The organism is Gemmatimonadaceae bacterium (assembly GCA_020852815.1).
Taxonomy (GTDB): Bacteria; Gemmatimonadota; Gemmatimonadetes; order Gemmatimonadales; family Gemmatimonadaceae; genus SCN-70-22.
Map to the genome: position 1 here is coordinate 57672 of JADZAN010000003.1, position 57270 is coordinate 114941.

50 protein-coding genes and 2 pseudogenes (2 of these 52 running past the window's edge) are annotated in these 57270 nt (G+C 69.5%); 17 read left to right on the forward strand and 35 right to left on the reverse strand.

Annotated elements, in window-relative coordinates:
• From IT359_03240 to queC, 12 genes are all read right to left on the reverse strand, one after another.
• On the reverse strand, positions 1–1862 hold the 5' portion of the coding sequence (locus tag IT359_03240) for a S9 family peptidase (protein ID MCC6927987.1). The gene continues 214 nt to the left of window position 1, outside the view; only the first 1862 of its 2076 coding nucleotides appear in the window; its start codon is at positions 1860–1862; its stop codon lies off the left edge, out of view.
• 341 nt (positions 1863–2203) lie between these two features.
• Positions 2204–3568: a hypothetical protein gene (locus IT359_03245; GenBank protein MCC6927988.1), complete on the reverse strand. Its 1365-nt coding sequence runs from the start codon at positions 3566–3568 to the stop codon at positions 2204–2206.
• Between the two features lie 64 nt (positions 3569–3632).
• Positions 3633–5018: a sigma-54-dependent Fis family transcriptional regulator gene (locus tag IT359_03250; protein ID MCC6927989.1), complete on the reverse strand. Its 1386-nt coding sequence runs from the start codon at positions 5016–5018 to the stop codon at positions 3633–3635.
• 99 nt (positions 5019–5117) lie between these two features.
• The gene (locus IT359_03255; GenBank protein ID MCC6927990.1) at positions 5118–5888 is read right to left on the reverse strand and encodes an ABC transporter ATP-binding protein; all 771 of its coding nucleotides are present in this window, start codon (positions 5886–5888) and stop codon (positions 5118–5120) included.
• 49 nt (positions 5889–5937) lie between these two features.
• Positions 5938–8421: an ABC transporter permease gene (locus IT359_03260; GenBank protein ID MCC6927991.1), complete on the reverse strand. Its 2484-nt coding sequence runs from the start codon at positions 8419–8421 to the stop codon at positions 5938–5940.
• A gap of 115 nt (positions 8422–8536) precedes the next feature.
• The gene (locus IT359_03265) at positions 8537–10945 is read right to left on the reverse strand and encodes an ABC transporter permease (protein MCC6927992.1); all 2409 of its coding nucleotides are present in this window, start codon (positions 10943–10945) and stop codon (positions 8537–8539) included.
• Between the two features lie 161 nt (positions 10946–11106).
• On the reverse strand, positions 11107–11781 hold the full coding sequence (locus tag IT359_03270; GenBank protein MCC6927993.1) for an ABC transporter ATP-binding protein: 675 nt from the start codon (positions 11779–11781) through the stop codon (positions 11107–11109).
• 41 nt (positions 11782–11822) lie between these two features.
• Positions 11823–13070 (reverse strand): HlyD family efflux transporter periplasmic adaptor subunit, encoded by a 1248-nt coding sequence (locus IT359_03275; protein MCC6927994.1) that lies wholly within the window; start codon positions 13068–13070, stop codon positions 11823–11825.
• Between the two features lie 353 nt (positions 13071–13423).
• Positions 13424–14077 (reverse strand): C40 family peptidase, encoded by a 654-nt coding sequence (locus tag IT359_03280; GenBank protein ID MCC6927995.1) that lies wholly within the window; start codon positions 14075–14077, stop codon positions 13424–13426.
• A 218-nt stretch (positions 14078–14295) separates the two neighbouring features.
• Positions 14296–14667, reverse strand: coding sequence for a 6-carboxytetrahydropterin synthase QueD (gene queD, locus IT359_03285; GenBank protein MCC6927996.1), 372 nt, complete (start codon positions 14665–14667; stop codon positions 14296–14298).
• 98 nt (positions 14668–14765) lie between these two features.
• Positions 14766–15398, reverse strand: a complete 633-nt coding sequence (gene queE, locus IT359_03290; GenBank protein MCC6927997.1) for a 7-carboxy-7-deazaguanine synthase — start codon at positions 15396–15398, stop codon at positions 14766–14768.
• Positions 15395–16162 (reverse strand): 7-cyano-7-deazaguanine synthase QueC, encoded by a 768-nt coding sequence (gene queC, locus IT359_03295; protein ID MCC6927998.1) that lies wholly within the window; start codon positions 16160–16162, stop codon positions 15395–15397. The genes queE and queC overlap by 4 nt, the downstream gene beginning before the upstream one ends.
• 73 nt (positions 16163–16235) lie before the next feature.
• Here queC and IT359_03300 point away from each other — a divergent pair, with 73 nt between their 5' ends.
• Complete coding sequence (locus IT359_03300) at positions 16236–17039, forward strand: hypothetical protein (protein MCC6927999.1); 804 nt, start codon at positions 16236–16238, stop codon at positions 17037–17039.
• A gap of 102 nt (positions 17040–17141) precedes the next feature.
• On the opposite strand, the gene IT359_03305 is transcribed toward IT359_03300, so the two are convergent.
• From IT359_03305 to IT359_03335, 7 genes are all read right to left on the reverse strand, one after another.
• Positions 17142–18857 (reverse strand): methyl-accepting chemotaxis protein, encoded by a 1716-nt coding sequence (locus IT359_03305; GenBank protein MCC6928000.1) that lies wholly within the window; start codon positions 18855–18857, stop codon positions 17142–17144.
• Entirely contained in the window at positions 18854–19909 is a 1056-nt protein-coding gene (locus IT359_03310) for an ABC transporter substrate-binding protein (protein MCC6928001.1), read from the reverse strand. Before IT359_03310 ends, IT359_03305 begins: the two co-directional genes overlap by 4 nt.
• Positions 19910–20282: 373 nt before the next feature.
• Positions 20283–21356 carry an agmatine deiminase family protein gene (locus IT359_03315; GenBank protein MCC6928002.1) on the reverse strand — a complete coding sequence of 358 codons (1074 nt, stop codon included), beginning with the start codon at positions 21354–21356 and terminating at the stop codon, positions 20283–20285.
• Between the two features lie 2 nt (positions 21357–21358).
• On the reverse strand, positions 21359–22291 hold the full coding sequence (locus tag IT359_03320; protein MCC6928003.1) for a carbon-nitrogen hydrolase: 933 nt from the start codon (positions 22289–22291) through the stop codon (positions 21359–21361).
• Positions 22292–22368: 77 nt separating this feature from the next.
• The gene (locus IT359_03325) at positions 22369–23775 is read right to left on the reverse strand and encodes a DUF4147 domain-containing protein (GenBank protein MCC6928004.1); all 1407 of its coding nucleotides are present in this window, start codon (positions 23773–23775) and stop codon (positions 22369–22371) included.
• 64 nt (positions 23776–23839) lie between these two features.
• Positions 23840–24178, reverse strand: coding sequence for a redoxin domain-containing protein (locus IT359_03330; GenBank protein ID MCC6928005.1), 339 nt, complete (start codon positions 24176–24178; stop codon positions 23840–23842).
• A gap of 9 nt (positions 24179–24187) precedes the next feature.
• Positions 24188–24427 (reverse strand): redoxin domain-containing protein, encoded by a 240-nt coding sequence (locus tag IT359_03335; GenBank protein MCC6928006.1) that lies wholly within the window; start codon positions 24425–24427, stop codon positions 24188–24190.
• A 213-nt stretch (positions 24428–24640) separates the two neighbouring features.
• Here IT359_03335 and IT359_03340 point away from each other — a divergent pair, with 213 nt between their 5' ends.
• Positions 24641–25231, forward strand: a complete 591-nt coding sequence (locus tag IT359_03340; GenBank protein ID MCC6928007.1) for a hypothetical protein — start codon at positions 24641–24643, stop codon at positions 25229–25231.
• 174 nt (positions 25232–25405) lie between these two features.
• Here IT359_03340 and IT359_03345 read toward each other — a convergent pair whose 3' ends face one another.
• Both IT359_03345 and acnA read right to left on the reverse strand, forming a co-directional pair.
• Positions 25406–26365 (reverse strand): diacylglycerol kinase family lipid kinase, encoded by a 960-nt coding sequence (locus tag IT359_03345; GenBank protein MCC6928008.1) that lies wholly within the window; start codon positions 26363–26365, stop codon positions 25406–25408.
• A 73-nt stretch (positions 26366–26438) separates the two neighbouring features.
• Positions 26439–29189, reverse strand: coding sequence for an aconitate hydratase AcnA (acnA, locus tag IT359_03350; GenBank protein ID MCC6928009.1), 2751 nt, complete (start codon positions 29187–29189; stop codon positions 26439–26441).
• 260 nt (positions 29190–29449) lie between these two features.
• Here acnA and IT359_03355 point away from each other — a divergent pair, with 260 nt between their 5' ends.
• Positions 29450–30511 (forward strand): M20/M25/M40 family metallo-hydrolase, encoded by a 1062-nt coding sequence (locus IT359_03355; protein ID MCC6928010.1) that lies wholly within the window; start codon positions 29450–29452, stop codon positions 30509–30511.
• On the opposite strand, the gene IT359_03360 is transcribed toward IT359_03355, so the two are convergent.
• On the reverse strand, positions 30478–30900 hold the full coding sequence (locus IT359_03360) for a hypothetical protein (GenBank protein MCC6928011.1): 423 nt from the start codon (positions 30898–30900) through the stop codon (positions 30478–30480). The genes IT359_03355 and IT359_03360 overlap by 34 nt on opposite strands.
• Positions 30901–31126: 226 nt before the next feature.
• On the opposite strand from IT359_03360, the gene IT359_03365 reads away from it, so the two are divergent.
• The 5 genes from IT359_03365 (at position 31127) to IT359_03385 (ending at position 37551) form a co-directional block, all read left to right on the forward strand.
• Positions 31127–31360: a hypothetical protein gene (locus IT359_03365; GenBank protein ID MCC6928012.1), complete on the forward strand. Its 234-nt coding sequence runs from the start codon at positions 31127–31129 to the stop codon at positions 31358–31360.
• A 107-nt stretch (positions 31361–31467) separates the two neighbouring features.
• Positions 31468–32391 (forward strand): pseudouridine-5'-phosphate glycosidase, encoded by a 924-nt coding sequence (locus tag IT359_03370; protein MCC6928013.1) that lies wholly within the window; start codon positions 31468–31470, stop codon positions 32389–32391.
• A 214-nt stretch (positions 32392–32605) separates the two neighbouring features.
• On the forward strand, positions 32606–33718 hold the full coding sequence (locus IT359_03375; protein MCC6928014.1) for a tetratricopeptide repeat protein: 1113 nt from the start codon (positions 32606–32608) through the stop codon (positions 33716–33718).
• A gap of 99 nt (positions 33719–33817) precedes the next feature.
• A complete protein-coding gene (locus IT359_03380) occupies positions 33818–34912 on the forward strand; it encodes a tetratricopeptide repeat protein (GenBank protein MCC6928015.1) in 1095 nt (364 codons plus the stop codon).
• Between the two features lie 20 nt (positions 34913–34932).
• On the forward strand, positions 34933–37551 hold the full coding sequence (locus IT359_03385) for an insulinase family protein (GenBank protein ID MCC6928016.1): 2619 nt from the start codon (positions 34933–34935) through the stop codon (positions 37549–37551).
• Between the two features lie 146 nt (positions 37552–37697).
• Here the strand turns inward: IT359_03385 and IT359_03390 are convergent, their stop codons facing one another.
• Genes IT359_03390 through IT359_03400 form a run of 3 tightly spaced genes read right to left on the reverse strand, consistent with a single transcriptional unit; the run spans position 37698 to position 41216 of the window.
• Positions 37698–38960 carry a serpin family protein gene (locus IT359_03390; GenBank protein ID MCC6928017.1) on the reverse strand — a complete coding sequence of 421 codons (1263 nt, stop codon included), beginning with the start codon at positions 38958–38960 and terminating at the stop codon, positions 37698–37700.
• A gap of 10 nt (positions 38961–38970) precedes the next feature.
• Positions 38971–39690, reverse strand: coding sequence for a DUF2461 domain-containing protein (locus IT359_03395; protein ID MCC6928018.1), 720 nt, complete (start codon positions 39688–39690; stop codon positions 38971–38973).
• A complete protein-coding gene (locus IT359_03400) occupies positions 39687–41216 on the reverse strand; it encodes a hypothetical protein (GenBank protein MCC6928019.1) in 1530 nt (509 codons plus the stop codon). The genes IT359_03395 and IT359_03400 overlap by 4 nt, the downstream gene beginning before the upstream one ends.
• Positions 41217–41323: 107 nt before the next feature.
• Here IT359_03400 and IT359_03405 point away from each other — a divergent pair, with 107 nt between their 5' ends.
• Both IT359_03405 and IT359_03410 read left to right on the forward strand, forming a co-directional pair.
• Positions 41324–41857, forward strand: a complete 534-nt coding sequence (locus IT359_03405; protein MCC6928020.1) for a CDP-alcohol phosphatidyltransferase family protein — start codon at positions 41324–41326, stop codon at positions 41855–41857.
• Entirely contained in the window at positions 41854–42345 is a 492-nt protein-coding gene (locus IT359_03410) for a hypothetical protein (GenBank protein ID MCC6928021.1), read from the forward strand. The genes IT359_03405 and IT359_03410 overlap by 4 nt, the downstream gene beginning before the upstream one ends.
• A gap of 123 nt (positions 42346–42468) precedes the next feature.
• Here the strand turns inward: IT359_03410 and IT359_03415 are convergent, their stop codons facing one another.
• Both IT359_03415 and IT359_03420 read right to left on the reverse strand, forming a co-directional pair.
• Positions 42469–42744 carry a hypothetical protein gene (locus IT359_03415; protein ID MCC6928022.1) on the reverse strand — a complete coding sequence of 92 codons (276 nt, stop codon included), beginning with the start codon at positions 42742–42744 and terminating at the stop codon, positions 42469–42471.
• Between the two features lie 142 nt (positions 42745–42886).
• Positions 42887–43732: an alpha/beta hydrolase gene (locus IT359_03420; protein MCC6928023.1), complete on the reverse strand. Its 846-nt coding sequence runs from the start codon at positions 43730–43732 to the stop codon at positions 42887–42889.
• A 226-nt stretch (positions 43733–43958) separates the two neighbouring features.
• Here IT359_03420 and IT359_03425 point away from each other — a divergent pair, with 226 nt between their 5' ends.
• Positions 43959–44729, forward strand: coding sequence for a DsbA family protein (locus IT359_03425; protein MCC6928024.1), 771 nt, complete (start codon positions 43959–43961; stop codon positions 44727–44729).
• 61 nt (positions 44730–44790) lie between these two features.
• Here the strand turns inward: IT359_03425 and IT359_03430 are convergent, their stop codons facing one another.
• A complete protein-coding gene (locus IT359_03430) occupies positions 44791–45684 on the reverse strand; it encodes a hypothetical protein (protein MCC6928025.1) in 894 nt (297 codons plus the stop codon).
• Positions 45685–45887: 203 nt separating this feature from the next.
• On the opposite strand from IT359_03430, the gene IT359_03435 reads away from it, so the two are divergent.
• Positions 45888–47156 carry a FecR domain-containing protein gene (locus tag IT359_03435; protein ID MCC6928026.1) on the forward strand — a complete coding sequence of 423 codons (1269 nt, stop codon included), beginning with the start codon at positions 45888–45890 and terminating at the stop codon, positions 47154–47156.
• 81 nt (positions 47157–47237) lie between these two features.
• Here IT359_03435 and IT359_03440 read toward each other — a convergent pair.
• Both IT359_03440 and IT359_03445 read right to left on the reverse strand, forming a co-directional pair.
• Positions 47238–47642 (reverse strand): annotated as a pseudogene (locus tag IT359_03440) (DbpA RNA binding domain-containing protein).
• Between the two features lie 18 nt (positions 47643–47660).
• Positions 47661–49283, reverse strand: a pseudogene (locus tag IT359_03445) (DEAD/DEAH box helicase).
• A gap of 279 nt (positions 49284–49562) precedes the next feature.
• Here IT359_03445 and IT359_03450 point away from each other — a divergent pair.
• A complete protein-coding gene (locus IT359_03450; protein ID MCC6928027.1) occupies positions 49563–49775 on the forward strand; it encodes a cold-shock protein in 213 nt (70 codons plus the stop codon).
• 130 nt (positions 49776–49905) lie between these two features.
• Positions 49906–50100, forward strand: coding sequence for a 30S ribosomal protein S21 (locus tag IT359_03455; protein MCC6928028.1), 195 nt, complete (start codon positions 49906–49908; stop codon positions 50098–50100).
• A 176-nt stretch (positions 50101–50276) separates the two neighbouring features.
• On the opposite strand, the gene IT359_03460 is transcribed toward IT359_03455, so the two are convergent.
• The gene (locus IT359_03460; protein ID MCC6928029.1) at positions 50277–50687 is read right to left on the reverse strand and encodes a hypothetical protein; all 411 of its coding nucleotides are present in this window, start codon (positions 50685–50687) and stop codon (positions 50277–50279) included.
• A 162-nt stretch (positions 50688–50849) separates the two neighbouring features.
• Positions 50850–52814, reverse strand: a complete 1965-nt coding sequence (gene acs / locus IT359_03465; protein MCC6928030.1) for an acetate--CoA ligase — start codon at positions 52812–52814, stop codon at positions 50850–50852.
• A gap of 376 nt (positions 52815–53190) precedes the next feature.
• Between acs and IT359_03470 the strand changes: the two genes are divergently transcribed.
• The 3 genes from IT359_03470 to IT359_03480 all read left to right on the forward strand — a co-directional run bounded on the left by IT359_03470 (position 53191) and on the right by IT359_03480 (position 55322).
• Entirely contained in the window at positions 53191–53493 is a 303-nt protein-coding gene (locus tag IT359_03470) for an STAS domain-containing protein (protein ID MCC6928031.1), read from the forward strand.
• 212 nt (positions 53494–53705) lie between these two features.
• A complete protein-coding gene (locus IT359_03475; protein MCC6928032.1) occupies positions 53706–54740 on the forward strand; it encodes a LacI family DNA-binding transcriptional regulator in 1035 nt (344 codons plus the stop codon).
• Positions 54741–54779: 39 nt separating this feature from the next.
• Positions 54780–55322 (forward strand): inorganic diphosphatase, encoded by a 543-nt coding sequence (locus tag IT359_03480; protein MCC6928033.1) that lies wholly within the window; start codon positions 54780–54782, stop codon positions 55320–55322.
• A 69-nt stretch (positions 55323–55391) separates the two neighbouring features.
• Here IT359_03480 and fabF read toward each other — a convergent pair whose 3' ends face one another.
• The 3 genes in view from fabF to IT359_03495 are tightly spaced (at most 51 nt apart) and all read right to left on the reverse strand, a layout consistent with a single transcriptional unit that may run on beyond the window.
• Positions 55392–56633 carry a beta-ketoacyl-ACP synthase II gene (gene fabF / locus IT359_03485; protein ID MCC6928034.1) on the reverse strand — a complete coding sequence of 414 codons (1242 nt, stop codon included), beginning with the start codon at positions 56631–56633 and terminating at the stop codon, positions 55392–55394.
• The gene (locus tag IT359_03490; protein ID MCC6928035.1) at positions 56630–57211 is read right to left on the reverse strand and encodes an SRPBCC family protein; all 582 of its coding nucleotides are present in this window, start codon (positions 57209–57211) and stop codon (positions 56630–56632) included. Before IT359_03490 ends, fabF begins: the two co-directional genes overlap by 4 nt.
• Positions 57212–57262: 51 nt before the next feature.
• Positions 57263–57270 carry the end of a methyltransferase domain-containing protein gene (locus IT359_03495; GenBank protein MCC6928036.1) on the reverse strand. Its footprint extends 682 nt past the window's final position, so 8 of the gene's 690 nt are visible here — the last part of the coding sequence; its start codon lies beyond the right edge, outside the window; the stop codon is at positions 57263–57265.

Sequence of the window (57270 nt, forward strand, 5' to 3'; positions counted from 1 at the left end):
GTCGGCGTCTTCACGTTGCCGACGTACATGATCGGTGAACGCTTGAGGTACTCGCTCGGGTCCTCCCAGAACGGCTTCTCGAAGTTGCGGTACCACCCCGGACCGTCGGTCGTCCCCACGAACGACATCCAGTTGGTGACCGGGCACATCGAGGCGGCCGCGGAGAAGCGGTTGGTGTGCCCCACCGTCCACGCCGTGAGGACGCCGCCGCCCGAACAGCCAAAGACATACAGCCGGTTGGTGTCCACGTAGCCGCGGTTGATCACCGTGTCGACGCCGGCCATCAGGTCGTCGAAGTCCTTGCCCGGGTAGGCGTTCTTGATCGCGTTGCCGAAGGCGCTCCCGTAGCCGGTGGAGCCGCGCGGGTTGGTGTAGAGCATCACGTACCCTTCGGCGACGTGGTTCTGCCGCGCGAAGTTGAAGCCGACGTTGTACATCGAGTGCGGCCCGCCGTGGATCTCCAGCATCAGCGGGTACTTCTTCCTCGGATCGAAGTCGGGGGGCTTCACGATCCATCCCTGGATGCGGAAGCCGTCCACCGACGTGTACCAGACCTCCTCCTGCTCGCCGATCTTCTTCCCGGCCAGCACGTCGTCGTTGACCGCCGTCAGCGGCTTGAGGTCGGGCTTGGCCAGCGCGAAGCTCACCACGTCGTTAGGCCTGGCCGACGTCGACACCACACCGACCGCCACCCCTGCCTTGCCGATGTCGGTGGTCGTGAGCACCTGCGCCCCCTTGGTCACCTGGCGCGGCGCACCGGCCAGGGGGGCGAAGTACAGGTTGCGCGCCCCCTCGTTCTCCGCCGTGAAGTACACGCCGCTCCCGTCAGCGGCCCAGATCAGCCCCGACGGCGATCGATCGAGCTGTGGCGTGAGCGAGCGCGGGTTCGACCCGTCGGCGTTCATCACGTACAGCTGCTGGTCGCGCCACGTGTCGGTCGTGTAGTCATAGCCCGTGTAGGCAATGAGCTTCCCGTCCGGCGACGGGGCCGGCTGGCCGTCGGGGCCGTTGCGCGTCGTCAGCTGCCGGATGGTGCCGCTCGTAACGTCCACCGCGTACACGTCGCTCTGCCGCCACGAGTACTCGGCCTCCGGCACGCGGTTGGCGCTGAAGACGATCGACTTCCCGTCCGGCATCCACTGCGGCGCGCCGTGGTCCCAGTTGCCGCTCGTGACCTGGCGCGGCGTCCCTCCCTCGGCCGAGACGACGAAGATGTGCTGGTAGGCATCGTCGTTGAAGCCCTGCCGGTCCTGCCGGTAGTCGAGCTTCGTCACGACGCGCGGCGGCTCAATCCACTTTGCACCTTTAGGGGCCGCCGGCACCGGGATGTTCCACGACTCGCGGTACGGAACGCCCATGCGGAAGGCGATCGACTTGCCGTCGGGCGACCACGTGAGGTCGCTCGGCGACTCCGTCAGCCGCGTCAGCTGCGAGATCGCCCCTTCGGCGTCCATCCAGCGCACGAAGAGCTGCGTCCCCGCCGGTTCGCCGCGCGCCGTGTAGGCGATGCGCTGCCCGTCCGGCGCCCACTCGACGTTGCTCCCGGTGACCAGGAAGCGGTTCCTGGTCCCGTCGGCTCCCATGATCCACAGCGACGACTCCCAGCGGTCGTTGATCTTGTCGATCCACCGGCGCGTGTAGATCACCTGCTTCCCGTCAGGTGAAAGTCGCGGCGCCTGCACGTCTTCCCAGTCGAGATACTGCTCCAGGGCGATGCGGTCGCGCACTTGCTGTCCCGCCACGGGGGCCGCGGCCTGCGCGGCCAGCGGTGGCGACGCGAGTGGAGCGAGCGGTGACGCGAGCGCGGCGGCCAGCGTCGCCGAGCCGAGGAGCGCACGAGGAATCGCGCGTGGTGCAGCCATGGGAACCTCCGGAGTGCGAGAGGGCGGGTGTGGCGGCTTGGGGGGAGCGGGGGCGTCGCCCCGCGAGAGGGCGGCGCGCATACGGTGCGTCATTGCGCGTCACGGCGCGAGGGGGGTGCGGTGGACGAGGGGGGGGGCGGGTGCGGGGGAGGCGGGTATGGCTGGTGAGGCGAGTGACTCGCCGTCGGGTGCAGGCGCGGGCAAAGCGCCGCTCGCGACCTCCCCGATCTCCCGCGACCTCCCGCGACCTCCCGCGACCTCCCGCGACCGTCCGCGACCGTCCGCGACCGTCCGCGACCTCTCGCGACCTCCCGCGACCGCCCGCGCGAGTCGTCGGCGCGTCAGCGAGCCGCGAGCGGGAGTGCGAGGACAGCGACGCACCCCGGACGGTCGCGACGGTTCTCCAGCGACAGAATGCCGCCGTGTGCCTCGGCGATCTGGCGCGAGAGGACCAGCCCGATCCCCGTCCCCTGCGGCTTGGTGGTGAAGAAGGGGACAAAGAGGTTGGCCGACGGCGGGAGCCCTGGCCCTTCGTCGTGCACCACCAGTTCCAGTCGCACCCCATCGGTGCGCCACCCCACGTCCACCGCACCACCGGTCGCCATCGATGCGTCCACGGCGTTGCGCACGAGGTTGATGAGCGCCTGCTCCAGCTGGTCGCGATCGGCGAGGATTGCCAGTTCGGGGCCGGGGACCACGCGCACCGGCATGCGTTGCTCGATCGCCGCCACGCGCCGCACGAGTTCGTCCACGCGCAGCTGGCGGCGTTGCGGGGCGGGGAGGCGTGCCAGCCGCGCGTAGGCGCTCATGAAGCGCGACAGCGCGTCGGCCCGGCTGGCGATGATCCCCAGCCCGCGCTGCATGTCCTCGTGCGATTCGCGGTCATTCGCCGCGCGCTCGACGAGCCCCGAGAGCGACCCGGCGAGCGACTTGATGGGGGCGAGCGAGTTGTTGATCTCGTGGCTCAGGACGCGCACGATGCGTTGCCAGGCCAGGAGTTCCTCCTCGCGCAGGCTCTTGGTCACGTCGGCGATGACGAGGAGTGTGTGCGGGCGCCCTTCCTGCCTAAAGATCGTGCGGCGCACCTCCCATCGCCCCGCGCGCTCGGGGAAGGCGAGGTCGTACACCTGCGGCGAGGCCCCGCGGAGCAGTTGGCCCAGGCCTAACGAGGCGGCCCCCTTGCCCACCAGCCGCTCGGCGCCCTCGTCCAGGAGGCGCTCGCCGGCGCGGTTCACCAGGCGCAACGCGTCGCGGTCGTCGAAGGTGAAGATGGCGACGTCGATCTCGGCCATCACGGCGCGCAGGAGCGACGAGGCCTCCATGGCCCCCTGCCGCTGCGTGCGCAGCGTGTCGCCCAGCATGTTGATCTCGAGCAGGGCGAGCCCCAGCGCGTCGTCGGAGCGCCCCAGGCGCGCCCGCAGCGAGAAGTCGCCTTCGCGCAGCGCCGCCAGCATGTTGGACAGCGTTTGCAGCGGCCGCACCACGCGTTCGCGCAGCGCCACGGCCACCACCAGCCAGACGCCGGCCACGAAGCCGCCGAGCGTCCAGGTGGTGCGCGAGGGGTAGTCGCCGGTTAACAGGAGCGCGATCGTCGCCACCACCCCCGGGAGTCCGGCGCCGATCGCGAGCAGGAAGACGCGGCGCTCGTGCGTGAGCGAGAAGCGGCGGCGCCGGCTTCCCTCGAGGCGCCACCCGGGGTCGTTCACCGCCCCCTCGAGGCGCGATGGCGGGTCGCGCCCGGCGCCGGCGTTCCGCTGCCAATCGTTGGGCTCACGGCGCCGTGCTCCCCGTGTCGATGCGGAAATGCTCCAGCCGGCGGTACAGCGCGCTGCGGCTCAGCCCCAGCGCCTTGGCGGCATGCGAGATGTTGCCGCCGTGCCGCGCCAGCGCCTTCCGGATCAGGACCTGTTCCACGTCCTCCAGCGACATGTCCTCGAAGCGCGGCGCGGCCTGCCCCGTCAGGCGCAAGCCGAGGTCGGCGGCGCGGATCGCGTTCCCCTGGGCAAGGAGCACCGCCCGCTCCACCGCATGCCCCAACTCGCGAATGTTTCCCGGCCACGCGTGCTCCAGCATGGCCTGCATGGCCCCGGTCTCGAACCCCTCGATCGCCTTGCGATAGCGCGGCGCATGGCGCTGCAGGAAGGCACGCGCGAGCGGCGCGATGTCGTCGCGCCGCTCGCGCAGCGGCGGGAGGTGAATCTCGATCGTGTTCAGCCGGAAGAGGAGGTCCTCGCGGAAGCGGCCGGCGCGCACCTCCGCCGGCACGTCGGCGTTGGTCGCCGACAGCACGCGCACGTCGACGCGCCGCATCCTCGACGATCCCACGCGCTCCACCTCGCCCCCCTGCAGCACGCGCAGCAGCTTGCTCTGTTGCGACAGCGAAATGTTGGCGATCTCGTCGAGGAAGATCGTCCCGCCGTCGGCCAGCTCGAAGCGCCCGATGCGATCCGTGCGCGCATCGGTGAAGGCCCCTTTCACGTGCCCGAACAGCTCGCTCTCGAAGACGCCATCGGCGAGCCCCCCCATGTTCACCGCCACGAAGCCGCGCGGCGCGCGCGGCGACGAGGCGTGCAGCCAGGTGGCGACGAGTTCCTTCCCCGTGCCGTGCTCGCCGGTGATGAGGACGTTGGCATCGCTGGGCCCCACGCGCTCCATCAGCTGCAACACCGGGCGCATCACCGACGACTCGGCGATCAGCGTGGGGAGCGTCGCGGTCGCCGAGCGAAGGGCGCGGTTCTCTCCCTCCAGCGACTGCGCCCGCCGCAGCGCTCGTCCCAGCTCCACCGCGTTGCGCACGATGGCGACCAGGCGCGCGTTGTCCCAGGGCTTCTCCACGTAGTCGTGCGCCCCGCGGCGCATCGCCTCGACCGCGGTATCGATGCTCGCCCACGCCGTCATCACGACGATGGGGAGCGTCGCGTCGTGCGCCACCAGCTGCTGCAGGAGGTCCAGCCCCTCGCGCCCGGAGGTCGTGTCGCGCGTGTAGTTGAGATCGGCCAGCACCGCGTCGTATTCGCGCGATCGCACCGACGCCAGCACCTCCATCGGCGACCGCGCCGCCTCCACGTGGTAGCCCTCACCCTTGAGCAGCAGCCGCAACGCCTCGAGGACGTCGGGTTGGTCGTCGGCGATGAGGAGGCGGGGGGAGCGAGGCATCTTCTGCGAGAGGACGAGAAGACGAGAATGACGAGAAGACGAGATCCTGAATGGCGGAAGATGCCCAAAGTAGCGCGGCGCGCCTACCCCACCCGGGCGCTAACGCCCACTCGTCTTCTCGTCTTCTCGTCCTCCCGTCCTCTCGTCAGACACCACCCACCCGTCGCGCACCGTCACGATCCGGCTCCCGTACTGTGCGTTCTCCTCCGAGTGCGTCACCTGCACGATCGTCGTCCCCGCCTGGTTGAGCCCCACGAACAGCTCCATGATGTCGCGCGCCTGCGACGAGTGCAGGTTCCCCGTGGGCTCGTCGGCCAGGAGGAGCGCCGGCTTGGCGATCACGGCGCGCGCCACTCCCACGAGTTGCTGCTGCCCCCCCGAGAGCTGGCGCGGGTAGAGATCCTTCTTCCCCACGATCTGGAAGCGGTCGAGCGTGTCGGCCACGATGGCGGCGCGCCGGTCGCGCGGGACGTCGCGGTAGGACAGCGGGACGTCGAGGTTCTCGGCCACCGTGAGGTCGTCGAGCAGGTGGTACTGCTGGAAGACGAAACCGATGTGGCGCCGGTTCAGCGTTAGGCGCTCCTTGTTCCCCAGCGCGTGCACCGGCGTCCCCCGCAGGAAGTACTCGCCCGTCCAGGCGCCGTCGAACATTCCCAGGATCGAGAGGAGCGTCGACTTGCCGGCCCCGGATGGCCCCATGATCGTCACGAACTCGCCAGGGTTGATGTCGAGCGTGACGCGGCGAAGCACGTACGATTTCCCCATCGGGAGGTCGTACGCCTTCTCGACACCGCGCATCGAGACGAGCGGACCGGTGAACACGTCGTCGGCGACGGTCGCGTCGGGCTTGCTGCTGCGGAAGAGCGCCATGGAGACGGGAGAGGGGAGACGGGAGACGGGAGAATGGAACCCGTGGAGTCTACTGACTGCGCAGCGCTTGCACGGGATCGAGGCGCGAGGCGCGTCGCGCCGGAAGGTAGGCGGCCAGCGCGCACACGAGGAGGATGAGGAGCGTCTGCGTGGCGAAGGTGAGGGGATCGGTGGCGCTGATGCCGAACACCAGCCCGCGCAGGAGGCGGGCGCCGCCCCATGCCAGCGCCAGCCCCACCGCCGCCCCCACGCTCGCCAGCAGCATCGCCCGCCCCATGATGAGCGTCACGACCTCGCGACGCACCGCGCCCAGCGCCATGCGGATCCCCAACTCGCGCGTGCGCAGCGAGACGGTGTAGGCCAGCGCCGCGTAGATCCCGATGATGGCCAGCACGAGCCCCAGGAGCGCGAAGGCGCCCAGGAGATACGCACCGAACCGGATGCGACCGAGCGCGCTCCCAGCGCGCTGCTCCAGCGTGCGTTCGTCGTACACTGCCAGGTCGCGACTCTCGGCGCGCACCGCGCTGCGCGCGCTGGCCGCCAGCTGCATGGGGTCGCCCGCCGTCCGCATGAAGTAGAGCCCGCGCCCCCACGTGACCTGCAGGTACGAGCCGTAGAACTCCGCGTGCGGCTCGCGCCCCACCGCTCCGTAGTTGATGTTGTCGATGACGCCGACAATCTCCGCGCGATTCCAGGCGCCGAAGCCTATCCCGATCGACTTGCCCACCGCGTCGCCCCGCGGGAAGAGGCGCTGAGCCGCCGCCAAGTTGATCACCGCCGCCATCGGGGCGCCCTCGCGATCGCGCGCATCGAGGAATCGCCCGGCGATCAGGCGTCCGCCCACCGCCTTCAGGTAGCCGTCGTTCACGACGTGCACGCCGATGCTGGGGCGTGCGCCCGATTCGGGAAGCGCGACGCCGTCCACGCTCAGGACGATCGTCCCGGGGCACTCCTCCGAGAGCGGCGCGCACTCGTCGGTGCCGACCGCGGTGACGCCGGGAAGGGCGCCCAGTCGCGACACGAGCGATGTGCGGAACGCCGTGGCGCGCGAGCCGGCAAACATCGAGTCGCGCGGCGGCTGCACACGCATCGTGTAGACGCCGCGGGCGTCGAACCCCGCATCGACGCCGCGCGCCTTGGCAAACGATCGGGAGAGGAGCCCAGCGCCCACGAGCAGGAGGAGCGAGAGCGCAACGTTCCCCGTGACGAGGAGCGCACGCGAGCGCCCACGCCGAAAGGTGAGTCCGCCCTCCGACGATGCGCCGGCGCCGTCCTTGAGCGCCTCGCCCAGTCGCGGGCGCGAGGCGCGTAGCGCGGGCACCACGCCGCACAACGTCCCCGTCACGAGCGACAGCGCCAACCCGAACGCGAGGACGCGACCGTCCAGCCGCACGGCCGACAGGTCGAGGAACTGCGCCGTTTGCGTGCGCAGGTGGCCGCCGCTCGCGGGGACGAGGGTGCGCACGGCCTCGGTGGACCAGCTCGCGACCAGGATGCCCAGCACGCCGCCCGTGAGCGACAGCAGCAACGTCTCGGCCAGCAGTTGCGCCGCCACCTGGGAGCGCCTGGCGCCAATGGCGACGCGCACGGCAAACTCGCGCGTGCGCACGGCGGCGCGCGCCAGGAGGAGGTTGGCCACGTTCACGCACGCAATGAGGAGGACGCAGGCCACCGCCCCGAAGAGGACGAGGACCGAGCGCGAGAGCGACGCGTCCTCGCGCGCCTCGCGCAGCGTGACGGCGCGCGCCCCCCACACCGCGCCGTCCCCCGCCTCGGGGAGCGGATGCGCCGCCTCCACCTGCCGCCCTAACGCGAGCATCTCCGCGGAGGCGCTGGCCGCGCTCACGCCGTCGCGCAGCCGCCCCACCGCGTCGAACGAGTGGTTCCAGCGCTCGCGGAGGATCTCCGGGTAGGAGAAGCGAGGTGCGGCCGAGATCGGGGCCCACAGCGCCACCTCCCCGCTCAGCCCGCGAAAGCCGGCAGGTGCAACGCCGACCACGGTCACGGGGTCGCGCTCCAGCACGATCGTCCGGCCAATGAGCGAGGAATCGCCGCCAAAACGCCGCATGAAGAGCGCATGGCTCAGGACCGCCACCGGCGCCGCCTGCGGCGTATCGTCGCCCGGCTGCAGCCCGCGCCCCAGCGCCAGCGGGGCACGCAGCAACGTGAAGTAGTTCCCCGAGACGAGCTCCATGCGCAAGCGCTCGCTCCCGTCGCCCCCCGACAGCAGCAACTCCTGCGTCGTGTAGGCGGCCACTCCCTCGTACGAACGCTGCAGCGAGCGCATCGTTTCGAACTTGGGATACGACCACACGATCGCCTGCGTCTCCTCGTTGGGCGGGCGCACGGTGATGGAAAGGTCCATCAGCCGGTCGCTCCCCTGCCACGGGAGCGCGCGCAGCATCGTCGCCTCCACCACACCGTAGATGGCCGTCGTCGCGCCGATTCCCAGCGCGAGCGTCAGGACGGCGGCCGCTGACGAGAGCGGGGTGCGCGCCAGGGCACGCAGGGCCACGCGAAAGTCGGGCATCATGGCGTCGTCAGGCGAGAAGGGAAGCTGGCAGCGACAGTCGGGATGAGGATGCAAGGCCCATGTGCGAGCGCTGGTGTCGTGGCGGCTCGGCGTTCAGTCGGCGTTCAATCGGCGTTCAATCGGCGCGCAGCGCGCGCACCGGGTCCACGCGCGTCGCCCGTCGCGCCGGGATCCAGCTGGCGAGCAGCGCCACGGCGCCGAGCGTCAGCGAGACACCGATCAGCGTGATGGGGTCGGTCGCGCTCACGCGATAGAGCGCACCGCGCAGGAGCTGCGACAGCACCACCGCTGCCGGGATGCCGATCGCGAAGCCGATGCCGATCAGTCGCAGCGCCCCGCGCAGCACCAGGCGCATCACATCACCCGCGGTGGCGCCGAGCGCGATGCGCACCCCGAGTTCCCGGGTGCGTTGCGCCACGAGGTACGACATCACGCCGTACAGCCCGATGGTCGCCAGCAGCAACGCGGCGATCGCGAACACGGCAAACATCGACCCGAACACCCTCGGCTGGAACATCCGGTCACGCACCACGAAGTCCATCGTGGCCAGGCGCGCCAGCGGGAGGTCGGGGTCGATCGACGTCACCGCCGCGCGCACCGCCGCGGTCAGCGCCGCCGCATCGGCGATCCCGCGCACCGCGATCCCGGTCGACCCCGCGGCGCCCGGCGGGAGCGGCACGATGAGTTGCGGTCGACGGCGATCCATCACGCTGCGCGTCACCAGATTGGGCACCACGCCAATCACCGTGCGCGGCGCCGCCGTCGGCGCCCCAACGACCAACAGCTTGCCGATCGGCGACTCCCCCGGCCATTCGCGCTGGGCGAGCATCTCGTCGATCATCACGACCGGGGCGTCGATGCGGGCCTCGTCCTCCGCGATCGGGCGGCCGCGGCGCACGGGGACGCGCAGCGTGGAGAGGTACGACGGCGACACGCGCAGCAAACTCGCGGAGGGCGCCCCGCCTTCGCGGTACTCCTTCCCCTCCGGGTAGTACGGCGATTCCCTGCAGCAGTCGGCCACCAGTTGGCGGTCGATCGTCCCCACGTCGGCCACTCCCGGGATGGCGCGCAGCCGTTCATCGAGGACCGCGCGGAAGGCAGCGCGCGCGCTGTCGGTTGCGTACCGCGCGCCCGTTGGCGCCAGGTCGAAGGTGAGCAGGTTCTCCGTGGCGAAGCCCAGGTCGGCCTGCATCGTCTGCAGGAAGCTCTTCACCATCAGCCCCGCGCCGACGAGGAGCACCAGCGACAGCGACAGCTCGGTCACGACCAGCGTGGCGCGCGTGCGCCCCACCTTCGCCGTGCCGCTGCCGCCGCGCCCGCCGGCATCCTTCAACGTCTCGCCTAACGCGGGACGCGAGAGCTGCCACGCCGGGACGGCGCCGAAGACGAGTCCCGTCAGCAGCGTCGTCGCCGTGGTCACGAGCACCACCGTCCGGTCCACGTCGAACGTCATCCAGTACGGGACGGTGGTCGGCATCATCCGCTGCGTGAAGAACTCCACGCTCCACGCCCCCACCAGGAGCCCCAGCACCCCGCCGCCAATCGAGAGGAGGATGCTCTCGGTGAGTAGCTGTCGCACGATCCGGGCGCGCGATGCCCCCACCGCCATCCGCACTGCCACCTCGCGGTGCCGCGAGGCGCCGCGCGCCAGCAGGAGGTTGGCCACGTTGGCACAGGCAATCAGCAGCACGAAGCCCACCGCGCCGAGCATGATGAGGAAGATCGCCCTCACCTCGCGTGCGACGAGGTCGTTCCCCGGGACGATCCACGAGCTCCACTCGCTGTTGGTCGTTGGATAACGGAGGGCGTTCTGGCGCATCAGCGCCGCCACGCGCGCGTCAGCCTGCGCGACCGTGACCCCGGGCGCGAGGCGCGCCGCCACCTGATATGCGCGCGCGTCGCGATGCCCGCGCATCGAGGCCGGCGCCAGCGGGAGCCAGAGGTCGTCCTGTTCCGGGTAGCGCACCCCGCGTTGCATCACCCCAACGATGGTATGCGCCTCGCCGTCGATCAGCACGCTGCGCCCCACCACGTTCGGGTCCGAGGCAAAGCGCCGTTCCCACAGCCCCGAGCTGATCACCGCGACGCGCCCCGCCTCCTCCTCGTCGGGGCGGATGAAGCGCCCCCGCTCGGCGCGCAGCCCCAGCATCGGGAAGAGCGACGCCGACACGCGCGACCCGTTCACGCGCTCCGGTTGCTCCATCCCACCCACGTTCCACGTGCCCGCGAGGCTCGCCCCCACGGCGGCGAAGGTGCCGGGCAGCTCCGCCACATCGCGGTAGTCGTCGTACGACCAGCTCCCGTACGTGTGCCGCTCACCCGTGGTGCGCCACATGCTCAGGTGCATCACCCGTTCCGAGTCGGCGAACGGCATGGGGCGCACGAGCAGCGTGTTGAGCGGCGTCCAGATGAAGACGTTCGCCGCAATGCCGAGCGCCACGCAGATGGTCGCCGCCGCCGTGAACGTCGGTGACTTGGCCAGCGAGCGGAAGGCGAAGCGAATGTCCTGCGCGATGGAGTCCATGCGGCGCGCTCCAGCGATGGTGGGGCGCGGCCGCGAGGTGGCGCCGCGCACGGGACGTACCTATCCCTTCCAGAACGCCATGAGCGTCGAGAGTCCCGCCACCACGACGGCGCTGCCTAACGTCAACACGACGATGACGGCACCGAGGCGAGGGGCGGGCCTCACACCGGCGCCCCCGCCATCTCGTCCACCACACGCCCGTCAAACAGGTGAATCGACCGGTCGGCGTGGCGCGCGTAGCGCGGATCGTGCGTCACCATGCAGATCGTCGCGCCGCCGCGATGCAGCTCACGCAACAGCTCCATCACCGCCTCGCCGTTCGTCGAGTCGAGGTTCCCCGTCGGCTCGTCGGCCAGGAGGATCGCCGGGTCGCCCGCCACCGCGCGCGCCACCGCCACGCGTTGCTGCTGGCCGCCCGACAGCTGCGACGGATAGTGCTTCACGCGATGCGACATCCCCACGCGCTCCAGCGCGTCGTGCACGCGCTTCTTGCGCTCGGCCGCCCCCATTCCGCGATACGTCAGCGGCAGCTCGACGTTCTCGTAGACGGTGAGGTCGCCGATGAGGTTGAACGCCTGGAAGATGAAGCCGATCTGCCGGTTGCGGATGCGCGCCCGGTCGGCCGCCGAGAGGTTGGACACGTCCTCGCTGGAGAGCATGTACGTCCCGCCGGTTGGCGTGTCGAGGAGACCGAGAATCGAGAGGAGCGTCGTCTTGCCGCACCCCGACGGGCCGTTGATGGCGACGTACTCGCCAGGACGGATGTCCAGGTGGATGTCGGCCAGTGCATGCGTCTCCACCTCGTCGGTGTAGAAGATCTTCTTGATCCCCGTCATGCGGATGAGGGGTTCCGCGGCCGGCAGGTCGTTAGGCATGGTCATCGCTCGATTCTCACCCGGTTGACGTTGTCGAAACGCGACATGTCGGAGATGATGACGCTGTCGCGCGTCTGAAGGCCCTGCAGCACCTCGATGGTACTCACCGACGCCCGCCCCAGCTTGACGCTGATGCGCGTGGCGTTCTTGCCGTCGGCCTCGATGCGGAACAGCCCCACCGCCTGTTCCGGTTGCCCGTACGCCGGGCGCCCCACGTACAGCACATCGTCGAGCCGTTCGAGCTCGATCACCCCGTCCACCGACAGGTCGGCGCGCGCCCCCTTGGGAAGCTCTCCCTCGAGCGCGACCTCCACCGTCACCGTCCCGTTGGTCGAGATCGGGTCGACGCGCATCACCTTGCCGTTGATGATCCCGTTGCGCGTGTCGACCGCCGTCTTCTGCCCCAGCACGATGTCCTTTGCCTGCGTCTCGGGAACCCGCAGCACCGCCTTGAGCCGCCCCGGCTGTGCCACGGTGGCCAGCGTCTGTCCCGGCACCACCCACTGCCCCAGCTCCAGCGGCAGCGTTTGCAGCTGGCCGTCCAGCCCGGAGAGCACGCGCATGGAGGCCACGCGCTCCTGCTGGAAGCGCGCCACCGCACGCATCTGTTCCACGTTCGCCTTCGCCTTCCCCAGCTGCTCCGACATCGCGCCGGTGAGGATCTCCAGGCGCTTGGTCTCGAACTCGAGTCGGTCTTCCAGCTCCTTGACCGCGTCGCGCGCCTTCTCCACCTCGTTCTTCGACGACAGCCCCTTGGAGTCGAGCCCCTCGAAGACCCCCGCGTCGCGCAGCGCGTTGGCCCGCAGCGTCTTGATCTGCGCCACCTGCGACGCCTGGTTGAGACGGTTGGTCTCCAGCGTGGTGCGCAAGGTGACGAAGTCCTGCTCCGCTTGCGTCAGTTGCCGCTGCGCCTCGAGCGCCTGCAGCTGCACTTCCGGGTTGGAGAGCTCCAGCAGCACGGTGCTGGCGGTCACCTGCGACCCCGGGCGCAACGGGCGCGCTTCCACACGCCCCGCCGTCACCGCCGCCACGTAGCGGATGTTCTCCGGCACCAGCGTTCCCGGCGCGCGCACCTGCCGGATCATCGTCCCGCGCTGCACCGAGTCGACCCACAACTCACTGCGCGAAACGCCGGGGGGGCGCGCCTCCAGGTTGCTCAGCGCCAACGTAGTCGCCACCACGGCGACGACCGCGCCGGCGATGAGCAGGTTGCGCTTGGTCTTCTTCTGTGGTGCTCGCTTGATGTCCACGAGGGCGGGTTCGGCGGATGTAGTCGGCGAATTGGACAACCGCGGCGGCGCCGCGGTTTCGCCCCTGTCCAAGGGAAGTCCCGTGCCGCGATACGGTTCAGCGCAAGTCGTTGACGGGGAAAGCGTTAGGCAGCACGCCGGCGCGCGCGCCGATCCCCGTGGTGTGCGCTGGTGGGACGCGATGTCCGGAAGCGGACACTCTCACCCTCCGCGCCCACGCCGCATTCGCTCGCGCTCTCCCGCCAGACCGCGCCAGGTCGCGCCCACACACACGCTCCCCTCTAAGAAAAACGGCCCCGAACGGGCCGCCACCAGGAGATCGAAGAGAACGTCGCGCCGGAATCGCCGAGCGCCTACTGCGCGTCCCCCGTGCTGTCGGCGAGCGTGATCAGTCGGCGCGCACTCTGCCACTTTCGCAGAAGGGTGGGGCCCAGCGAGGCCAGCGAGGTCTCCACCACCTGGCGCCGCGACGTGCTGGCGTGGATCACCTTGCCGTCGCCCGCGTAGATCCCGATGTGGGTGATGCGGCGCTTGGTCCCGAAGGTCAGCAGGTCGCCCGGGCGCAGGTTCGCCGTGTCGCGCGCCACCTCGCGGCCAAACTTCGACTGCTCGTGCGCGGTGCGCGGGAGGGTGAACGAGAGCGCTCCCATCACGTAGCGAATCAACCCGCTGCAGTCGAAGGCCTTGCCCGGCGCCTGCGCCCCCAGCCGATACCGCGCCCCGATCTGCGACCTGGCCACTGTCAGGAGCGAGTCGCGCATCGCCGATTCCGCGGTGAGCGACGACACGGTGAGCAGCGGCATGTCGGTGGAGAGCGCCGCCACTTCATGGGGCTCGCTCATGCGGATGGAGAGCGAATCCTTGAGGCGCTGCGCCGACTCGCTGAAGGCGGCGAACGGCTTCCGGCGTACCCGCTTCTGCCTCGTGCTCCGCTGCGCGAACGCGTCGTGCGAGAGCACGAGCGTCAGCGTGAGGGCAAGCGCGAACAGTCTGGCGAAGCGGGGCATTGCGCTGGGTTGGCGTTCGTTGCGGCTCTACTGCAAGGCGATCGAGCGAGATCCAGGCGGTGCGGCACGCCGCACACTCGGCATACCACAGACTGCTGCCGAGCCGGCGGGGAAACTACCTGCCGAGTCGGCATCGGTAAGAGGACCCACGTCACACCGCCCAACTTTGCACTGGCCAGCTGGTCAGTACCCCGGCTTCATTCGGTGATACCGCGGCTTCAGGAGCCGGCGTCCTGATCCCCGCGGTAGATACACCCCGACGTACACGTCTCCCGGACCTGGATCTCGGCCAGCCCCGGAAGGGCGGGGACAAGGGAGCGCCAGATCCACTTCGCGAGGACCTCGCTGGTGGGATTCTCCAGCCCTGCGACGTCGTTGAGATATCGGTGATCGAGCTGGTCGTGGATCGGGGAGAATGCGCGCTTGATGTCGGCGAAGTCCATGACCCACCCCGTTTCCGCGCCCACGTCGCCCCGCACGGTCACCTTCACATGGAATGAATGCCCGTGCAGGCGCGCACACTTGTGTTCTGGTGGAACGTTGGGGAGGCGATGCGCGGCCTCGAAGCTGAATTCCTTGAATACGAGCATCGGGAAGGGGCAGAAGACGAGAGGACGAGAAGCCTGTCCCAGCGAAGGCTGGGAACGAGAAGCCTGTCCCAGTGAAGGCTGGGGACGAGACGACTGCCTTACCGGAGGCCGAGAGTCTTGTGGGTCTGCAGGCTCAGGTGCCACTGGGGGTGAGCCAGGCAGTAGCGGATGGCGGCTTCGGTGTTCTCGGCGCGCTGCGGGCCGTCCATGGGTTGGAGCGAGAAGTGGCGGAACTGGTAGTGCTCGAACCGTTCGGGGGGGGCGTCCGCTTGCGGGTAGACGAGCTTGAGTTCGTTCCCGGCCGTCAGGCGCAACTCGGTGGCGCCCTTGGGGCTGACGCAGATCCAGTCCAGCCCCGGCGGCGCGGGTTGGGTGCCGTTGGTCTCCACCGCGACCTCGAAGCCGGCGGCGTGCAGGGCGCGCACGGCTTCCTCGTCCAGCTGCAACAGCGGCTCTCCGCCCGTGCACACCACATACGGCTTGCCGCCGCCCCCCGCTGGCCAGCGCTTGCGCACCGCGTCGGCGAGTGCCTGGGCGGTGGCGAACTTGCCGCCGTCGGGGCCCACCCCCACGAAATCGGTGTCGCAGAACGGGCACGCCGCCGACTCCCGATCTGCCTCGCGCCCCGTCCACAGATTGCACCCGGCAAAGCGGCAAAAGACGGCGGGGCGCCCGGCGTGCGCACCTTCGCCCTGCAACGTGTAGAAGATCTCCTTCACCGTGTACATCAGGACGGGGGACGGGGGACGGGGGGCGGGAGAGGGTCCGGCGTGTGCGAGGAGGCGTCGTGCGCGTAGCGCGTGGGGTCGCGGATGCCGGCTTCGTGAAAGCCGCGTCGCCTCAGCAGGCAGGCATCACAATGGCCGCAGGCGGCGCCGTCGGCTGCGGGATCGTAGCAGCTCGTCGTGATCCCGTAGTCCACGCCTAACGAAACGCCGAGCGTGATGATCTCCCGCTTGGTGAGCGCCATGAGCGGCGTGCGGAGGGTGACCGGGCGCGTCCCTTCCACACCGGCGCGCGTGGCGAGGTTCGCCATCCGCTCGAAGGCGGCGATGTACTCCGGTCGGCAGTCGGGATAGCCGCTGTAGTCCAGTGCGTTCACCCCGATGAAGATGTCGCCTGCCTCCAGCACCTCGGCCCACGCCAGGGCAAACGCAAGGAAGATCGTGTTGCGCGCCGGGACATACGTGACCGGGATCTCGTTCGAGGGTTCGTCCAGCGGACGGTCCTTGGGAACCGCCAGGTCGCCCGTGAGCGCCGAGCCGCCGAACATGCGCAGGTCGATGTCGGCAATCACGTGCTGCGCCACGCCGAGTTCGCGCGCCACGTGCTGGGCGGCCGCGATCTCGGCGCCATGGCGCTGGCCGTAGCGAAACGAGAGGGCATGCACCGCATACCCCTCGTGCCGGGCAACGGCGAGGAGCGTCGTGGAGTCGAGGCCGCCGCTCAGGAGGAGCACGGCACGGCGCGTGGGGGGGGGGTGTTGGCTAGGCACGTGGTGACGGCGGTGTTAATGTCTCGAACCTAGTCGCCCCGACCACCAGTCTCCACGCCACGACTCCCTCCCCGTGCCGCGTTTCCCCTCTGCCGTTTCCATCCTCGCCGTCGTTGCGACGGTCGCGGCGTGTGCCCCCAAGGCGTCCGTTGCCCCCACGCCCGCAGCGCCCGCCAAGGAACCGCCGGCCCCCGATGGTCACACCGTCATCAAGGCGATGAACGATCGCTACATCGGGAAGTTCTACATGACGCTGACCTACAAGCAGAACGTCAGCATCATCGGCACCAACGGGCGCGAGACGCGGCAGGTGTGGAACCAGTACGTCACCCTCCCCGGACGCCAGCGCATCGACTACGTCCCGCTTGCCTCCCGCAGTGGCGTGCTGTACGCCGACGGCAAGCTCTACTCCTTCACCAACGGGAAGGTGGCCAACTCGCAGCCGGGGTGGCATCCGCTCCTCGTTCTCACCGGCGACGTGTACACGCAGATGCCGGACACCACAGCCATGCAGCTCGATTCGCTCGGCTTCGACCTTGCCATCGCCCGCAAGGACAAGTGGGAGGGGCGCGAGGTGTGGGTTGTGGGGGCGGCCGCGGGCGACAGCACGCGTTCGCAGTTCTGGGTCGACACCGACTCGCTCCTCGTGCGCCGCATCCTCCAGCGCGAGACGCGCGCCGGGCGCGTGACGGTGAACGAGACGCGCTACCTCAACTACAAGCCGGTTGCCGGCTACCCGGTGGCGTACAGCATGCGCGCCTATCGCGACGGGCGACTGTACTTCCGCGGCGAGTCGGTGAGCGTGAAGGAAGGCGAGCGGCTCCCGGTGGAGCTATTCGAGCCGCAGGCGTGGGTCACCTCGCAGCTCAAGCGTTAGGCACGGAACGCCGCCACACCCCGACTTCCAGCGCCGCGGGCGGCGTCAGGCGGCGTCGGTGGCGTCAGTCGGCGTCAGGCGGCGTCGGTGGCGTCAGGGGCGTCAAGCGGCGTCGGCGCGCAGCGCCCCCACCAGCTCGCGCAGCTGCATGCTTCCCTGCAACAACTGCGTAGAGGCGGAGCTCATCTGCTCGCACGCCGCGCTCTGCTCCTGCGTCGAGGCGCTGACCTGCTGCGCCGCCGCGGCGTAGCCCTCTGCCGTTCGCGCGACCGATTGGACGCTGCGCGCCGCGGTGGCGACGATGACGGCGTTCCGCTCTGCCTTCTCGGCCGCACCACCCGCCGCCGAACGCGTGCGCCCCGCGGATTCGGTGATGCTGTCGAGCGCGGCGTCCACGTTGCGCGATACTCCCTCGATCTCTTCCACCTGCGAAACGCCGACCTCCATCGCGCGCGTCGTGGCCCCCACCTGCGCCGTCACCACGCGCGTGAGGCGCACCACGTCGTCGGCCGCGGCTTGCGCCTGCTCGGCCAGCTTGCGCACCTCGTCGGCCACGACGCCAAAACCGCGCCCCGCCTCGCCCGCGCGCGCCGCCTCGATGGCGGCGTTGAGCGCCAGCAGGTCGGTCTGCTCGGCAATGCGCCCCACCGAGGCCACGAGCTTGTTGATGTCCTCGGCCGTCACCTTGAGCGCGTCGACTTCCGAGGCCGCGTCCCGCACCGTTTCCCGCACCGTCGTCAGGATCCCTAACGAGCGCGCGATCTCGAGGCGCTTGGCGCGCGCCGTCTCCTCGATCGCCGCCGCCAGCGCCGTCAGCTCGTCGGCGCTCAACACCACGTCGTCGGCGTTGGTGCGGATGGCGCGCAACGCATCGTCGATGGCGCGCAGCTGCCGCACCTGGCTCTCGGCGCCCGTCGAGATCTCCGTCATCGACGACGCCATCTGGTTGGCCGAGGCGGAGATCTGCTCCGACACATTGGCAAGGTCGCGCGCCGAGTGCGCCACGTCGTCGGCCGTGTTCGTCGTCACCGAGACCACGCGTGACAGCGAGGCCGACGTCATGTTCATCGCGTCGGCCAGCTCGCGAAACTCGCCCGGAAGCTCGCCATCCACGCGATTGGCGAAGTCGCCGGCGCTCAGCGCGCGCGCCTGTTGCGCCAGTTGCCGCAGCGGTCGCGCGATCCACGTCACCGTGCTGAAGACCACGATGAGCCCCAACACCACGGCGATGGCCATGATGATCACGACCCAGGTGGCGCGCTGTTCCGCGTCGCGGCGCAGCTTGAGCGAGGCGGCGTCGACGCCGCGCGACTTGAGCGAGGCCAGTTGTCGCACGTCGCTCAGGAGCGAGTCGATGCCGGCACGGGCGCGACTCCCTTCCAGTGCAGCCGCGTCGCGCCGGCCGAGATCGGCCAGGCGGTGGGCACGTGCGTAGCGCACCTCGAGTGCCGACAGGCGCGCATCGATCGCCGCCACGAGCGACATCTCACGCGCCGACTGTCCGTGCTGGAGGTTCATGGCGCGTTGCGCGCTGTGCGCGTCGCGCGCGAGGCGACGGAAGTCCGCCTGCGCCGACGAGTCGCGCGTCTCGAGATAGCGCTGCGCCGCCGCCAGCTCCTGCGTCACCGCCCCGGACAGTCGCGCCGAGAACTGCGCGTCCTGCTGCACCGTCTCCAGCGTTTCGCCAATCACTCCTGACATGCGCATGATGGCGGCGCGACCGGCGAACCCCGCGGCACAGAAGAGCGCCACGAGCAGTCCAAACGAGACAAGCAGGCGCTGGCGAATGCTCTGGAAGCGCACCACGCGTTCGATCATTCGCCGCGCCCTCCGTCGAGCACGAGGGCGCCGCGGCGCACGCGCGTCATGACGTAGCCCTTGCCCACCACATCGCCGGTTGATTGGAACGAGATGGGGCCGGTGACGCCGGAATAGGCGGTCTCGCTGGTGCGCGACGCGAGCCAGTCGCGCACGGCGGCGCGCGATGCGCCACCGTCGGCCAGCGCGCGGGCCACGAGGCGGGTGGCGTCGTAGGCGAGCGCGGCGTTGCCGTCGGGGTCCATCCCGTAGCGCCGGCGAAAGGTCGCGGTGAACTGCTGCACCTCGGGGCGCGGATCGCGCGAGGAGAAGGGGGCGCCGACAAAGACCCCCTCGGCGAGTGCCGTGTCGCGCACCACGCCGGTCCACCCGTCGCTTCCGAAGAACGCCGAGGTGACGCCCTGGCGGCGCGCCTCGCGCAGGATCGAGAGCCCCGAAGCCTCGGTGCCGGCGACGAAGACTACATCGGGCGTGCGCCCGGCGATCCAGGCGACAAACGGTTCAAAGTCGCCATCGCCTTCGGTGGGAATCGGGTCGCTGCCGACAATGGTTCCGCGAAAGTTGCGCTCGAACGACTCGGCGAGCCCGCGCCCGTAGGCATTGTTCTCATACAACACCGCGGCGCGCGTAAAGCCGCGAGCGCTGGCGTGCCGCGCGAGATCGAGCCCGTTCACCGAGTCGCTGGTGATCACGCGGAAGACCCACGGCGAGACGCCGGAGAGGTCGGGAGTGGAGGCGGTGGTGGAGACCGCGGCGAGCCCTTCGTCGTACACACGCGCGGCAGCGATCATCGTCCCCGAGTTCACGTGTCCCACCACGGCGAGCACCTGCGGGTCGTTCACGAACTCGGCGGCGATGGCCACGGCGCGAGTCCCGTCGCCCTTGTCGTTGCGCATCACGACGCGCAGCGGATGTCCGCGCACGCCGCCTTCCTGGTTGACGAGTTCGAGTGCGAGCTCGATTCCGCGCTTGTTCATCTCGCCGTAGGCGGCGTCCCAGTTACCGGCAGCCGCAATGACCACCGCCTCGCCCGCGGGGCGGCAGGCGGTCACGGACGCCGCGACGCATGCGCCAAGCAGGAGGGGCGCCAGCGGCGCGCCGAACCGGCGCGGAGGAACGAGCTTTCGGTGAGGGTATCCCACGAGAGAAAGACGCCTCCGTGGGGGGGGCGGCAACGGCGGTGGGGGAGAAGACGAGAAGACGAGAAGACGGGAAGACGAGAAGCCTGCCCCAGCGAAGGCTGGGGACGAGAAGCCTGTCCCAGCGAAAGCTGGGAACGAGATGCCTGCGCCGGGCAATCTCGAGCACGAGGGGCCGAGGGCGATGGGGGCCCCTTCGGTCACTCGGATTGTGATGTGCGTTACGTAGGGCGGCGAGCGGCCGCGCGCTTGGTTAGCGCGCCCTCGGCGCTTACTCAGCGCTTCCTCAGCGCGCCGGCGCCGGCTCCTGCTGGGACAGGCAGTGCAGCGTGCCGAGGCCCCACACCAGGTCGACCGAATGGATCCCCACGACCTGTCGGTCGGGGAAGCACTCGGCGATGATGTTCAGCGCCACGCGGTCGTTGGCGTCGTTGAACGTGGGGACGAGCACGATGCCGTTGGCGACGTAGAAGTTGGCGTAGCTGGCCGGGAGGCGCTGGCCGTCCATGATGACGGCGCGTGGATAGGGGAGCGTGACGACGCGCAGCTCGCCCTTCGCCGCCAGTGAGAGGCGCCGCAGGTTGTCGGACGACCGCAGGTGGTTCTCGTCGGCCGGATCGCCCTCGTACGCCAGCAGCACGGTGAACTCGTCGACAAACCGCGCAATGTCGTCCACGTGCCCGTGCGTGTCGTCGCCCACGCACCCCTCGCCTAACCAGACGGTCTCCCGCACGCCCAACACGTCGCGGAAGACCTGCTCGTACCCCTCGCGCGTGAGCCCCGGGTTGCGTTCCTGGATGGGCGACAGGAGGCACTCCTCGGTGACCATGAACAACCCGGCGCCGTTGGTCTCGATGGCCCCGCCCTCCAGCACAACGCGGCCAGCACCGTCCGGGCGCATGGGTTCGAAGCGCGGGAGCCCGGTGATCGATGCGACGGCCGCGCCGACGAGGGCATCCTGCGCGTAGTTGTCGTACTTGGCCCACGCGTTGAACTGCCAGTTGGCGAGGTGGACCTTTCCCTGTGCGTCGTGCACCGCGGTGGGCGCCGAGTCGCGCAGCCAGACGCGGTCGTTAGGCACCACGTGCAGCCGGTACCCCGACGGGTCGCAGGCGTGCGCTTCCAGCCGGGCGCGCGCATCCTCACGCACCTGCTCGTCGTGACAGAGGATCTCGACCCGTTCAAACCGGTGCAGCGCGCGCACGATCTCCGCGTAGACCCACGGAATGGGCTCGAGCTTGCCCGGCCAATCCGGCTCGTGGTGCGGCCACGCGATCCACGTTGCCGTGTGGCGCTCCCACTCCGCCGGCATGCGGAACGGCGTCGCGGAGTTCGGGAGGCGCTCTTGCGAGGTCGACATCGTCAGGCGCCCAGATATCGCGAGACCATCCCGCCGTACGCATCCACGCGCCGATCGCGCAAGAACGGCCAGTTGCGCCGCGTCTCCTCGATGAGCCTGGGGTCGCACGTTGCCACGAGCACCGACGGTTCGGTCCCCGCTTCGGCGAGCGGGCGCCCGAACGGATCGTAGATGACCGACTGTCCGAAGAACTCGAGTCCGTCGGTCCCCGCTTGTGCCTCGAAGCCCACGCGATTGACGGCCGCGACGAAGACGCCGTTGGCAATCGCGTGCGAGCGCTGGATGGTGCGCCACGCATTCACCTGCGCCTCGCCGAACGTCGCCTTCTCCCCCGGGTGCCAGGCAATGGCGGTGGGATAGAACAGCACGTCGGCGCCTAACAACGACGTGATGCGCGCCCCCTCCGGGTACCACTGGTCCCAGCAGATGAGGACCCCGACGGTTCCGTAGCGCGTGTTCCAGACGCGAAAACCGTTGGCGTCGCGTGAGCGCGCGGCGTCGCGCGGCGCGGTGTCGGCCGCGTCGCCGGGCGTGAAGTAGTACTTCTCCTCGAACAGCGGGTCGTGCGGGATGTGCATCTTGCGATACACGCCCAGCAAGGTGCCGTCGGCGTCGATGATTGCCGCCGAGTTGCGGTACAGCCCCGCCGCCTGCCGCTCGTACATGGGGACGACGAGCACCACCGCGAGTTCGCGCGCCAGCGCCTGCATGCGCTCGGTGGTGGGGCCGGGAATGGGCTCGGCCAGGTCGAACCAGTTGATATCCAGCGACTTGCAGAAGTATGGCGCGTTGAACAGCTCCTGCAGGCAGATGACCTGCGCGCCGCGCGCATGCGCACTGCGCACGCCGGCAATGGCGCGCGCGACATTGTCCTCGATCGTGCGCGAGCCGGCGACTTCCTGCACGAGCCCGACGGTGAATGGAGCGTTTGGCATGTGCGGAAACTACTGCCCATCGCACGAATGGTCGACGGCTCCGGACCGCCCCACCTCGAGCGTTGGCCGCGCCGTGCTCACTCGATCAGCGCAATCACCACGTCGTTCACGTTGGTCCCGGTCATCCCCGTGCGCAGGAGCGCCCCCGCGGCGTCGAGCGCGGGATGGGCATCGTGCGTGGCCAGGTCGCGTTCCGGTGAGCGAGCGCTGAGGGCGATGCGCGCCCAGGTTCGTGCGTCGACGATGGCGCCGGCGGCGTCGGAGGGGCCGTCGCGACCGTCGGTGCCGGCGGAGAGGATGGTGATGCCGCGCCCTTCCGCACCGGCGTCGTGCAGCGCGCGCGCGGCGGCCAGCGCCAGCTCCTGCGCGCGCCCCCCAACCCCGGGAGTGGCGCCGAGCGCCACGGTGGTCTCCCCGCCCCACATCAGCGCCAGCCGGCACGGCGTGGTTAGGGGGCCGGCGGGGGTCGGTCGCCCGGGGAGCGAGGCGCGCGCCACCACCGCGGCGCGCGCAATGGCGTCGCCGGTGGAGCGGGCCGCGCCAGTGATCGGTGTGGGGGCAACGCGCACCGTGATACCGAGCCCGCGCGCTGCCGCCTGCGCCGCGTCGAGCGCGTCGGCATTGCCAAGGATGATCCGCGGCTCGATGCCGCGCAGCGTCTCGCTGCCGAGCTTTGGAGTTTCCGGCACCTCCCCGGTGAGCGTATGGTCCAGGTAGGTGCGGACCGGATCGGGAATCGCCGGCCACAGGCGCTGCTGCTGGGCGAGCTCGATGAGGTCGGCGGCGGAGTGGCGATCCGCGCTGCAGGGGCCGGAGGCAATCGACGCCGGGTCGTCGCCAATGACGTCCGACGCGATGAGGCAGGTGACGCGCGCGCCGGCCCCACCCAGCGCGGCGCCGAGTCGCCCGCCGCCCCAGCGCATGACGCGCTTGCGGAAGGCGTTCATCACCGCGATGGGGGCGCCGCTGCGGTGCAATCCCTGGAAGAGCGCGAGCATCGCCGCCTCTGGAATTCCCTCCACCGGCGCCGCCATCAGGCTCGATGCACCCCCCGACAGCAGGACGAAGACATCGTCACCGGGTTGGATGAGCGGCAGCAGGCGCAACACGGCGTCGGCGGCGTGGCCGGAGCCGGCGCCAGGGAGCGGGTGGTCGCCGACGATGACCGGAAGCGGGTGGGCCGTGGCACCAGTGTCGCTCGTCACGACGAGCCCTCCCTCGACGATGCGTTCCACCGAGGCGAGGACGTCGATCGTCGCGCGCGCCATCGGCGCTGCCGCCTTGCCCGTGGCGATGATCCATGGCCGGGCCCCCACCGCGATGCCTAACGCCGAGCGATCGAGTGCGCGTTCGGTGGCGTCGTACGGATCGGCGCCGCGCACGGCGGCGGCGAAGAGCGACTCGGCCAGCGTGCGCGCGGCGCTGTGCGCCCCTGGCGCCGGGCGGGAGGGGGTGGGCGGGACGGGGGCGTCGTCGGCGATCATGGGTGAAACGTACACCCGAGAAGCGTGCAACGCCCCGGCGATGGTTGCCGGGGCGTTGCAGCTGTCAGTCCGAACCGCCCGCTGGCGGCGAGAGCCTGTCGATCACGGCACCCAGCTCCGTGTACGCGTCTGCCGACGACTGCCGGAATGGTTGCGCCTTGTAGGCGATCTTTCCGTCGGGCCCGATCACGTACAGCGAACGGTTGTCGAGCTTGGTGGCGGGCAAGTACGCCCCGTACAGCTGCCCCACCGCACCGTCGCCATCGCTGGCAAAGATGAATGGGAAGTTCGCGTCCTTCATCCACGAAACGAGCGCGGTGTCGGGATCGACGCTGATCCCGATGAGGGTCACCTTCTTCCCCCCATTGAAGAGCGTGGCGTACTGATCACGGTACGCCTCCATCTGGATCGTTCAACCCTTGGTCCGCGCCTTGAAGAAGAAGGCGAGCACCACCGTGTTGCCCCTGTACGAGGAGAGCGTGATCGCCTCCTTCATCGGGCCGTCCATCGTGACGCCGCGCAGCGTGAAGTCGGGTGCCAAGTCGCCAACCCTGGGCCCGGTCTCTGCCTGCTGGGCGACAGCGGCCGACGGCGCGACGGCGAGTGCGATGGCCGCTGCCATCGTCCCGAGCCTGACCGAAGTGAATCGCATGTGCCTGTCCAAGCGGGTGAGCAGACAAACTGGGGGAGACACGCGGTGATTTGCAACTCGCGACACCGATCGCCGACGTGACCGCGAGAGGACACCCGGGTGTCCGTGTCGGGGACACCCGTCGACGTAAGTCGTTGCGGCGCAAGAGCGGGACAGTCGGCACGCCCCGTGCCCTTCCGGACGACAACCACCATGCCCCCACCGGAGGGTTCCATGTCGATCTCTCGTGCGTTCGAATCCGCGGGTCGCGTAGCTGCCACCGTCGCCACCATCGCCATCGTTGCGCTCGCCGCGTGCGGCGGGAAGGAGCAGACGGCGGCGCTCGACCAGGCGCTGCGCAACGATCTCTCGTTGGCCTCGCAGGCACAGCCGTACCAGCCGCAGATGTACGTCTCGCCCACCGAGCAGGGATACGGCTATCCGCCGCAGGGGTACTACCCGCAGGGTTACTACCCGCAGCAGGGGTACCCGCCGCAGTACTATCCGCAGCCGGTGTATCAGCAGGCGCCGCAGCAGGTGGTGTATCGTCAGGCGCCGGCGCCGCGCGTGATTCGTCGCGCCCCCGCGCCGGCGAGCGAGCCGGTGTACACCAGCGCCGGCTCGGCCAACGGCGGCGGCGGTGTCTACGGCGAGGAGCCGGTCGTGAAGCACACCAAGCGCGACGCGATCATCGGTGCGGCTGCCGGCGCCGCGATTGGCGTGGCCAGCACGCGCAACACCCTCAAGGGGGCCATCATCGGCGCGGCGGCTGGCGGGCTGCTGGGTGCCGTGTACGGCGAGAAGATCGACGTGCGCCGGCGCTAGACGTCGTGACGCAGGCGCGGTCGCCGGCGCCTAACGCGCGCTCGCGACGGTCGCGCCTGACGAGCGCGCGCCTGACGGTCGCGCCTGACGAGCGCGCCTGACGAGCGCGCCTGACGCGCGCGGGCGCGCACCAGCGGGGCGGGGGCGACGGTCGCTCCCGCCCCGTGTTGCATCTCAGGACGGAACCGCCAGCCGCAACGCCTGTCGGTGGCAGCGCACCGTGACGGTGCAGCCGCGCGCGCGGTGCAGTTCGCCGTCAGCGTCAAAGATGGGAGGGCTGTCGAACGTGAGCGTCGCCTCGCGCACCGAGCGAATGTCGACCTCCGGCGAGCGCGTATGGGTCCCCCGCGTGACACCGGCAAAGACCACGGCTCGGCGCAGCGCCGGGGCATCGGCCACGCACACCAGGTCGAGCGCGCCGTCGTCGAGCCGAGCGCCGGGAGCAATGCGGAAGCCGCCGCCGAAGCGCGGCCCGTTGGCGAAGATGACGGCGAGGTAGTGTTTGCCCGGGGTTGTGGCGCCGCCCACCCGGACGTCGGCCACGATCCCGGGATAGCCGAGGAGCATCCGGGCCGCGGTGAACAGGTAGACGGCGTGCCCGCGCAGCCAGCGCACGCGCTGCGTTCCCTCGAGCACCGCGGCGTCGAAGCCAAAGCCGAGGCAGTTGACGAAGTGCACGCCGTCGGCCTCGCCGACGTCGATGCGCCGTTCCCCAACCCCCATCGCGATCTCGATCGCCCCCTCGAGGTCGTGCGCAGGGATCCCCGTCGCCCAGGCCAGGTCGTTCCCCGTCCCCGCCGCGAGAAGCGCCAGCCGCGGCCGTTCCCCCATCACCCGCGCCGCCATGATCCCGCGGACCACGTTTCCCCACGTCCCGTCGCCGCCTAACGCGGCGATGGTCGCCACCCCCTGCTCGGCGGCCTCGCGCGCCAGGTCGAACTCCTCGCCGGCGTGCGTCGTCAGCCGCAACTCGACGGCCAGCGTCCCTCCCGACCGCGCCACCGCCGACTCGACGATCGTACGAAGGCGCGGGATCAGACGCGCCCCACGCCCGCGCCCCGCGGCCGGGTTGGCGATGACCACAACGGGCGGCGTGTCGGATCGGGGGGCGTCGGAACGCGGGGCGGCAGGCATGGCGACGAAACAAACACGGCGCCACTCCCCGGGGGAATGGCGCCGTGCCGATCGGCGTTGCGCGGCTCGCCGGCTACCGCCCGCTCACCAGTTGTCGCAACACGTACGGCAGGATCCCGCCGTTGCGGTAGTACTGCAGCTCCTCGGGGGTGTCGATGCGCGAGCGCACCGCAAAGCGCGTCTCGTTCCCGTCAGCGGCACGCGCCACCACCGTCAGCGTGGCGCGCGGCGTCATCCCCTCGCCCAGCCCCTCGATGGTGTACGCCTCGAAGCCGGTGAGCCCCAGCGATTGGCGCGTGGCCCCATCGGCAAACTCCAGCGGGATCACGCCCATCCCCACCAGGTTGGAGCGATGGATACGCTCGAACGACTCGGCGATGACGGCGCGCACGCCGAGGAGTGCCGTCCCCTTGGCCGCCCAGTCGCGCGACGACCCGGTCCCGTACTCCTTGCCGGCGATGATGATCAGCGTCGTCCCCGCCGCCTTGTACCCTTCGCTCGCCTCGAAGAACGAGGTGGGCGCCGCGTCGCTCGTGGTGCGCGTCCACCACCCTTCCATTCCCGGCGTCAGCTCGTTCTTGAGGCGGATGTTGGCAAAGGTGCCGCGCATCATCACCTCGTGGTTGCCGCGCCGCGCGCCGTACGAGTTGAAGTCCTTCTTCGGCACGCCTAACGACAGGAGCCACTGCCCGGCCGGGCTCTTCTCGGCGATCGACCCCGCGGGGGAGATGTGGTCCGTCGTGATCGAGTCGCCGAACATCCCCAGGACGCGCGCGCCGGCAATTGGCTGCACCCCGGGCGGCGTCATCGTCATGCCCGTGAAGTACGGCGGATGCTTCACGTAGGTGGAGGCGTCGTCCCACGCGTAGCGCGACCCCGTGGGGATGCGGATGGCCTGCCACTGCGCGTCCCCGGCAAAGACGTCGCCGTATTCCTTCTCGAACTGCTCGCGCTTGACCGACGACAGCACCACGTCCTCGACCTCCTTCGCACTGGGCCAGATCTCGCGCAGGAAGACCGGGCCGTCGGTGCCAATGCCGATCGGTTCGCGGTCGAAGTCGATGTCCATGCGCCCGGCCAGCGCGTAGGCCACCACGAGCGGCGGCGACGCCAGGTAGTTGAAGCGCGTCTGCGGATTCACGCGCCCCTCGAAGTTGCGGTTCCCCGAGAGGACTGCGGCCACAGTCAGCTTCCCGTCATCGATCGCCTTCGAGATCGGCTCGGGGAGCGGGCCGGAGTTGCCGATGCACGTGGTGCAGCCGTAGCCCACGATCTGGAAGCCTAACGCGTCGAGCGCCGGCTGCACGCCGGCCTTGTCGAAGTAGTCGCGCACCACCTTGGAGCCCGGGGCGAGCGAGGTCTTGACCCACGGCTTGCTCGTGAGCCCCCGCGCCGACGCCTTCTGCGCCAGCAGCCCCGCGGCGAGCATCACGCTCGGGTTGGAGGTGTTGGTGCACGAGGTGATCGCGGCAATGACGACCGCACCGTCCTTGAGCGCGAAGCGCTGCCCGCGCCACTCGCAGGGGACGCCGGCGTTCTCGTGGGTCGGTCCCTCGCCCTCCATCACCGCCACGGCCGTCCCTTCACCCTTGCCCTTGGCCGCCGCCTGCTGCTCGCGATGCGCGCGCAGCGACTCGGTGTAGTTGGCCTTGACCGCGGTGAGCGGGATGCGATCCTGCGGACGCTTGGGGCCCGCCAGCGACGGGACCACGGTCGACAGGTCGAGCTCGAGCGTGTCGGTGAAGATCGGCTCGGCCATCCCGTCCTCGCGGAAAAGCCCCTGCGCCCTGGTGTACGCCTCGACCAGTTGCACCTGCTCCTCGCTGCGCCCCGAGAGGCGCAGGTACTTGAGCGTCTCGTGGTCCACCGGGAAGAAGCCCATCGTGGCACCGTATTCCGGCGCCATGTTGGCGATCGTCGCGCGGTCGGCCAGCGCCAGCGAGGAGAGCCCGTCGCCATAGTACTCGACGAACTTCCCCACGACCTTCTTCTTGCGCAGCATCTCGGTGCAGGTGAGCACCAGGTCGGTCGCCGTTGCGCCTGTCGGGAGCTTTCCCGTGAGCTTGAAGCCGACAACGTCGGGAATGAGCATCGACACCGGCTGCCCCAGCATCGCCGCCTCGGCCTCGATCCCCCCCACGCCCCAGCCAAGAACGCCGAGGCCGTTGATCATCGTCGTGTGCGAGTCGGTGCCCACCAACGAGTCGCAGTAGGCGAGCCGTTCCCCGTCCTGCGCCGCGGTGAACACCACCTGTCCCAGGTACTCGAGGTTCACCTGGTGGCAGATCCCGGTTCCCGGCGGAACGACGCGGAAGTTGCGCATCGCCTCCTGTCCCCAGCGCAGGAACTGGTAGCGCTCGGAGTTGCGCTCGTATTCCAGGTTCACGTTGAGGAGGAAGGCGGCCTCGGTCCCGTACTCGTCCACCTGCACCGAGTGGTCGATCACGAGGTCGACCGGCTGCAACGGGTTGATCCTGGTGGGGTCGCCGCCGAGCGTGGCGATCGCGTCGCGCATCGCCGCCAGGTCGACCACGCACGGCACGCCGGTGAAGTCCTGCAACAGGACGCGCGCCGTGCGGAACGCAATCTCCTTGTCGACCGGCTGCTTCACGTTCCAGTTGGCCAGCGTCTCGATGTCCCCCTTCTTCACGAAGGCCCCGTCCTCGCCGCGGAGGAGGTTCTCCAGCAGGACCTTGAGGGAGAAGGGGAGACGGTCGACGTTGCCGTTCGACAGCGCCCGCAGCGCATCGAGGCGGAACATCGTGTACGACCGTGGGCCAACGGTAAGGGTGGCCTTGCTGCCGAATGAGTTCGGATGGGTCATGGTCTCATCACGCAGATGAGGGCACCGCACGCCGCGGCGCAGTGAGTCACGGAGCCACTGGCGGCGGCACGCGGCCCCCGCCAGGCTGCGAGTAATGTAGCGCGATGTTGCCAAGTATCGGTCGCCGGGCCGCGCACGGCCATCACGCCCTCACGTGACGGCGCGGTAGATTCCTCCCGCGCCGGAGGGCTGCGTGGTGATCCCTCCGGCTGTGGGCGGTCGCCTCTCCCCGCCCGCGAACTCGTCGCCCCGGGGAACCGATGTCGGTTGAACATTCGCTCGAAGCGCAGGTCGCGGAACTCGCCATTCGGTTGATGGCGGTGGAATCGACGAGCGGGCACGAGCAGGCGGTCGTCACCGTTGCCGAGCAGCTCCTGGCCAGTCGCGGCTGGCGCACGGAACGGATTGCCGTGGGCAATGGACGCGACGCGATCCTTGCACAGGTGCACGACGAGGCGGTCGTCACGCTCTCCACGCACCTCGACACGGTCCCGCCGTACATCCCGCCGCGTCTCGATGGCGACACGCTGCACGGGCGCGGGGCCTGCGACGCCAAGGGCATTGCCGCGTCGATGATCCTGGCGGCGGAACGGTTGCGCGCGCGCGATGTCCCCGTCGCCCTGCTGTTCGTCGTTGGGGAAGAGACGACGCACGACGGCGCCCACGCCGCCAACGCCCATCCCACCGCATCACGCATCCTGATCAACGGCGAGCCCACGGAGAGCACGCTGGCGGTGGGGACCAAGGGGGCGATGCGGGCGCTGGTGCGCACGACCGGTCGCGCCGCGCACTCGGCCTATCCGGAGATGGGGCACTCGGCCACGCGCGACCTGGTGCAGCTCCTTGCCACGCTCGACGACGTGGAGTGGCCGACCGATCCGGTGCTTGGTCCAACGACGGTCAACATCGGGATGCTTGGCGGCGGCGTGGCCGACAACGTCATGGCGCCGTCGGCCGAGGCGCGCCTCATGCTCAGGCTCGTTACCCCGCCCGCCGATGTGTGGCCCCTCGTGACGCGGTGGGTTGGTGATCGCGCCACGGTGGAGCAGGGAATCACCGTTCCCCCGGTGCGACTCGGCACGCTCCCCGGTTTCCCGACGAGCGTGGCCGCGTTCGCCACCGACATCCCCGCGCTCACGAACTGGGGGACGCCCTACCTGTTCGGCCCCGGCTCCATCCACGTGGCGCACACCGCGCACGAGCACGTGTCGGTGCGCGAACTCGCCGCGGCGGTGGACGCCTACGAGCGCATTGCGCTCGCCGCGCTGGAGCGCGAGGGACTAACGGACTACTTGCCGCCGAGCCAGAGCCAGAGTCCGTAGACGCCAACGCCGAGCCCGCCGACCGCGATCACCGTCCCGGCGTCGCCGCCGATGATGACGCCACCCAGGAAGGCCGCGCTGCCAACGATCGTGAGCGCCATTCCACGCGTGGCGCGGGGCGAGGCCACCACCGGCGGAGTGAGCGGCGCGTCGCCCTGGCGCACATCGAGCCCGGCGATTGTAGCCCTGACCCGCGGCCCAGTCTCGGGCGTGGCGCGCGATTCGGCCGCCGGAGTCGCGGGACGGCTGGGCGCACTCACGACACGCTCGGTTGCGCTTTGAACATCGCGCAGGTCGCTCGCGGCGATCTGGGCAGCGACTACGGCCGGGGCAGCAGCCAGGAGGGTGGCGCCAAGCGAGAGGCGGACGAGCAGAGTGCGCACAGTCATGAGAGCGTGGGGTGAGAGGCTGGGAGTCTGCCCTGCGTTGCGAGCGAGAAAACTACGAGAGTGATACCTTGCGACCAACGCGCGAGGTTCCGAAGGGCCAGCGCATCCGGATCGTGCAAAGACTTTCGTTCGCGCGTTCTCGCCGGTGTCCGCGACGAACTTGCTGGCGGCCCCGAGCGATCGCGCGCTATTATTTCCCCCCCAACACCGCCTCACGAGAGAAGGAATGCCGACGCCTCCCGCCAAGATCCGGAAGCAGTACACCAACGCCGACTACCCCGAAGTCCTGCTGCGCTTCGAGGACGGTCACGAGATTCGCATCCAGAAGGGGTCGACCAAGTCGTTCGACTGCTATCCGGGCGAGCGGATCAAGATCCTCGCGAAGTACGATCCGACCTCCGACGAGCGCGAGAAGGTCGACACGCTGCGCGCCGAGCAGTTCCCGGACGCGGTGGCGTGACCCGGCAGGGCGCTTCGGCAGCCCTGACGAAGTTGTGGCTGGCGGCTGGTGCGCGCGGCGCCCAGTCGCCGGCGCGCTCCACGCCATGATCCGGCGATGATCCGGCGATGATCCGAATAGTCCCCGAAGTCGCCGCCGCGCTGCTGGCCCGGCGACCAGTGGTCGCGCTCGAGAGTTCGGTTCTCGCGCAGGGGCTCCCCATTCCCGCCAATCGCGAGGCCGCCGAGCGCATGACGACGGCCGTGCGGCGCGCCGGCGCGCTCCCCGCGGTGACCGGGGTCGTGGATGGAATGCCGACCATCGGGCTCACCGACCCCGAACTCGAGCGCTTTCTGGCGCGTGATGGCGTGCGCAAGGTCTCCTCGCGCGACCTGGGGGTCGCGGTGGCGCAGCGCGCCTGCGGCGCCACCACGGTCGCCGCCACCCTCGCCCTAATCGCCCGCAGCGACGTCCGCGTATTTGCAACTGGCGGCATCGGTGGCGTCCACCGCGAGAGCGCCTTCGACGAGTCGGCCGACCTGGTCGAGCTCTCGCGCACGCCGCGCATCGTGGTGTGCGCCGGCGCCAAGTCGATCCTCGATCTCCCCGCGACGCTGGAGCGCCTCGAAACACTCGGCGTCCCGGTCATCGGCTATCGCTGTCGCGAGTTCCCCGCCTTCTTCTCCACGTCGAGCGGGCTCCCGGTGACGGCGACCGCCGAGTCGCCGCAGGAGATCGCGTCCATCGAGCGCGCCCATCGGCAGTTGGGGCGTCGTGAGGCGCTGCTCATCGTGCAGCCGCCGCCAGTGAGCGACGCCATTCCGCGGGAGGACGTCGAGGCGGCGCTGGCCGGTGCCTTACGAGACGCCGCGCTGCAGGGCGTGCGCGGGGCGGCCATGACCCCATTTCTCCTGGGCGCGGTGGAACGCGCGACGTTCGGACGCACCCGGCGCGCGAACCTCGCGCTCCTCGAGGCCAACGCGCTCCTCGCGGGTCAGATCGCCGTCGCGCTTGCGGCGGAGAGCGGTGAGGCGGGTCCGAGCGTGCCGTGAGGCACTCGCCGCGCGTCCTTGGGACGAGTGCGCGGCATGACGCCATGCCCGGGAGGCGAGGGCGCGGCACGGTGCCCTGCGACTCGCTAGCTTTCCTGCGGGTACCCGGACGTGCGGTCACCTGACGCGACGCTCGTCGAGCGAGAGTATTGAACACGTCTCGTTCGCAATGGTACAATAGGCCAGCACGCTCGATGCGGAGGTAGTGCCCGAGATGCCGACTCCATTCCTGAGTTCCGAGGAGTACGATGAGCGCGCCCATCACCTCTACAACGAGGGGCAGTACGATGAGGCGCTCGATGTGCTTCGTGAGGGGCTCGCGCTCTATCCGCACGCGGTAGAGCTGCACGTCGGCGTGGGCTATGCCCGCCTGGCGCGCGAGGAGTACGCATGGGCGCGCCGTGCCTTCGAGGAAGCGCTCATCCTCGACCCGGAGCACGAGGACGCACTCGCCGGGCTGGGCGAGGTCCTGCTCAAGCTCGGGCTCGAGGACGCCGCCCGGAAGTCGTTCCACACCACGCTCGCGTTAGGGTACGAGGACGACGTCGAGCTGATGCTCCAGATCGGCCGCGCCCTCTTTCGCGAAGGGCTCATCGACGACGCCAAGGAGTACTTCGAGGTGGCCGCCCGGCAAGCCCCCGACTCGGCGGAGGCGGTGGCGCTCGTGGGCTACTCCCAGCACCGCCTGGGCGACGACGACGCGGCCATCGCCACGCTGCGCAAGTCGTTGCAGCTCGACTCCGACCACGTCGAGGCGCGCATCTACCTCGGCAACATCCTCTACGACCGCGGCGAGTACGAGGCGGCGCTGTACCATCTCGATCGCTCCAAGCCGCAGGATCACTGGGACGAACTCGGCATCTGGCGCCTGATGGAGCTGAAGCGCACGATCCATCGCCTCCCCGAGGACGATCCCGAGCTCAAGCAGTGGGAAGAGCGACTGGCCGAACTCGCCGGTGAGCCCGACGACATCGACGAGATGCTCGCCGAGATCGAGCAACGGGCCATGGAGCAGGACCAGGCCGACGTCAAGCAGCAGCTCGAGCTCTTTGGCTCGATGTTGAGCGGGCTGGTGGAACAGAAGGGCGAGACGCGCGTACATCGCATCATGACGCGCGATGGCCGGGCGTTCCACGGGAGCTGGGACGACATCGTGCGACAGATGCGAGACGGCAGCGCCACGTTCAATGGCCATTCGGTCCAGGACTTCATGCTCAACGAGGCACGTCGGGGCTTCTCGCTCTCGGGAGTCGTGATTCCCACCGGCGATGCGGAGAGCTTCATCCGCGGCAGCGCCGACGCCGGTCTGCTGCGCATCCTCACCTGACGCCACGCCGCACCGACGGCGCTCGTCGGTCGCCACCGGTCAGCATAATTCACGTCGTTCACGTCGTTCGCCACTTCCCACCACGGCTCATCGGGGCTCATGCCAACAGATGCCCAACGGACGGCGCGGGCCGCGTTTGACGCGGCCCGCGCATCGTTTGACCGCCTGACGAGGGCGGTTGCCGCCACGGAGGTCTCGCCTGCGCTGTGCGACGCCTGGAGCGGAACCGAGAATGCCCTGCGCGCCTTGGCGGGGACCAACGTGCTCGGTGGAGTGGCACTCGTGCGCGAGTTGCGGCAGCGCAACCTCCTCGCGCTGGACGACGCGCACGCACTGGTCGACTTCCACGCCGCCGCCGAGCGCGCGGCGACCGAGGGCTACGCCCCCACCGACGCCGACATCGACGCGGCGCGCGCCGCCCGCGATCACATACAGCGCGTGCTGGACCGCGAGGTGGCGCCGGCGAGTGCGTCGTACACCAGTCCTCTCGCGACGCCGGCGTCACCGGCGACGCCGCGCTCCGCGCCCGACCAACCGCCACCGGTCCCGCTCGAGGGACCGCCATCCGCCAGGAGCAATCCGCTGGCCGCGGTGCTGGTGATCGTGGTGATCCTCGCCATGCTGGGCGCGGGGGGCTACTACGCCATGACGCTCGATCGCGAACCGTCGGAGCTGCGCGCCGGCCGGCAGGCCTTTGCGGCTGGCGACCGCGTCTCGGCGCGCAACGCCTTTGCCGCCGCGGTGCTCGCCGACCCGACGCTTGCCGAGCCGCACATCTACCTGGGGCGGCTGGCGCGCGACGCCGGCGACCGCGCCACCGCCAGCGCCGAGCTGCGGCGTGCGGTGGAGCTGGAGCCGCGCAACTACCTCGCCCACCGCGAACTGGCCGGCTTCCTTCTCGCCTCGGGGCAGGCGGAGCTGGCGCGGTCGTTCTACCAGCGCGCCATCGAGCTCAATCCCGACGACAAGGTCGCGATGGGCTTCATGGCGTGCGCGCTGCACCGCCTTGGCCGCACCGATCTCGCGGTGCGCTTTTTCCAGCGCTCGGGCGCCGGCCCCTGGGACGCCTGCAAGTCGACGCCTCCCGGCCCGCTGGGGGCGCCGCCAGCCGCAATGCCGGGTGCGTTTCCGGGTGCGGTGCCCGGTGCCGCGGGGGGAGGGGTTGCCGCCCCCGCCCGCGTTCCCCCTCGTTAGTCCACCATACCTCCCCTCGCATGATCCGCTCGCTCGACCCACGGAGCGTCCATCGTCACGTCCTCGCCAACGGGCTCACGCTCCTCATCCACGAGGATCACTCCGCCCCGGTGGCCGCGGTCGTCACCTACGTCAAGGCCGGCTACTTCGACGAGACCGATGACGTCGTGGGAATCGCCCACGTCCTCGAGCACATGTTCTTCAAGGGGACGCCGACGCGCGGGGTCGGCGAGATCGCCAGACAAACCAAGGCCAGCGGCGGCTACCTCAACGCGGCCACGATCTACGACCACACGTCGTACTACGCCGTCCTCCCCGTCGAGGGGCTCGACGCAGGGCTGGCCATCCAGGCCGATGCCTACGCCAACTCGGTCATCGACGCCGAGGAGCTGCGCCGCGAACTCGAGGTCATCATCGAGGAGGCCAAGCGCAAGGAGGACAACCCGGGGGCGGTCACCACGGAGACGCTCTACGAACTCCTGCACGACCGGCATCGCATCAGGCGCTGGCGCATCGGGCGCGAGGCGCCGTTGCGCGCGCTCGGACGCGACCAGCTCGTGCGCTTCTATCGCAACTTCTACCGCCCGTCGAACACCGTCCTCGTCATCGCCGGCGACGTCACCCCCGCGTCGATCCTGTCGCGCGTGACGGAACTCCATGGCGCCCTCCCCGACGGCACCATCGAGCGCCATCCTGGTGAGGACGAGGTGCAACGTGCGGGGCGCCGGTATCGCGAGCGCGCCGGCGACATCGCCGAGACGCAAGTGGCCATCGGCTGGCGCACTCCGGCCACGCGCCACCCCGACACCCCGCTCCTCGACCTGTTCGCGGCCGTGCTCTCCAGCGGACGGTCGTCGCGCCTGTACCGCGCGGTGCGCGAACAGCGACTCGCCTCGGGCGCGACGGCCTACAACTACACACCGACAGCGCTGGGCGTCTTTGTCCTCCACGCCGACGGACCGGCCGATCGCGCTCCCGAAGCCGCGCGCGCGATGTGGAGTGAACTGCACACGCTGCGCGAACGGGGGATCGATGCCGGCGACCTGCAGCGCGCGCAGCGTCTCTTCGAGTCGCGCTGGCTCCGACGCCTCGAGACGATGGAGGGGCAAGCCAACTTCCTCGCCGAGTGGGAGGCGTTAGGCGACTGGCGCTGGGCGGATGAGTATGCGCAGCGCATGCTCGATGCCACCGCCGACGAGGTGACCGACGCGGCGCGCCGTCATCTCGACGCGCAGCAGGCGTCGATGATGGTGTACCGCCCGGCCTCGGCGCCGGAATTCGCCGGCAACGTGGATGCGGCGTTCGCCGCGCTCGACGGTGCCCCCGCGTCGGCGCTGGCACCGGTCGCGCTCCCCCAAACGCCAGCAGCCGCAACGCCGCTCACGAGCGTGACCCCCGAGCAGGCGCATGGCGCGGTCTCCGTCTTCCGGACCGCCCGCGGCGTCCCGATCCTCGTGCGCCACAAGGCGGGCTCGCCGGTCGTGCACCTGGGGCTCTACGTCCTGGGCGGCGCCCTCGACGAGGCGGCCGCGCAGGCGGGAATCGCCACGCTCCTCGCGCGCGCCACGCTCAAGGGAACGGCCCGCCGAAGCGCCGATGGGATCGCCTTCGAGACCGAGTTGTTAGGCGGGACCATCGCGCCGACCGTCACGAGCGACGGGATTGGCTGGACGCTGTCGGTGACGCCGCGACACCTGGCTGCGGGGATCGACCTCCTGGCCGACGTCGTCATGGCGCCAACGGTTCCCGAGGGCGCGCTGGAGACCGAGCGCACGGTGGCGCTGTCGCAACTGGCGCAGCTGCGCGACGACATGATGCGCTATCCCGTGCGCCTGGCGACCGAGGCGGCGTTTGGCGACCATCCGTACGGGCGCGGTGTGTTAGGCAGCGATGCCACGCTGCGCGCGGTGACGGCTGGCGACGCGCGCGCCTGGCACGCGGCCAACGTGCTCTCCTCACCCTGCGTGCTCGCCGTGGTGGGAGACGTGGCCGCCGACGAAACGGCGCGCCGCCTCGCGTCGGCCTTCTCGGCGCTCGAATACCGCGCGCCGTTGCCGCTCGTCGAGCCGTCGTGGCCTAAGGCAGTCGTGAGTCGCGCCGAGCTGCGCGACAAGTTGCAGACCGGCCTCGCCATTGCCTTCCGTGGACCGTCGCGCCGCGACGACGCGCGTACCGAGGCGCAACTCATCGCCACCGTCGCCTCCGGGCTCGGCGGGCGCTTCTTCGACGAGCTGCGCGACAGGCAATCGCTTGGATACACCGTGCACGCCTCGGCCAGCGACCGGCTCGCGGCCGGGATGTTCGTTGCCTACATCGGAACCTCGCCCGAGAAGGAGGAGGTGGCACGCGCCGGACTCCTGCGCGAGTTCGACAAGCTGCGCGAAGCACCCATCACCGACGCCGAACTTGTGCGCGCCCGCACCTACGCGTTAGGCACGCACGCCATCGCCCAGCAGTCGGGGGGCAACGTGCTCGCCGAGCTGGTCGATGCCTGGCTGTACGGACGCGGGCTGGACGAACTCGATCGATACGCCGCTCGCCTCAACGCGGTAACGCCGCAATCGATGCAACGGCTGGCACGTGAGTACTTCGACCCTGACCGTCGCGTGGAAGGAATCGTGCGGGGACGGCGCGCGTAGCACGAGAAGACGAGAGGACGAGAGGACGAGAAGACGAGATTGCCCCGCCCCGGCGCCGACTCCCGCGCCCAAGGGTCCTGACCTCGTCTTCTCGTCCTCTCGTCTTCTCGTCTTCTCGTCTTCTCGTCTTCTCGTCTTCTCGTCTTCTACGCCGCCGTCGGCGTCATGATCTTCCCCACGAACAAAATCGTCCCGCTGATCCGTTCGCGAATCGCGAAGACAAACGGCCGGTTGACGTTCATCACCACGCGCTGGGGGAGCGAGACAACGCCGATGCCGATCGTGGTCACGGCCGCGGCCTCGGTCCCCACCTCGTTCACGTCCACGAAGCTGTTCTGCTTCACGAACGAGATGAAGAGCTCATTCCCCTTGCGCGACGACAGGCGCGTGAAGTCGGCAACGCCGCCGATGAAGGCCGTGGGCATTCCCATGGCCTTGAGTTCGGGGTTCAGCAGCCGTTCCCACGACATCTTGAAGCGCGGGAGCGACAGCTCGGTGTCCGCGGTCCGCAGCGACGAGGTGAGCGTCGTCCACGTCGCAGCGTCCAGCGAGTTCACCAGCGACGCCACCGTCTCGCCGGTGCGCGGCAGGACGACCGTCATCGAGAACGCGTCCCCTCCGTAGCCCAGGTCCACGACCTGCCGGCCGTCCACCAGGCCCACGCGCATCGTGTCCGTCAGGTGCATCATCGGCACCGACACCGCCGCACCTCCCTCCGGCGTGAACGGCGCATTGCTCGTCCGCTTCGGATCGAACGCCTGGCGCCAGTCCCCCTTGAAGTAGATGGCGTTCATCAGGATCATCATCAGGTCGGCGTCGAGGAATTTGAGGACCTCCTCGATCTTCCCGTTCGTCGCCGTCTTGGCCCAGCCGTTGATCGTCGTGAGCGCCGAGGGGCTGTTGAAGTCGAGCCCCGCCGTGCTGGCGTCGAAGTACGACTTGGATTCGGACAGGAAGGTGGGTTCGACGAATGGCGCGAAGGTATCGCGATAGAAGATCGAGTTCGCGATGCGGAAGTCGACGTGCGAGTCCAGCCCACGCAGGAGCGCGATCAGGTCCCGGTAGGCGGTGAGCACGTCGGTGCGCGACATGGTCCCGAAGCCCAGCGTCGTGCGCATCTCGGTCTCGGTCGTCCCCGCGGCGCCGTTCACCAGCATCCCCAGCGCCATCGACGCCGAGAGGGGTGAGATGAAGTGGTTGTCCGAAGGAGACGCGCTGTTGATGCGCCCCAACAATCGGAAGCCGAAGCCGTTGGCCGCGGTGATGATCCCCTGCTCGGCGCCGCTCAGGCTCCGCGGCAGCGTAGTAATGACGTTCGGCGCCGCCTCGCCAGGGCCCGACGAGTCGCTGCATGCTGCGGAGAGCACGAGCGAGGTACAGCACAGGACCGCGACACCGAAACGTCTCATGGGATTGTCCTCATCGTCTCTCGGCCGGCGGATACCCCAACGCGTCGTTGAGCCATCGCACCAGCGGCGCCATTGCCTTGAAGTCCTTTTCCACCTGCTGCGTCAGCCTGGGCGAGAGCGCCATGGCATCGTCCAGCGGCGCCGACACGGTGAACGAGGCGTGCCGCAGCAGCGCGCCATGCTCGTGCTCCTTGTCGAAGCCGCGCGGGACCCGCGACAGCTTGCCTTCCTCGCTCAGTGCACCGAAGCGCGACACCAACGCCTTTGCCTTCAGCAACTTCTTGAGCTCGCCCCCGCGCTCGGCAATGCGCTCGCGGATGGCCGCCAGCGTTGGACGCGCCGGCATCCAGATCCCCCCCGCCACGAGCGATTCGCCCGGCTCCAGGTGGAAGTAGTACCCCGCGCCGGCGCCATGCGTCTCGCTCCCCACCCCGTGAGACGCACGAACGTGCGAAAACCAGCAGGCCACGTGTGTCTTGTACGGCGACTTGTCCTTCGAGAAGCGCGTATCGCGGTAGATGCGGAAGATCGAACGCTTGGGGCTGCCATGGATCTCCGGTGTGGACTCCGCCAGTCGCACGTCCATCTCCTCGACAAAGAGCTTCATTGGCTCCATCAGGAGTTCGTCGAACTGTTCCTTGCGCGCCTTGAACCACTCGCGGTCGTTGTGGCGCTTGAGTTGGCGGAGGAACTTGAGCGCCTCGGGGGAGAAGCCGGGAAAGATGTTCATCGTCCCTCAGTCGATTCGGCGAGCGCCTGGGCGGCGCGCGCCACGGTGGTCGCGGCGGGGCGCAGGCGCCCGCCAGGGGCACGCAGCCCGTCGAGTGTGTCGTAGTCGCCTGCGCCGTCGATGATGACGGCGCGCATCCTGGGCTGGGTGGTGGCCCACGCCACCACCCCCCACAGCGCGCGCTCCTGGTTCCGCTCGCCAAACGTCCGCGGATACCCGCGCGCCGAGAAGACCCACTGCTCCTTGGTGGTGCGGCGCATCCACCGTTCCGCCAGCCGCAATCGCGCCTCGAGCGAGGCCCCGCCGCCGAACGAGGGCGCCAGCGAGAAGCCCAGCAGGTCGATCCCCGGTTGCCGCGCTCCCCACGCGTACAGCGCCGAGTCGGCGGCGGTGAAGGCCGACGCATTGAGCGCCACCTTCGTGCGCGGGCGCAGGCGATGCACCTCCTCGGCGGCGCGCGTGAAGTAGTCGCGCCACCACGCCGGCGCCACACGCCCTAACGCGGTATGCCCGGCGTCTTCGGGGTCGAGCGCGGGTATCACCACGTCGGGTCGCAGGCGACGCACCACCTGGTCGAGCATTGCCAGGCGGCGCTCCAGGTAGCGGCTGGGGCCCTGTCGATACAGCGCGCCATCGGCCTCGCCGTAGCCCAGCGTCACGACGAGTTGCACCGAGTCGCGGCGCAGGGCGTCGAGCGCATTGGCCAGCGAGTCCAGCGCCAGCGCTCGCACACCGTCAGGCGCAATGGTGACGCTCACGATCGACGCGTCGAGCGAGTCGGCGAGCGTCAGGTCGCGCTCCAGCGGGAGCGGGGCGGGGGGGGCGTCGAGCGTGGGGAGGATGTGCAACCCCAGCAGGAAGTCACCGCGGGGGCGCTCCTGCAGGCGCTCCGTTCCCAGTGGCGCGAACGACTCGGCGGCGTACACCGAGCGTGGGAGTTCCATCGCGAAGATCGCCACCGATGTCGCCGCCGACAGCGCCAGCACGGCGCGCACCGAGCGGCTCACCCCCCAGCGCGCTGGATATGCAGGGGAGAGCAAGGGGAGGGCGAGCACCCACGGCGACCAGAGCGCCATGCGCCCGAAGATGAGGCCCAGCGCCCCCGACTGCGCGACCGCGGTACCCACCAGCGGCGACGGCAGCGCAACGATCCACTCCGACGCGAAGCGCGCCGTGGCCGCCGCCAGCAGCGTGCAGTTGAAGGCAAAGATCGGCAGCGCAAAGAGCGGCGTCACCAATCGGCGAAACAGTGCGTAGCCGCTCTGCAACACGTAGAAGAGCAGGACCACCGGCCAGAGCCACGCCACGAGATATACCACGCGCCCCGTCATCGTCGTGCTCGCGGCCAGCGCGATCAGCGCGCCGGGAACGATGAACAGTCCGCAGATCGACGTCAGCGCCAGAAAGAGGCGCGTCTGGCGGCGAGCATTGGCAATCTGCCCGGCCAGCAACACGTCCCAAAGCAGTACGGCGGCCGACAGCGCCACGTACAGCGAGATTCGCCAGTCGTCGCGAAGTGACATCACGTCCCCAATCTCCATTGGTGCGGGAGCCACGCACAAGCACGCGACAGAGCGCCGTGTGCCGGTGCGCGCCCATCCCCGAGCGCGAGACCGGGAATTACCTTGACCGCATGGACCGCCGCCCGCTGCTCTATCTCCCCTCGGTGATCTCGCTCACGCGGCTCGCAATGGCGGCGGCCTTCGTGATGATCCCGTCGCCGGTCACGCGCGTCTGGCTCATCCTCCTCGCCGCACTCACCGACTTCCTCGACGGGTGGCTGGCGCGCCGCGCCAACCTCACCACCCGCTGGGGGGCGCTGATCGATCCGGTCGCCGACCGCATGTTCGTCTTCACCGCGGTCTGCGTCTTCCTCTTCGAGGGACTCATCTCGACGTCGCAGTACTTCATCCTGATTTCGCGAGACTTCATGACCGCGGTCGGCTTCCTCGTGGCGCGCGCCGTGTCGTGGCTGCGCCCCATCACCTTCCGCGCCCGCCTGTCCGGCAAGGTGGCCACCACGTTGCAGCTGATGGCGCTGCTGGCCGTCCTGTTGCAGCCGCATCAGGCACCCTGGCTCATCCTCGCCGTCGGCGTCACCTCGCTCTGGGCCATCGTCGACTACACGCTCATGCTGTGGCGGGAGCGCGAGCGCACCGCCGCATGACCGTGCCGCGTCCCGCGCGCGCGGGCACGGCGCTCGCCCTCGCGGCCGCCCTCTTCCCGGCGCTCGCGCACGCACAGCGCCCCACCGGGACACAGTTCGAGGCGCGCCTCGACGCCATCGCCGCGCGCACGCCGTCGTTGCAGCTGGGAGGCGGCTTCAACGTCCCCGCCGGCCTCTACGTGCGCATCGGCGGCACCGTCGCCGGCGGCATCGCCAGGCGCAATGGCGTGACACACGGTGCCGCGCGCGCCGACGTCATTGCCCGCTTCCTCCTCGACCCCTTCGCCGAGTCGCCCATCGCCCTCTACGGACTCGGCGGCCTGAGCGCCATGGTCGACCCGTTCGAGCACGCGCGGCCGCGCGTCGTCGTGGGGCTGGGAATCGAGTCGCGCGTGCGCAACCGCCGCGCGCTGGCCGCCGAACTCGCGCTCGGCGGCGGCGTTCGCATCGCCGGCGTCATTCGCCGCGGTCGCCGCGCCGGCCGCTAGCCCGCAACGCAGCTCGCAACGCAGGCCGATGCGCAACCCGGCGGCGCCGGGCCGTCGGCACTCTCGACCTGGCCGCTCGCCCCAAAAAAGCAAAACCCCCTCGAACAGGAGGGGGTCGTCGTGCTACGCCGCGGTGATCGCTTCGTTGTTCCGGCTCTGCTTCGGCGGCTGGACGAATCGCTCGCCCAGCGTGCGGATCTGCTTCAGTTGCTCCTGCGAGAGCTCGTGGAACCGATCGGCAAGATACTTCATGGTTTCATCGAACCATTCGCCCTGGTGCTCGGGCTCAGAGCCGATGACTCCGCATTGCATGATGTGCTGGAACAGCTCGTCACGGGCTTCATCGAACGGCGTCGGGATGGCCGACGGCGTGTGACGACGGGCGGGTTTCTTCGCCATGTCCTCGGGTTGAAAGGTGGGTACGACACCCAAAGCTAATCGATCAGTAGCGTCTGCCAAAGTTACGCGCGGCCGTGCGCGAACGTTCTGCGGCTGCCGCAGTAGCTGGCAGCGCGTCTCGCGCCGCCAAGCCAGCGGACTTTCAGCGGCGCGACGCGAAGTCGCCGATCAGCTCGGCGAGCGTCTCGGGCGACTCCTCGGGGACGAGGTGCCCCACTTCGTCCACATTCTCGTATCGGCCGCTGGGGAAGGAAGCTGCGTATTCCTCCGCGATCGCCTTCGTGCACCAGCGATCGCGCGTCCCCCGTACCACCAGCACCTCCTGGCGAATGGACGCCGGCGCCAGCTCCTCCAGCTCCTCCTCCTCCAGCGCCCCGGCGAGCGCCAGCAGGTGGTTCGTCCCCTCGCGCCCCAGATACGGCGCCAGGTACCGCCCCACGAGAACCGCGGGCATGTGGTCGGACGAACTGACCGATTCCTCGAGGAACGGGGTCAAGAGCGCCGAGGCGCCAAACAGCCCGCGCGTGAGGCGCAACGCGTGGCGCGCCGTGTCGCGCTGCAGATCGCGGACGGCGGGCCCCGGAATGTCGTCCAGTGGGGGCGGCCCCACCATCACCAGTCGCGACACCCGATCGCGCCGGTCGCTTGCCAGCGCCATGGCAACAATCGCCCCGATATCGAGCCCCACCAGGGCGGCGCGCGGAATCTGGAGGGCGGTCAGCGCGCGATCGACGTAGTCCGCCTGTGCCAGCACCCCGAAGTCGGCGTCGAACGGGCGATCCGACTCGCCGTAGCCGAAGAGATCGACGGCGTACGCCGTCATCTGCCGCACCGCCAGCATCGGCCCCACGTGCCGCCACAGGAAGGCGGTGGTCCCGAAACCGTGGAGCAGGACGACCGGCGCTCCGCCGTAGCCGAACCGCTCCACGTGCATCGCCCCCGGCCCCACCGGGACACGGAAGATGTCGGGATCGGTCGGGACGCTCACGCGAATGTGGGGGAGATGTCGGGGTGGAATCCGGCGCCATCGAGGCTCGGCTGGCGCCGGAAATGTAAGCGACCACCCCGCCATCGTCGGCGTCCACCGCTCGCTGCCGCGCGCCTCGTGGCCATGCCCTCTCCCTCCTCACCGCTCGGCGTCCTAGGTTTCCCGTCCCCCAGACCGCCGAACACCGACGCATCGCCGCCGATGCGACGAAACCGACAGAGGAGCAATGGCCAAGCAACCAGTGGATGCCGGACGAGGACGCGGACCCAACGTGGTGAAGAAGCACGCCAAGCGGCGACAGGGGAACTTCTACGCGATCCTGGGGCTCGTGGGCGCGCTCGTCGGCGCCTTCATCTTCTACCGCGTCACCCAGCCCAAGGTGACTCCGGAGAGCACGCGCGTCGATCCGTCGCTCCTCCCGCAGGCCGAGGGGTACTTCATGGGGCGTGAAGACGCACCGGTGAAGGTCCTCGAGTTCGCGGACTTCGAGTGCCCGGCCTGCGGCCAGTTCTTCGTGCTCACCGAGCCCGACGTGCGCCAGCGCCTCATCGAGACCGGGGAGATCTCGTACCGCTTCTTCGATTTCCCCCTCCCGGGGCACAAGAACACGTGGCCGGCCTCCAACGCCGCCGCCTGCGCCAACGAGCAGGGGAAGTTCTGGCAAATGCACGACATGCTCTTCCAGTCGCAGGACGAGTGGAACGGCGCCGCGACCTCGCGCCCCAAGTCGGTCTTCAAGGGCTACGCCGAAAAGCTCGGCCTCGACGTCGCGAAGTGGGAACAGTGCTTCGACGACCAGAAGTTCCTGCGGAACATCCAGTCCCACGAGGCCGAGGCCGTGCGTCGCCAGGTGGCGCAGACGCCGACTTTCATCATCGGCTCGCGCCTGGTGCCCGGCAGCATCTCGTTTGACAAGTTCAAGGCCTACGTGGACAGCGCCAAGGCCGAACTGCCCGCGCCGGCCGCCGCGCCCGCCACCGATACGGCGAAGAAGTAGACGTAGCGGCCCTCGCCCTACGTGCGAACGCCGCCCCTCTCGATGGGGGCGGCGTTTCTCGTTAGGTGCGGTCGGTGGCGAAGCGGCGGCGCGGGTCGATCTTCTCGACCAAAGGCGTGGCATCCGGTCGCTTGTACACCGCCTCCTCCAGCCATCTCACCTCGTCTGCTCGCTCGGCGTCGGGGACGTCGCGCCACCACACCGACTTCTGCGGGTTCCACTTGTAGCTACGTGCCTTGAGCGCGTCCTTCGACTCGAAGGGGGCGCCCGTCGCGCACACGCGCCACACGGGGCGGCGCGCGTTCTCCAGCAGGAGCCGCATCGGGACGACGCCGTCCTCGAACGGCGTCGCAAGGAGATGGATCCCGGCGTAGACGTCCTCGTCGGCGCGATGCGCCTCGTAGAAGGTGCGGGCGTGCTTGTACAGCAGGAACTCGAGCTTTGCCGAGTCGAAGCCCTGGCTCGCCCACGGCACGTCCTGCTGAGAGCAGGCCCAGTGCTTGTCGGCAAAAACCGGGAGGCGCCGGTCCAGGAAGCCGCGATCGAAGGGCGCGTTGTGCGCGATGACGAGGACCGACTCGCGCGCCGCGGCGGTGATCGCCGCGTCATCCAGCCGTTGCCCTGCCACCATCTCGTCGGTAATCCCCGTCTTCGCCACCACGAAGGGGGGAATGGGGCGCCCCGGGTCCTCGTAGCAGGTGATGGCGGGATGGACCTCGTGGACCTCTCCCGTTGCCGATGAGTAGTCGAACGGAACGCCGCAGAACTGGATGATGACGTCGCTGCGCACCTCCAGGCCGGTGGTCTCGACGTCGACATAGAGCGCCCGGCGCACGTCGTTGCACGCTCCGGCGGCGTACCGCGCGCGCCGCGGAAGTCGGCGCAGCACGAGGTAGTCGGGGTCCGCGGCCAGGATGGCGGCGGCCTTCTCCGAGGCATCGCGGTCGGCGCACATTGGCGCCAATCTACCGTATCCACTGACATCCGAGAGGGGCGGTGCGCCGATCTCAAGCAGCCATTGGCACTTGGCCCGATCGGTCCAAAGCTCCCGCTCGTCAGGGATCACCCGGAGCGCTCCGGGGAGAAACCCTCGTTGCACCCTCTGGCGCAAAGACGGACCCTGGTAACAGCATTTTCCATCCCTGAACGGAGATCGCCATGCCCGCGACGTTTACCCCCATTTCCAACGACGTGCTCGATGGTGTGCGCAAGGGAGACGAGAAGTCGTTCGAGCGTCTCTTTCGCCAGCACTTCGATGCATTGATCGAGGAGGCGAAGGCCAACTTCGATGATGCCGCAGCGGCTCCCAAGGTCGTGGAGATTTCGGTCCTTAGGGCCTGGGAACAGCGCGCCTCGTTCGAGTCGTCGGCCGCGTTGGAGGCATTCCTTCGCAAGTCCGTTCACGATGGCGCCCTGCGGGAGAAGGGGCGCAAGGCCGCGTTGCACCGCTTCGAGGCGCACGAAGGGGTCCACGTCAAGAAGGGTCACAACGGCGCACCGGCCACGGCCGACGAGGTGTGGCAGCACGTTGCCGCGGCGTTGCACGCGCCGCCCCCCGATGCGTCGATCACCAGTGCGGCCAAGGCCGAGATGTCGCGTCACAACGCCGCCGAGCACATGGCGGCGGTGGGGAAGCGTCGCTCGCCGCTCGTCACGCTGGCCTACTTTGGCGGCGCCGTCTTCGTCGTGGCAACGCTCCTGTGGGCCATCTTCCGCGAGTCACCCGCGCAGAAGGTATCGCGCTTCCTCAAGCATGCCGACTCGCAGGAGATCATCTCCAAGTTCGGGCAGGTGGGCTCCATGACGCTGGGCGACGGGACCAAGGCCAAGATCGGTGCCGACTCCAAGCTCCTCATCCCGCCCGGCTTCAACACCGAGGTGCGCGCCGTCCGCGTGACCGGCACGGCATCGTTTGAGGTGGCGTCGGGACAGTCGCTCCCGTTCGAGGTTCGCGTCGGTGATGCCGCCGTGATCGCCACTGGGACCGCCTTCGTGGTGAACTACGACACCGCCAGCTCCTCCGCCCTGGTCCGCGTCGACGAGGGGACCGTCGACGTCCGGTTCGGCGACAAGGCGAAGGAAGTGAGGTCGGTTGGTGCCGGCAAGGCGGTGACGGTGAGCAAGACCGGCGAGATCACCGATGCCTCGCAGGCGCAGGTCGACGAGACCACCGCGTGGACCTCCGGCCGCCTCGTGGTCGTCGACAAGACGTTGCGCCAGGCGCTCGAGCAGACGCGCCGCTGGTACGGCATCGCGCTCGTCCCGTCGGACCAGTCGCTCATGGAACGCAAGGTCTCGATCGACGCCTCGCTCGACTCGTCCAAGGACATGATCGCCGACCTCGAGCAGTCCGGCAACATGCAGTTTGGCTGGGACGACAAGACGATGACGCTGTACGACAAGGGAACGGTGAAGGCGAAGAAGTAGTCGCCGCGCCTCACGCCAGTCCGATGCACGCCCGGTGGCACCCAACGCGGTGTCACCGGGCGACTTCGTTGCGACGTGCTGCTACGCCCGGTCGCGCCTGACGAGGACCTTCCGCCCCTTGATCGTCGAGCTGCGCAGCGCGTCAACGACGTCGTCGGCCACCTCGTCCGGCACCTCGACAATCGAGAAGCGATCGGAGATCTGGATCGCGCCGATGGCGCGCGAGTCGATCCCCGCCTCGTTGGCAATCGCCCCCACCAGGTCGGCCGGTCGAACCTTGGCCGTGCGCCCGGCACCGATGTAGAGACGGGCCACGTCCCACGTGGGCCCCTGGCTCCGCTTGTGCTTGCGCGGCGGGCCAAACGACTCGTCGCGCCCCGCGCCAGCGGCGCGCCGGGTGCCACGCTCACTGCGTTCACTGCGGTCGCCGCGGTCGCCGCGGTCGCCGCGGTCGCCGCGGTCGCTGCTCTCGTACCTGCCACGCTCGGTGGCGTCGCGATCGGCATCGCGTCGTTTGGTGGCACGCTCTCCCGTCCACGCACTCCGCTCCGCCGAGCCCTCCGCGCGCTCGCTGCGTGGCGCCCACTCCTTGCGACCGGCGCGCTCCCCGCGCGGCGCCGCCTCCGCGCGATCCGCACGACTCGTGCGAGCCGCGCTGCTCGTGCGATCCGCGCGCGTCGGGCGCTCGCGGCGTGGCGCGGCCGCCGGGATCTCCTCCTCGTCAGGCGCCCCCTCGCGTGCCTCGATCTGCTTCACCGCCGCCGCCGCCACGTCCATCAGGTCAAACTCCTCGGCCAGCGATTCCACGATCACGCGATAGGCATCCAGCTCGCCCCCCAGGATCGTCTCGCGCAGCGAGGCGCGCGTCAGCTCGAGGCGGCGGGCGCGCAGGTCAGCGACCGTGGGGACCTGGGCGATCTCGATCTTCGACTTCGTGAGGAACTCGATGTTGCGCAGCAGGCGGTGCTCGCGCGGCTCGGCCAGCGTGATCGCCACCCCTTCGCGCCCCGCGCGCCCCGTGCGCCCGATGCGATGCACGTACGACTCCGACGCCGACGGCACGTCGTAGTTCACCACGTGCGAGACGTGCTGCACGTCCAGCCCGCGAGCTGCAACGTCCGTCGCCACGAGGAGGTCGGTCTTGTTGGCGCGGAACTTCTTCATCACGCGATCGCGCTGGTCCTGCGACATCCCGCCGTGCAACGCCTCGGCGCGATACCCGCGGGCGTTCAGCGTCTCGGTGAGTTCGTCCACCTCGGTGCGCGTGCGGCAGAAGACGATGACCGATGTCGGATGCTCGATGTCGAGCACCCGCCCCAGCGCGGCCATCTTGTGCGCGCGCGGGACGATGTACGCCACCTGACGAACCTTCGCCGCCTTCCCCGCCGCCACCGGCTCCCGATCGATCTTGATCGTCTCCGGGTCACGCAGGTGCCGCGAGGCGATGGTGGCGATGCGCGGCGGGAGCGTGGCGGAGAAGAGCGCCGTCTGCCGCTCGGCGGGCGTGGCCTCGAGGATCGCTTCCAGGTCCTCGGCAAAGCCCATGTCGAGCATCTCGTCCGCCTCGTCCAGCACGACCGTCTTCACCGCGTCGAGCGAGAGGCTGCCGCGACGGATGTGGTCCAGCGCCCGCCCCGGCGTGGCCACCACGACGTCCACCCCGCGCTTGAGGGCTCGAAGCTGCGTCTCCATCGACGCTCCACCGTAGATGGGGAGCGAGAGGACGCCGAGCGGCTTGCCATAGCGGTGCACCGCCTCGGCCACCTGCATGGCGAGTTCGCGGGTGGGGACGAGGATCAGGGCGGCGGTCCGCTCGCGCGCCGGCGCGTTGGGCGAGAGGCGGTGGAGAAGGGGGAGTGCAAACGCCGCTGTCTTTCCGGTTCCGGTGGCCGCCTGGGCGAGGACATCGCCCCCCGTCAGGAGCGCGGGGATTGCGGCGCGCTGGATCGGCGTCGGCTCCTCGTACCCCAGCGCCGTGAGCGAGGCAAGGAGGCGCGAATCGAGGCCGAGGGCTGCAAACCCCTCCGTGGCGTCGTCGGTGCGGGTGTCCGGATCGACGACATCCGCTTCCGCGGCGAGGACGGTCTCGAGCGAAACAGGGGGGGCAGAAATGGCACGAGGAGTCATGACGGAAGCTAGTCGCTCTCTTCGTTATTGACAGATGGTAAGACCAGCCGTAGTATTAGCGTTCGGCAGTAGGGCAAGTTGCAGTCAGTCCGTGAAGACCATGGGACCTCGCTCTCGCGGTGGTCCCTTTTCTGTTTGGCGCATCCGCTGTTCCGACCAGGCTCGCTGGCGGATTCATGGTGCGGCCCGGCGTGGGGGCGTTGGTCCACGATTCACTTGAGTGATCGGGAAGTACGGCATCACCGGACTCCGACCACAACAACACCTAGGAGTACGGCAATGCGTATCACCGGCACCGTGAAGTGGTTCAACGACGCCAAGGGGTTTGGTTTCATCACCCCTGAGAACGGCCAGAAGGACTGCTTCGTCCACCACTCCGCCATCCAGGGCAAGGGCTTCAAGTCCCTGGCCGAGGGCGAGCGCGTGGAGTTCGAAGTCGTGCAGGGCCAGAAGGGCCCGGCGGCTGAGAACGTCGTGAAGCTCGGCCGCTAACCCGGCCAGTCGGGGGGCGATACCCCGCCCCCCATCGGCGACCCGGCCGCCCAGCGGCCGGGGCGCCACTTCAAGCGAAAAGACGAGTCACCGTCGCCGCAGCCGCGGCGTTCCCATCGAGTAATCCATCATGATTGAAGTCAAGCTCGACGAAGGCGATCGGTTGGAGTGGGCCCTCAAGGCCTTCAAGAAGAAGGTCCTGAAGTCCGGCATCCTGAAGGAGCTGCGCCGCAAGCGGCATTACGTGAAGCCCAGCGAAGCGCGCCAGCTCAAGTCGGCCGCGGCCCGTCGCCGCGCCCGGCAAAAGCCCCGCCCGTCAGAGTAACTCGGTAGTCGACCCGTCTTTCGCCCCCGCCCCTGTTTGGGTCGGGGGTTTCGTCGTTGCGGGCACGACGAACTCCCGCTCCTCCTCGCGGTGACCCAAAGGTGGCTGGCAAACCGGTAGCCGCAGCCCCGGCGCATTGCGCCAGTGATGGCGCGGCTACCGGTTTGGAACCACGACTAGCGCCGAGCTGCAGCCGCCGAGTCGCTCAGGCGCAACGCTGGCCGGTCGATCACCGTCGCGTCCGGGTCGACGTCGCTCCCCACCGGCAACGCCACGTCGCGCGTGGGCTTGGCTCGCAAGGCGCGCCGCGGAACCAGCTCCTCGCCCAGCTCGACGAGGACGCGCGTTGCCACCAGCGACGCCAGTGGCTCCGGAACTCCCATCACCCGCACATACGTGTCGATCGCGCGGTCGAACGGCATGTCCTCCGACAGCGTGTCGATGAACATGAGCGCGTTGCGCACGTGCGTCTCGATGATTGCATCCTCCGCCCGCGCCTGCGCCAGGCGCATCCGCCGCTCCGCCCCCTCGTCCAGCCGACGGGGGAAGAGGGATTCGGGGAAGATTCGGCGGAGGAAGGAGGGCATTGGGACGGGGGACGGGGGACGGGAGTTCGGTGGTGCGTGGTGCGGGGGGTGTGCGAGCTACGGGGACGGTGGCTTGCTACACGATAACGTCTCTGCCCCGCGTCGCCCATGCCAAGGCCCCGCGCGCACTCCCGTCCCCCGTCCCCCGTCCCCCGTCCGCCCCTAGCTCTCCTGCGACTCGTATTGATCCTTCAATCTCGCCACCACACCCGGATCGGCGAGCGTAGTCGTGTCGCCCAGCGCCCGCCCCTCGGCGATGTCGCGCAGGAGGCGCCGCATGATCTTGCCGGAGCGGGTCTTGGGAAGGTCGGCGCTGAAGAGCACGTCGTCGGGGCGCGCGATGGCGCCGATCTTCTGGGCCACGAAATCGCGCAGTTCGTCGCGTAGCTCGCCGCTGGGGTGGTGCCCGGTGCGCAGCGTGACGAAGGCGGCAAGCGCCTGGCCCTTGAGCTCGTGGTGCTTTCCCACCACCGCGGCTTCGGCGACGGTCGGGTGCTCCACCAGCGCGCTCTCCACCTCCATCGTCCCAATGCGGTGTCCGGCCACGTTCAACACGTCGTCCACGCGTCCCAGGATCCAGTAGTAGCCATCCTCGTCGCGCTTGGCGCCGTCGCCGGCGAAGTACAGGTCGGGGCGGCCGGGCCACTTGGAGAAGTACGTCTCCACATAGCGCTCGTCGTCACCCCAAATGGTCCGCAACATCGACGGCCACGGGCGCGTGAGGGTGAGGAGCCCTCCGCCCACGGTGATCTCCGTCGCCTTGGCGTCCACGAGCTGCGCGAAGTAGCCGGGAAGCGGCTGCGTGGCCGATCCCGGCTTGGTGTGCGTGATGCCCGGGAGCGGGGAAATGACGATTGCCCCGGTCTCCGTCTGCCACCAGGTGTCGACGATGGGGCAGCGCCCGGCGCCGATGTGCGTGTGGTACCAGATCCACGCCTCGGGATTGATCGGCTCGCCCACGCTGCCTAACAAGCGCAAGCGCGACAGGTCGTGCGCGGCGGGCCAGTCGGCCCCCCACTTCATGAAGGCGCGTATCGCCGTGGGGGCGGTGTAGAAGATCGTGACGCCATGCCGCTGGCACATCTCCCACATGCGGTCCTTCTCCGGCCAGTCGGGGGCCCCTTCATACATCACGCAGGTGGCACCGTTGGCCAGCGGGCCGTACACCAGGTACGAGTGTCCCGTCACCCACCCTACATCGGCCGTGCACCAGAACACGTCCTCTTCCTTGAGGTCGAAGACGTGCCGCGTGGTGTACGCCACACCGGTGAGGTAGCCCCCGGTGGTGTGCACAATCCCCTTGGGCTTCCCGGTTGTTCCGGATGTGTAGAGGATGAAGAGCACATCCTCGGCCTCCATGGGCTCGGCCGGGCAGGAGGCGTCGGCCTGCTGCATGAGGCGATGGTACCAGTGGTCGCGCCCCTCCTCCATCTCCACGTAGGCCTCGCCAATGGGCCCCGACGTGCGCCGCTGCACGACCACGACGTGCTTCACCGACGGAACCTCCTCCAGCGCCTTGTCGGTGTTGCGCTTGAGGGGGACGATCTGCCCGCGTCGATAGCCGCCGTCGGCGGTGATCACGACCTTGGCCTCGGCGTCGTTCATGCGATCGCGCAGCGACTCGGGCGAGAAGCCGCCAAAGACGACGGAGTGAATCGCCCCGATGCGCGCGCACGCCAACATCGCGATTGCAGCTTCGGGAATGAGCGGGAGGTAGATCCCCACCCGGTCGCCGCGACGCACGCCGAGCTTCTTGAGGACATTGGCGAACTTCTGGACGTCCTGGTACAGCTCCCAGTAGGTGATCGTGCGACGGTCGCCCGGCTCGCCCTCGAAGATGATCGCCGCCTTGTTGCGCCTGGCGCTGTTGATGTGCCGGTCCACGCAGTTGAAGGCGACGTTGAGCGTCCCGCCTTGGAACCAGCGAGAGCGCGGCGGCTGCCAGTCCAGGACCGTGTGCCACGGCGTGAACCAGTCCAGCGCGCGCGCCTGCTCGGCCCAGAAAGCCTCGTAGTCGGCGGAGGCGCGCTCGTAGACCTCGGGAGAGCGGTCGTGCGCGTTCCGGGCAAAGTCCTCGCTGGGCGGGAACTTCCGGTTCTCCTGCAGAAGAACGTCGATGTCGGACATGACGGAAGCGGTCGGATTCGGGAGACTCGCCGCGCGCCGGGGCGTGAGCGGTAGGGCGTGGCGCTTCGGGAGGTCCCCGAGTAGCGCCAAGCGTTCCGATTCTGGGGAGGTGAGCGTGGATGTGCAACCGGAAAAGCGCGACGGCGCGCCATGGAGTTCGGGCGCGGTACGGTCGATACGGCAGAGTGGAGAGCCTGCCGCGATTTGCCGACCACATGCGCCGCCGCCGGCGCCGCCATGAATCAGGCAAGTCACGCCACGGCAACGGTTTCACCACTGCTGGCGCGCGCTGGCACGCTGTTCGCCATCATCACCGCCGTCCGGGACGACGATTGGTGCCCCGGTACGAACGGCCCCTCATTCGTCCAGTCATCCCATGACCGCAGTCGTCGAATCGAACCTGATTCTCGCCCCCTCGCGCCTCGTCTCGGAGACGCGAGTCGACTTCCGCTGCGCCGCGCTCGATTCGCTGGAGCGCGCCCGGGAGAGCGGGACCCCCCTCCTCGCCATCGACATGGGGGAAACGCGCGATGTGGACGCGAGCGGGCTCGGGATCCTCGTCCTGGTCCAGAAACGGGCGCGCGAGCGCGGCATCACCACCCGCCTCCTCAACACGCAGAGCAGCGTCCGCTCACTCCTCACGCTCACCAAGCTCGAGCCGCTCTTCGAGTTCGCCTGAGACCGCGCCAAACCGGCCGCCCTGTGGCGGCCGAGCACGTGAATCGCGCCACCTCGTCGCGCCCGCGCCTCCTGCGTCGGGCGCTTCTTGTTGGATTTCCCCCGGTTCCGGGTTTGCAACGGGGTCAAAGGGGACCAGATTCCTCGTGACATGTTTTCCTTCCGGTTCGGCCCCGCGCCGGCCGTCATCCTCGCGGATCGCTTTCTCCTCTGATGGTCACGATCAAGGACGTCGCACGGCGGGCGGGTGTGTCGGTGGCAACGGTATCACGCGTGCTCAACAAGAGCGGCCCCGTCAGTCCCGCGGCCGCGGAGCGCATCCACGAGGCGGCCGAAGCGCTGCACTACGTCCCGCACGGTGGCGCGCGTTCGCTCATCACCTCCAGGACCAACACCATCGGCGTCCTCCTTCCCGATCTCTACGGCGGCTTCTTCTCCGAGATGATCCGCGGGATCGACCAGACGGCGCAGCAGCACGGCTATCACCTTCTCCTTTCGGGCTCGCACAACCGGCGCAACGAGATGGAGGGGGCCATGCGGGCCATGCGTGGCCGCACCGACGGCGTCATTGCCATGTCGCCGCACTTCGATGCGCGCACGCTGGTGGAGAACCTCCCGCCGTCGCTCCCGGTGATCCTCCTCTCCTGCGAGGCGGGTGACAGCGACTACCAGGTGATCGCGATCGACAACGCGAGTGGCGCCGCGGCGATGGTTCGCCACCTCGTTGCCCTGGGGCATCGCCGCATCGCGATGGTCATGGGGGAGAAGGGGCACTTCGACACCGCCGAGCGTCTCCAGGGCTACCGGCAGGCGCTGCTGGATGCGGGGATCGAACTCGACGCGCGCTACGAGGCGCAAGGCGACTTTAGCGAAGCGTCGGGGCACCGTGCGGTGCAGGAACTGCTCGCGCTCGACGAGCGCCCCACGGCGATCTTCTGCGCCAACGACTCGATGGCGATCGGCGGGCTGGCGGCGGTGCACGAGGCAGGGCTCGACGTTCCCGACGACATCACCGTGGTCGGCTTCGACGACATCCCGCTCGCGCACTACCTGTCGCCGCCGCTGTCGTCGGTGCACGTCCCGGTCTTCGAGATGGGGGAGCGCGCCGTGTCGCGCCTCATCGCGGCGCTCAAGGGCGAGCCCACCTCGGAGCGCCGCCACGAGCGTCTTCCCACGCACCTGGTGGTGCGCGATTCGTGCGCCCCTCCGCCCGCAGAGGCGCGGCAGGCCAACGCCGGGCGCGCCTGAGCGCTCGCACCAACGTTCAACACGTAGCGTGACATCCGCATGATCCATCCCTGGCGCGATCTCCCGCCTGGCCCGCACCCGCCAGACGAGGTCACCGCAGTCATCGAGATCCCCAAGGGGAGCCGCAACAAGTACGAGCTGGACAAGGAGTCGGGGCTCTTCAAGCTCGACCGCGTCCTCTACTCGGCGGTGCACTACCCTGGCGACTACGGCTTCATTCCGCGCACGCTGCACGAGGACAACGATCCTCTCGACATCATCGTGCGCATCGACGAGCCGACCTTTCCCGGCTGCCAGATCCAGTCGCGCCCCATCGGCGTGCTCAAGATGCTCGATCGCGGCGAACCGGACGACAAGATTCTCGCCGTCCCCTCGCACGATCCGCTGCACCACGAGTACTACGACATCGCCGACCTGCCGCGGCACTACCTGGACGAGATCGAGCACTTCTTCCAGATCTACAAGGACCTGGAGGGGAAGCGCATGCAGATCGTCGGTTGGGAGAAGAGCGAAGTCGCGATGCGCGTGATCGAGGATTCGATCGTGCGGTACGCGGCGCGCTACCTCACGCAGGGACCGTAGTGCGGCGCTAGCGCCACCGCCGCATCACGGGTGCGGCTCTAGCGCCAGCGCCGCATCACGGGTGCGGCGCTAGCGCCAGCGCCGCATCACGAGGGCGGCGTTGATGCCGCCAAAGCCGAACGAGTTGCTGATGAGGTGTTCCACGCGCGCCGAGACTCCCTCGCTCGCCACGTGGGCCAGGGCGCAGGCCTCGTCAGGCGCCTCCAGGTTCACCGTGGGCGGGAGCCACTCGCGCTCCAGCGCCAGGGCGCAGATGGCGGCCTCGATCGCCCCCGACGCGCCTAACGCGTGCCCGTAGTACCCCTTGGTCCCGCTCACCGGGACCGTCGCCGCGCGCTCGCCCAGCACCTGGCGGATAACCTGCGTCTCGGTAGGGTCGTTGAGTGGTGTCGAGGAGGCGTGCGCGTTGACGTAGCCCAGCTCGTGTGCCGCCAGCTGCGCGTCGGCCAGGGCCAGGCGCATGGCGCGCGCCGCCTGGCTCCCGTCGGGGCGCGGCGCGGTCATGTGGTGCGCGTCGTTGGTCTGGCCAAAGCCCAGGACCTCGGCGTAGATCGGGGCGCCGCGCGCCACGGCACGATCGTGCTCCTCCAGCACCAGCACCGCCGCCCCCTCGCCCATCACGAAGCCATCGCGGTCCCGGTCAAAGGGGCGCGAGGCACGGAGCGGATCGTCGTTTCGCGTCGACATGGCGCGAATGAGCGCAAAGGCGCCGTAACAGAGCGGGGCGAGCGGTGCCTCGGCGCCGCCGGCAATCATCACGTCCGCATACCCGTCGCGCACCTGGCGGAAGGCGTCTCCGATCGCGATGGTCCCCGAGGCGCAGCTCATGGCATTGGTGCTGTTGGGCCCCTGCACGCCGAACTCGATGGCGATGTTGCAGCTGGAGGCACCGCCAAAGACGGCAAGCGCGAGCGTGGCATCCACGGCGCGCAGCCCCTGGCGCAGGAAGACACCAAGCTGCTCCTCGGCGTAGCCCACGCCGCCGAGCGCCGTTCCCATCATCGCCCCCACCCGCTCCCGGTCCTCGCGCGCCAGGTCGAGCTGGGAGTCCTCCAGCGCCATGCGCGCCGCGGCCACGGAGAACTGCCCGAAGCGATCGAGTCGCCGCGCGCGCTTGGCTTCGATGTGATCGCTGGCCACGAAGTCGTTCACTTCCGCCGCGGTGTGCGAACGGAAGATCGAGGGATCGAAGCGCGACAGCGCGCGCACGGCCGATTGCCGCGCGGCAAGCCCGCTCCACAGTCCGTCACGCGTGGTGCCGATGGGCGTGATGGCGCCGATGCCGGTGACGACGACGCGACGCCCCTTCATGTGAGTGGCGAGCGCGAGGCGTTCGCGCGCGCCTCGGCGAGGAAGTCGGCGCGTGCGAGGAGTGGAGCGAGGTGACCTTCGGCGATACGCGCCAACCCCTCGAGGGTGCGCGTCGCGATGCCGTGCACGAAGACGGGCCCGATGACGACGGTGGCGGCCCAGATGCCGATGAGCGGCCAGTGCGGTCCATCCCACGCATGCACCAGTCGCACGCGTGTTCCTTCGCCGTTGGGTAACGCCTCGAAGCCCCACTCCACGTCCATGCGCGTCGTGATGCCGCCGATGTGGCGAAAGCGTATCGCGGGTCGCCCTTCGTCCACTTCCATCTCCGATAGCCACCACGTGGGCCAGTTGAGGACGCCGAAGGGGCGGTTGGCGCTCATCTCGACGATCCCGCCGCCGCCCTGGGCGCGGTCGCGAAAGCGGACGAAGCGGTAGTGCGGGAGGTACGCCGGCCAGTGTTCGACCTGGCGAGCGAGGGCGAAGATCTCGGCGACGCCTGCGCGCACGACGCGTTCGTCCACGGTCTCCATGGCACGTCCCGCGGGGAGCGGGCCTAACGAGAACGGTTCGCGCATGCGGCGGGCGTTTAGGGAGAGTGGGAGAGGGGGAGAGGTTGGGACGGCGCGTCAGGCAG

Bases quoted from the DNA above. Each gene is read 5' to 3' on its own strand.
- IT359_03410 (MCC6928021.1), top strand. From the start codon at position 41,854: ATGACCGTGCCGCGTCCCGCGCGCGCGGGCACGGCGCTCGCCCTCGCG.
- IT359_03395 (MCC6928018.1), bottom strand. From the start codon at position 39,690: ATGAACATCTTTCCCGGCTTCTCCCCCGAGGCGCTCAAGTTCCTCCGC.
- IT359_03390 (MCC6928017.1), bottom strand. From the start codon at position 38,960: ATGAGACGTTTCGGTGTCGCGGTCCTGTGCTGTACCTCGCTCGTGCTC.
- IT359_03265 (MCC6927992.1), bottom strand. From the start codon at position 10,945: ATGGACTCCATCGCGCAGGACATTCGCTTCGCCTTCCGCTCGCTGGCC.
- IT359_03355 (MCC6928010.1), top strand. From the start codon at position 29,450: ATGTCGGTTGAACATTCGCTCGAAGCGCAGGTCGCGGAACTCGCCATT.
- acnA (MCC6928009.1), bottom strand. From the start codon at position 29,189: ATGACCCATCCGAACTCATTCGGCAGCAAGGCCACCCTTACCGTTGGC.
- IT359_03335 (MCC6928006.1), bottom strand. From the start codon at position 24,427: ATGCGATTCACTTCGGTCAGGCTCGGGACGATGGCAGCGGCCATCGCA.
- IT359_03385 (MCC6928016.1), top strand. From the start codon at position 34,933: ATGATCCGCTCGCTCGACCCACGGAGCGTCCATCGTCACGTCCTCGCC.
- IT359_03260 (MCC6927991.1), bottom strand. From the start codon at position 8,421: ATGATGCCCGACTTTCGCGTGGCCCTGCGTGCCCTGGCGCGCACCCCG.
- IT359_03415 (MCC6928022.1), bottom strand. From the start codon at position 42,744: ATGGCGAAGAAACCCGCCCGTCGTCACACGCCGTCGGCCATCCCGACG.
- IT359_03330 (MCC6928005.1), bottom strand. From the start codon at position 24,178: ATGGAGGCGTACCGTGATCAGTACGCCACGCTCTTCAATGGGGGGAAG.
- queD (MCC6927996.1), bottom strand. From the start codon at position 14,667: ATGCTCGTATTCAAGGAATTCAGCTTCGAGGCCGCGCATCGCCTCCCC.
- IT359_03405 (MCC6928020.1), top strand. From the start codon at position 41,324: ATGGACCGCCGCCCGCTGCTCTATCTCCCCTCGGTGATCTCGCTCACG.
- IT359_03365 (MCC6928012.1), top strand. From the start codon at position 31,127: ATGCCGACGCCTCCCGCCAAGATCCGGAAGCAGTACACCAACGCCGAC.
- IT359_03320 (MCC6928003.1), bottom strand. From the start codon at position 22,291: ATGCCAAACGCTCCATTCACCGTCGGGCTCGTGCAGGAAGTCGCCGGC.
- IT359_03450 (MCC6928027.1), top strand. From the start codon at position 49,563: ATGCGTATCACCGGCACCGTGAAGTGGTTCAACGACGCCAAGGGGTTT.
- IT359_03460 (MCC6928029.1), bottom strand. From the start codon at position 50,687: ATGCCCTCCTTCCTCCGCCGAATCTTCCCCGAATCCCTCTTCCCCCGT.
- acs (MCC6928030.1), bottom strand. From the start codon at position 52,814: ATGTCCGACATCGACGTTCTTCTGCAGGAGAACCGGAAGTTCCCGCCC.
- IT359_03280 (MCC6927995.1), bottom strand. From the start codon at position 14,077: ATGCCCCGCTTCGCCAGACTGTTCGCGCTTGCCCTCACGCTGACGCTC.
- IT359_03345 (MCC6928008.1), bottom strand. From the start codon at position 26,365: ATGCCTGCCGCCCCGCGTTCCGACGCCCCCCGATCCGACACGCCGCCC.
- IT359_03360 (MCC6928011.1), bottom strand. From the start codon at position 30,900: ATGACTGTGCGCACTCTGCTCGTCCGCCTCTCGCTTGGCGCCACCCTC.
- IT359_03425 (MCC6928024.1), top strand. From the start codon at position 43,959: ATGGCCAAGCAACCAGTGGATGCCGGACGAGGACGCGGACCCAACGTG.
- IT359_03480 (MCC6928033.1), top strand. From the start codon at position 54,780: ATGATCCATCCCTGGCGCGATCTCCCGCCTGGCCCGCACCCGCCAGAC.
- IT359_03430 (MCC6928025.1), bottom strand. From the start codon at position 45,684: ATGTGCGCCGACCGCGATGCCTCGGAGAAGGCCGCCGCCATCCTGGCC.
- fabF (MCC6928034.1), bottom strand. From the start codon at position 56,633: ATGAAGGGGCGTCGCGTCGTCGTCACCGGCATCGGCGCCATCACGCCC.
- IT359_03270 (MCC6927993.1), bottom strand. From the start codon at position 11,781: ATGACGGGGATCAAGAAGATCTTCTACACCGACGAGGTGGAGACGCAT.
- IT359_03435 (MCC6928026.1), top strand. From the start codon at position 45,888: ATGCCCGCGACGTTTACCCCCATTTCCAACGACGTGCTCGATGGTGTG.
- IT359_03255 (MCC6927990.1), bottom strand. From the start codon at position 5,888: ATGGCGCTCTTCCGCAGCAGCAAGCCCGACGCGACCGTCGCCGACGAC.
- IT359_03380 (MCC6928015.1), top strand. From the start codon at position 33,818: ATGCCAACAGATGCCCAACGGACGGCGCGGGCCGCGTTTGACGCGGCC.
- IT359_03250 (MCC6927989.1), bottom strand. From the start codon at position 5,018: ATGCCTCGCTCCCCCCGCCTCCTCATCGCCGACGACCAACCCGACGTC.
- IT359_03490 (MCC6928035.1), bottom strand. From the start codon at position 57,211: ATGCGCGAACCGTTCTCGTTAGGCCCGCTCCCCGCGGGACGTGCCATG.
- IT359_03315 (MCC6928002.1), bottom strand. From the start codon at position 21,356: ATGTCGACCTCGCAAGAGCGCCTCCCGAACTCCGCGACGCCGTTCCGC.
- IT359_03340 (MCC6928007.1), top strand. From the start codon at position 24,641: ATGTCGATCTCTCGTGCGTTCGAATCCGCGGGTCGCGTAGCTGCCACC.
- IT359_03370 (MCC6928013.1), top strand. From the start codon at position 31,468: ATGATCCGAATAGTCCCCGAAGTCGCCGCCGCGCTGCTGGCCCGGCGA.
- IT359_03475 (MCC6928032.1), top strand. From the start codon at position 53,706: ATGGTCACGATCAAGGACGTCGCACGGCGGGCGGGTGTGTCGGTGGCA.
- IT359_03305 (MCC6928000.1), bottom strand. From the start codon at position 18,857: ATGATCGAACGCGTGGTGCGCTTCCAGAGCATTCGCCAGCGCCTGCTT.
- IT359_03325 (MCC6928004.1), bottom strand. From the start codon at position 23,775: ATGATCGCCGACGACGCCCCCGTCCCGCCCACCCCCTCCCGCCCGGCG.
- IT359_03470 (MCC6928031.1), top strand. From the start codon at position 53,191: ATGACCGCAGTCGTCGAATCGAACCTGATTCTCGCCCCCTCGCGCCTC.
- IT359_03375 (MCC6928014.1), top strand. From the start codon at position 32,606: ATGCCGACTCCATTCCTGAGTTCCGAGGAGTACGATGAGCGCGCCCAT.
- IT359_03455 (MCC6928028.1), top strand. From the start codon at position 49,906: ATGATTGAAGTCAAGCTCGACGAAGGCGATCGGTTGGAGTGGGCCCTC.